The 56,901-nt window shown below is 70.4% G+C and carries 48 protein-coding genes (2 of these 48 running past the window's edge); 20 read left to right on the plus strand and 28 right to left on the minus strand.

Annotated elements, in window-relative coordinates; all coding sequences use genetic code 11:
* Both ALI22I_RS29135 and ALI22I_RS29140 read left to right on the plus strand, forming a co-directional pair.
* Window positions 1–189, plus strand: partial view of an SAM-dependent methyltransferase gene (locus ALI22I_RS29135; protein WP_077008765.1) — the 3' end only. The gene continues 642 nt to the left of window position 1, outside the view; the window shows 189 of its 831 coding nt (coding positions 643–831); its start codon lies beyond the left edge, outside the window; the stop codon is at window positions 187–189.
* A 1-nt stretch (window position 190) separates the two neighbouring features.
* Entirely contained in the window at window positions 191–2,299 is a 2,109-nt protein-coding gene (locus ALI22I_RS29140) for a putative bifunctional diguanylate cyclase/phosphodiesterase (RefSeq protein WP_077008766.1), read from the plus strand.
* Here ALI22I_RS29140 and ALI22I_RS29145 read toward each other — a convergent pair.
* Window positions 2,280–3,980, minus strand: a complete 1,701-nt coding sequence (locus ALI22I_RS29145; protein WP_077008767.1) for a glycosyl hydrolase — start codon at window positions 3,978–3,980, stop codon at window positions 2,280–2,282. The genes ALI22I_RS29140 and ALI22I_RS29145 overlap by 20 nt on opposite strands.
* 109 nt (window positions 3,981–4,089) lie before the next feature.
* Here ALI22I_RS29145 and ALI22I_RS49685 point away from each other — a divergent pair, with 109 nt between their 5' ends.
* From ALI22I_RS49685 to ALI22I_RS29155, 4 genes are all read left to right on the plus strand, one after another.
* Window positions 4,090–4,305, plus strand: a complete 216-nt coding sequence (locus ALI22I_RS49685; protein WP_202971092.1) for a hypothetical protein — start codon at window positions 4,090–4,092, stop codon at window positions 4,303–4,305.
* 28 nt (window positions 4,306–4,333) lie between these two features.
* Window positions 4,334–6,058 (plus strand): hypothetical protein, encoded by a 1,725-nt coding sequence (locus ALI22I_RS29150; RefSeq protein WP_202971093.1) that lies wholly within the window; start codon window positions 4,334–4,336, stop codon window positions 6,056–6,058.
* Window positions 6,058–6,204, plus strand: coding sequence for a hypothetical protein (locus tag ALI22I_RS51270; RefSeq protein ID WP_179118405.1), 147 nt, complete (start codon window positions 6,058–6,060; stop codon window positions 6,202–6,204). Before ALI22I_RS29150 ends, ALI22I_RS51270 begins: the two co-directional genes overlap by 1 nt.
* 85 nt (window positions 6,205–6,289) lie before the next feature.
* A complete protein-coding gene (locus ALI22I_RS29155) occupies window positions 6,290–7,081 on the plus strand; it encodes an SAM-dependent methyltransferase (protein WP_238598625.1) in 792 nt (263 codons plus the stop codon).
* 419 nt (window positions 7,082–7,500) lie between these two features.
* Here the strand turns inward: ALI22I_RS29155 and ALI22I_RS29160 are convergent, their stop codons facing one another.
* Complete coding sequence (locus ALI22I_RS29160; RefSeq protein ID WP_077009278.1) at window positions 7,501–8,424, minus strand: SDR family NAD(P)-dependent oxidoreductase; 924 nt, start codon at window positions 8,422–8,424, stop codon at window positions 7,501–7,503.
* Window positions 8,425–8,509: 85 nt separating this feature from the next.
* On the opposite strand from ALI22I_RS29160, the gene ALI22I_RS29165 reads away from it, so the two are divergent.
* Together ALI22I_RS29165 and ALI22I_RS29170 are read left to right on the plus strand one after the other, a co-directional pair.
* A complete protein-coding gene (locus tag ALI22I_RS29165) occupies window positions 8,510–9,106 on the plus strand; it encodes a TetR/AcrR family transcriptional regulator (RefSeq protein WP_077008770.1) in 597 nt (198 codons plus the stop codon).
* Window positions 9,107–9,149: 43 nt separating this feature from the next.
* Window positions 9,150–12,158 carry an ATP-binding protein gene (locus ALI22I_RS29170; RefSeq protein ID WP_077008771.1) on the plus strand — a complete coding sequence of 1,003 codons (3,009 nt, stop codon included), beginning with the start codon at window positions 9,150–9,152 and terminating at the stop codon, window positions 12,156–12,158.
* 16 nt (window positions 12,159–12,174) lie between these two features.
* Here ALI22I_RS29170 and ALI22I_RS29175 read toward each other — a convergent pair whose 3' ends face one another.
* From ALI22I_RS29175 to ALI22I_RS29195, 5 genes are all read right to left on the minus strand, one after another.
* On the minus strand, window positions 12,175–13,017 hold the full coding sequence (locus ALI22I_RS29175) for an ABC transporter permease (RefSeq protein ID WP_077008772.1): 843 nt from the start codon (window positions 13,015–13,017) through the stop codon (window positions 12,175–12,177).
* The gene (locus tag ALI22I_RS29180; protein ID WP_077008773.1) at window positions 13,014–13,979 is read right to left on the minus strand and encodes an ATP-binding cassette domain-containing protein; all 966 of its coding nucleotides are present in this window, start codon (window positions 13,977–13,979) and stop codon (window positions 13,014–13,016) included. The genes ALI22I_RS29175 and ALI22I_RS29180 overlap by 4 nt, the downstream gene beginning before the upstream one ends.
* Window positions 13,980–14,006: 27 nt before the next feature.
* Entirely contained in the window at window positions 14,007–14,555 is a 549-nt protein-coding gene (locus ALI22I_RS29185) for an NADPH-dependent FMN reductase (protein WP_077008774.1), read from the minus strand.
* Between the two features lie 191 nt (window positions 14,556–14,746).
* Window positions 14,747–15,610 (minus strand): ATP phosphoribosyltransferase, encoded by an 864-nt coding sequence (hisG, locus tag ALI22I_RS29190; RefSeq protein WP_077008775.1) that lies wholly within the window; start codon window positions 15,608–15,610, stop codon window positions 14,747–14,749.
* 253 nt (window positions 15,611–15,863) lie between these two features.
* Window positions 15,864–16,991 carry an acyltransferase family protein gene (locus ALI22I_RS29195; protein ID WP_083752096.1) on the minus strand — a complete coding sequence of 376 codons (1,128 nt, stop codon included), beginning with the start codon at window positions 16,989–16,991 and terminating at the stop codon, window positions 15,864–15,866.
* Between the two features lie 267 nt (window positions 16,992–17,258).
* On the opposite strand from ALI22I_RS29195, the gene ALI22I_RS51275 reads away from it, so the two are divergent.
* Together ALI22I_RS51275 and ALI22I_RS29200 are read left to right on the plus strand one after the other, a co-directional pair.
* The gene (locus ALI22I_RS51275; protein ID WP_179118406.1) at window positions 17,259–17,420 is read left to right on the plus strand and encodes a hypothetical protein; all 162 of its coding nucleotides are present in this window, start codon (window positions 17,259–17,261) and stop codon (window positions 17,418–17,420) included.
* Between the two features lie 80 nt (window positions 17,421–17,500).
* Window positions 17,501–18,115: a dihydrofolate reductase family protein gene (locus tag ALI22I_RS29200; RefSeq protein WP_077009279.1), complete on the plus strand. Its 615-nt coding sequence runs from the start codon at window positions 17,501–17,503 to the stop codon at window positions 18,113–18,115.
* Between the two features lie 65 nt (window positions 18,116–18,180).
* Here the strand turns inward: ALI22I_RS29200 and ALI22I_RS29205 are convergent, their stop codons facing one another.
* From ALI22I_RS29205 to ALI22I_RS29215, 3 genes are all read right to left on the minus strand, one after another.
* Window positions 18,181–18,888: a GNAT family N-acetyltransferase gene (locus ALI22I_RS29205; protein ID WP_077008777.1), complete on the minus strand. Its 708-nt coding sequence runs from the start codon at window positions 18,886–18,888 to the stop codon at window positions 18,181–18,183.
* A 67-nt stretch (window positions 18,889–18,955) separates the two neighbouring features.
* Window positions 18,956–19,579 carry an FMN reductase gene (locus tag ALI22I_RS29210; protein ID WP_143532495.1) on the minus strand — a complete coding sequence of 208 codons (624 nt, stop codon included), beginning with the start codon at window positions 19,577–19,579 and terminating at the stop codon, window positions 18,956–18,958.
* 11 nt (window positions 19,580–19,590) lie between these two features.
* Window positions 19,591–20,664 carry an LLM class flavin-dependent oxidoreductase gene (locus tag ALI22I_RS29215; RefSeq protein ID WP_077008779.1) on the minus strand — a complete coding sequence of 358 codons (1,074 nt, stop codon included), beginning with the start codon at window positions 20,662–20,664 and terminating at the stop codon, window positions 19,591–19,593.
* A 206-nt stretch (window positions 20,665–20,870) separates the two neighbouring features.
* Here ALI22I_RS29215 and ALI22I_RS29220 point away from each other — a divergent pair, with 206 nt between their 5' ends.
* On the plus strand, window positions 20,871–21,086 hold the full coding sequence (locus ALI22I_RS29220; protein WP_143532496.1) for a hypothetical protein: 216 nt from the start codon (window positions 20,871–20,873) through the stop codon (window positions 21,084–21,086).
* Here ALI22I_RS29220 and ALI22I_RS29225 read toward each other — a convergent pair.
* From ALI22I_RS29225 to ALI22I_RS29235, 3 genes are read right to left on the minus strand one after another with little or no spacing between them, the layout of a single operon-like run.
* Window positions 21,083–21,757, minus strand: coding sequence for a class I SAM-dependent methyltransferase (locus ALI22I_RS29225; RefSeq protein WP_077008781.1), 675 nt, complete (start codon window positions 21,755–21,757; stop codon window positions 21,083–21,085). The genes ALI22I_RS29220 and ALI22I_RS29225 overlap by 4 nt on opposite strands.
* Before the next feature lie 26 nt (window positions 21,758–21,783).
* A complete protein-coding gene (locus tag ALI22I_RS29230) occupies window positions 21,784–25,203 on the minus strand; it encodes a DNA topoisomerase (ATP-hydrolyzing) (protein WP_077008782.1) in 3,420 nt (1,139 codons plus the stop codon).
* A gap of 38 nt (window positions 25,204–25,241) precedes the next feature.
* Complete coding sequence (locus ALI22I_RS29235; protein WP_077008783.1) at window positions 25,242–27,284, minus strand: DNA gyrase/topoisomerase IV subunit B; 2,043 nt, start codon at window positions 27,282–27,284, stop codon at window positions 25,242–25,244.
* A gap of 453 nt (window positions 27,285–27,737) precedes the next feature.
* Between ALI22I_RS29235 and ALI22I_RS29240 the strand changes: the two genes are divergently transcribed.
* A complete protein-coding gene (locus ALI22I_RS29240) occupies window positions 27,738–29,801 on the plus strand; it encodes a hypothetical protein (protein WP_077008784.1) in 2,064 nt (687 codons plus the stop codon).
* Between the two features lie 7 nt (window positions 29,802–29,808).
* Here the strand turns inward: ALI22I_RS29240 and ALI22I_RS29245 are convergent, their stop codons facing one another.
* Complete coding sequence (locus ALI22I_RS29245) at window positions 29,809–30,864, minus strand: polysaccharide deacetylase family protein (RefSeq protein ID WP_443216982.1); 1,056 nt, start codon at window positions 30,862–30,864, stop codon at window positions 29,809–29,811.
* Window positions 30,865–31,018: 154 nt separating this feature from the next.
* Between ALI22I_RS29245 and ALI22I_RS29250 the strand changes: the two genes are divergently transcribed.
* Together ALI22I_RS29250 and ALI22I_RS29255 are read left to right on the plus strand one after the other, a co-directional pair.
* Window positions 31,019–32,611 (plus strand): putative glycoside hydrolase, encoded by a 1,593-nt coding sequence (locus ALI22I_RS29250; protein WP_077008785.1) that lies wholly within the window; start codon window positions 31,019–31,021, stop codon window positions 32,609–32,611.
* Window positions 32,608–33,387, plus strand: a complete 780-nt coding sequence (locus tag ALI22I_RS29255) for a DUF3152 domain-containing protein (protein ID WP_143532497.1) — start codon at window positions 32,608–32,610, stop codon at window positions 33,385–33,387. Before ALI22I_RS29250 ends, ALI22I_RS29255 begins: the two co-directional genes overlap by 4 nt.
* Before the next feature lie 231 nt (window positions 33,388–33,618).
* Here the strand turns inward: ALI22I_RS29255 and ALI22I_RS29260 are convergent, their stop codons facing one another.
* Complete coding sequence (locus ALI22I_RS29260) at window positions 33,619–34,983, minus strand: GH1 family beta-glucosidase (RefSeq protein WP_077008786.1); 1,365 nt, start codon at window positions 34,981–34,983, stop codon at window positions 33,619–33,621.
* A 99-nt stretch (window positions 34,984–35,082) separates the two neighbouring features.
* On the opposite strand from ALI22I_RS29260, the gene ALI22I_RS29265 reads away from it, so the two are divergent.
* The gene (locus ALI22I_RS29265) at window positions 35,083–36,228 is read left to right on the plus strand and encodes an RNA-guided endonuclease InsQ/TnpB family protein (RefSeq protein WP_238598627.1); all 1,146 of its coding nucleotides are present in this window, start codon (window positions 35,083–35,085) and stop codon (window positions 36,226–36,228) included.
* Window positions 36,229–36,369: 141 nt separating this feature from the next.
* Here the strand turns inward: ALI22I_RS29265 and ALI22I_RS29270 are convergent, their stop codons facing one another.
* Genes ALI22I_RS29270 through ALI22I_RS29280 form a run of 3 tightly spaced genes read right to left on the minus strand, consistent with a single transcriptional unit; the run spans window position 36,370 to window position 39,415 of the window.
* Window positions 36,370–37,248, minus strand: a complete 879-nt coding sequence (locus ALI22I_RS29270) for a carbohydrate ABC transporter permease (protein WP_077008787.1) — start codon at window positions 37,246–37,248, stop codon at window positions 36,370–36,372.
* A gap of 14 nt (window positions 37,249–37,262) precedes the next feature.
* The gene (locus tag ALI22I_RS29275; RefSeq protein WP_077008788.1) at window positions 37,263–38,183 is read right to left on the minus strand and encodes a carbohydrate ABC transporter permease; all 921 of its coding nucleotides are present in this window, start codon (window positions 38,181–38,183) and stop codon (window positions 37,263–37,265) included.
* Complete coding sequence (locus ALI22I_RS29280) at window positions 38,180–39,415, minus strand: ABC transporter substrate-binding protein (protein ID WP_077008789.1); 1,236 nt, start codon at window positions 39,413–39,415, stop codon at window positions 38,180–38,182. The genes ALI22I_RS29275 and ALI22I_RS29280 overlap by 4 nt, the downstream gene beginning before the upstream one ends.
* Before the next feature lie 259 nt (window positions 39,416–39,674).
* On the opposite strand from ALI22I_RS29280, the gene ALI22I_RS29285 reads away from it, so the two are divergent.
* Window positions 39,675–40,709: a LacI family DNA-binding transcriptional regulator gene (locus ALI22I_RS29285; RefSeq protein ID WP_077008790.1), complete on the plus strand. Its 1,035-nt coding sequence runs from the start codon at window positions 39,675–39,677 to the stop codon at window positions 40,707–40,709.
* Window positions 40,710–40,955: 246 nt separating this feature from the next.
* Here the strand turns inward: ALI22I_RS29285 and ALI22I_RS29290 are convergent, their stop codons facing one another.
* From ALI22I_RS29290 to ALI22I_RS29315, 6 genes are all read right to left on the minus strand, one after another.
* Window positions 40,956–41,408 carry a hypothetical protein gene (locus ALI22I_RS29290; protein WP_077008791.1) on the minus strand — a complete coding sequence of 151 codons (453 nt, stop codon included), beginning with the start codon at window positions 41,406–41,408 and terminating at the stop codon, window positions 40,956–40,958.
* Between the two features lie 37 nt (window positions 41,409–41,445).
* Window positions 41,446–42,615: a zinc-dependent alcohol dehydrogenase gene (locus ALI22I_RS29295; RefSeq protein ID WP_077008792.1), complete on the minus strand. Its 1,170-nt coding sequence runs from the start codon at window positions 42,613–42,615 to the stop codon at window positions 41,446–41,448.
* Entirely contained in the window at window positions 42,612–43,043 is a 432-nt protein-coding gene (locus ALI22I_RS29300) for a hypothetical protein (protein ID WP_077008793.1), read from the minus strand. Before ALI22I_RS29300 ends, ALI22I_RS29295 begins: the two co-directional genes overlap by 4 nt.
* Before the next feature lie 92 nt (window positions 43,044–43,135).
* Window positions 43,136–43,411, minus strand: a complete 276-nt coding sequence (locus tag ALI22I_RS29305) for a hypothetical protein (RefSeq protein ID WP_077008794.1) — start codon at window positions 43,409–43,411, stop codon at window positions 43,136–43,138.
* A 96-nt stretch (window positions 43,412–43,507) separates the two neighbouring features.
* The gene (gene icmF, locus ALI22I_RS29310) at window positions 43,508–46,747 is read right to left on the minus strand and encodes a fused isobutyryl-CoA mutase/GTPase IcmF (RefSeq protein ID WP_077008795.1); all 3,240 of its coding nucleotides are present in this window, start codon (window positions 46,745–46,747) and stop codon (window positions 43,508–43,510) included.
* 82 nt (window positions 46,748–46,829) lie between these two features.
* On the minus strand, window positions 46,830–47,735 hold the full coding sequence (locus tag ALI22I_RS29315) for a LysR family transcriptional regulator (RefSeq protein ID WP_077008796.1): 906 nt from the start codon (window positions 47,733–47,735) through the stop codon (window positions 46,830–46,832).
* Window positions 47,736–47,796: 61 nt separating this feature from the next.
* On the opposite strand from ALI22I_RS29315, the gene ALI22I_RS29320 reads away from it, so the two are divergent.
* Entirely contained in the window at window positions 47,797–48,624 is an 828-nt protein-coding gene (locus ALI22I_RS29320) for an LLM class F420-dependent oxidoreductase (RefSeq protein WP_077008797.1), read from the plus strand.
* On the opposite strand, the gene ALI22I_RS29325 is transcribed toward ALI22I_RS29320, so the two are convergent.
* The 4 genes from ALI22I_RS29325 to mdlC all read right to left on the minus strand — a co-directional run bounded on the left by ALI22I_RS29325 (window position 48,593) and on the right by mdlC (window position 54,107).
* Window positions 48,593–49,216: a TetR/AcrR family transcriptional regulator gene (locus tag ALI22I_RS29325; RefSeq protein ID WP_077008798.1), complete on the minus strand. Its 624-nt coding sequence runs from the start codon at window positions 49,214–49,216 to the stop codon at window positions 48,593–48,595. The genes ALI22I_RS29320 and ALI22I_RS29325 overlap by 32 nt on opposite strands.
* A 112-nt stretch (window positions 49,217–49,328) precedes the next feature.
* Window positions 49,329–50,519 (minus strand): IS701 family transposase, encoded by a 1,191-nt coding sequence (locus tag ALI22I_RS29330; RefSeq protein WP_077008799.1) that lies wholly within the window; start codon window positions 50,517–50,519, stop codon window positions 49,329–49,331.
* A gap of 838 nt (window positions 50,520–51,357) precedes the next feature.
* Window positions 51,358–52,158 carry a helix-turn-helix transcriptional regulator gene (locus ALI22I_RS29335; protein WP_077009282.1) on the minus strand — a complete coding sequence of 267 codons (801 nt, stop codon included), beginning with the start codon at window positions 52,156–52,158 and terminating at the stop codon, window positions 51,358–51,360.
* Between the two features lie 296 nt (window positions 52,159–52,454).
* Window positions 52,455–54,107 carry a benzoylformate decarboxylase gene (mdlC, locus tag ALI22I_RS29340; RefSeq protein WP_077009283.1) on the minus strand — a complete coding sequence of 551 codons (1,653 nt, stop codon included), beginning with the start codon at window positions 54,105–54,107 and terminating at the stop codon, window positions 52,455–52,457.
* Between the two features lie 296 nt (window positions 54,108–54,403).
* Between mdlC and ALI22I_RS29345 the strand changes: the two genes are divergently transcribed.
* The 3 genes from ALI22I_RS29345 to ALI22I_RS29355 form a co-directional block, all read left to right on the plus strand.
* A complete protein-coding gene (locus ALI22I_RS29345) occupies window positions 54,404–55,849 on the plus strand; it encodes an ankyrin repeat domain-containing protein (RefSeq protein WP_077008800.1) in 1,446 nt (481 codons plus the stop codon).
* 76 nt (window positions 55,850–55,925) lie between these two features.
* A complete protein-coding gene (locus ALI22I_RS29350; RefSeq protein ID WP_077008801.1) occupies window positions 55,926–56,234 on the plus strand; it encodes a muconolactone Delta-isomerase family protein in 309 nt (102 codons plus the stop codon).
* Between the two features lie 9 nt (window positions 56,235–56,243).
* Window positions 56,244–56,901: the 5' portion of an EthD domain-containing protein gene (locus ALI22I_RS29355; RefSeq protein WP_077008802.1), read on the plus strand. Its footprint extends 35 nt past the window's final position; the window shows 658 of its 693 coding nt (coding positions 1–658); it begins with the start codon at window positions 56,244–56,246; its stop codon lies off the right edge, out of view.

Genomic DNA, 56,901 nt, shown 5'->3' on the forward strand with positions numbered 1-56,901 from the left:
GACAACCTGGTGTACCGCACGCACGCCGAGGTGACGGAACTGTTCGACGGTTACGACCTGGTCGAGCCGGGAGTGGTCGGACACGCGCTGTGGCGGCCGGGCGGCGTCGGCGACATCGCGGACCAGGCCGAGGACAACAACCAGGTCTGGGCAGGTGTGGGGCGCAAGCCGGTGACCGGAGGCCACTGAGATGACCGCTCCGCTCCCCCAGGACGCGGAAGGGCTGCGCGCCCGCACGAAGCTCGCGAAGAAGTGGGCCTACCTGCTCAGCTCCAAGACGTTCGTCCCGATGGCCAACGCCGAGCTGGAGCGCCAACTCCTCGGCCTGGTCGAACGGCTGTGCGCCGCGGTGGTGACCGAGGCGCTGGCGCAGCGCGCCGGCCGGGAGGCCGGCGACGCGCTGGTCGCGATGAACTGCACATCGGCCGAGAGCCTCCAGGTGTCGGTGGAGATCGTGAGCAAGGGACTGCTCGGCATGCCCTCGCTCGCCCCGCCGGACAAGCTGCGCGAACGCGTGGTCGACGTGATCGCCTCACTCGCGGCCGGGTTCGTGGACCGGGTCAGGGCGACCACGTTGGCCCAGCAGGAGCAGCTGGGCCGCTCGCTGTACCGGGCGATGCGCCAGGCCCAGGCGGAACTCCAGGTCAGCGAGGCCCGGTTCGAGCTGTTGGAGCAGCACCTGTCCACCGGCATCGCGACCACCGACCTGGACGGCGTGCTGGTGCGGTCGAACGCCGCGCTGGCCCGAATCCTGGACCGGCAGTCGGCCGGGCTGACCGGGATGTCGCTGTTCGAGCTGGTGCACCCGGACGAGCGGGCCGGGCTGCGGGCCGACTTCGCGGCGCTGATCGCGGGCGGCACGGCGTCGATCAGCCAGCCGCGCCAGCTGCTGCGCGCCGACGGCGAGCTGGCCTGGGTGACGCTCACGCTGTCGCCGCTGCGCCGGATCGAGGGCCCGCCGCAGGTGATGGTGCTCGCCGAGGACGCGACCGACGTCAACCTGCTGCAGGGCCAGCTCAACCACCAGGCGCTGCACGACGTGCTGACCAGGCTGCCGAACCGGCAGTACTTCACCAGCCGGCTGGAACAGGCGCTGCGCACCGCGGACCCGGGCACCGGCATCAGCGTGTTCCACCTCGACCTGGACGGGTTCTCCCGGATCACCGGCGGTCTGGGCCGCGAGGTCGGCGACCACGTGCTCAAGATCGTCGCCGGTCGGCTCCAGGCGGTCGTCGTCGAGGAGACCGCGATGGTGGCCCGGTTCGGCCACGACGAGTTCGCGATCCTGGTGGAGAACACGCCGACCACACCGGACGTGGTGACGATGATCCGGCGGATCAACGACCTGCTGTCCGTGCCGTTCCACTCCGGCGGCAGCCGGGTGGCGGTGTCGGCGACGATCGGCGTGGTGCACCGGCCGCCGCGCGACTCGGCGCCGTCGGCCCTGCTCGACTCGGCGGATCTGACGTTGCGCCGGGCCAGGGGCAACGGCCGCCGGCAGTGGGAGCTGGCCGACCGGGCGGAGGACGGCCGCGACCGGCGCACGTTCAGCCTGGCCGCGACCATGCCCGGCGCGTGGGAGAACGGCGAGATCCAGGTGCTGTACCGGCCGGTGGTGCGGCTGTCCGACGAGCGGATCGAGTCGGTCGAGGCGTTGTTGCGGTGGGACCACCCGAAGTTGGGCGGGCTGCCGCACGAGCAGTGCCTGGCGTTGGCCGAGGACACCGGGCTGATCGTGCCGCTGGGCGAGTGGGCGCTGCGGGTCGCGTGCGACCAGGCGCGGGCGTGGCGGCGGGAGCTGCGGCGCGACCTGCCGGTGCGGTGGGCGTTGACGCCGAGCCAGGCGGCGGACCCGGACCTGCTCGGCGTGGTGCGCGAAGTGCTGTCCGACACCGGGCTGCCGCCGTCGTCGCTGCGGCTGGGCGCGCCCGCTCAGGCGCTGTTCGGCGACCGCGGTGAGGCGGCCGACAACCTGCGTTACCTGGCCGAGGACGAGGTCGGCGTGGAGCTGGAGGAGTTCACCGCCGCGCCCGCCGACCTGCTGCGCCTGCTGGAGGGGCTGCCGGTGCGCGCGGTGCGGATGACCCAGTCGCCCGCCGCGGAGCCGGATTCGGCCGTGGCGGGGGCGTTGGCCCGTGTGCTGGAGGTGGTGCGTGACGCCGGCGTCGGCCTGACCGCGGTCGGCGTCACGACACCCGGACAAGCCCGGTGGTGGCGGGAGGTGGGTGCGGACACCGCGTCCGGCCCCCTGTTCGCTCCCGCCGGTCCACCGGACGCGATCAACCGATGGTGCAGGTGAAGACGGACGCGTTCGGGACGCCGTCGGCCAGGAACCCGAACGTGGTGCTCTCCCCCGGCTTCACCCCCGCGTTCCACGAGAGGTTGCGCGCGGTCGCGGTCTTGCCGTCGCTGATGACGGTCGCGCCCCAGACGTGCCGGATGTGCTGACCGGGGCCCAGCGGCCAGAACACCTGCCAGCCGTTGGACGGCGCGTTCTCCGCGTGCCGCAGGGTGACCTCGGCGTGGAACCCGGTGCCCCACTGCGCGACCACGCGCATCGTCGCCGTGCAGTCGCCGCGGGTCGTCTTGAAGTCCGGCAACTCGTCGAGCGTGATCACGTGCGGGTCGTGGTAGACGCGTTGCACGAAGTCGCGCGGGTTGACCACGCCGTCCTGGATGAACGAGCCGGACCAGGTGACGAACCAGCTCCAGCGGGCCTCGTAGGCGCGCACCAGCTCCGGGTCCGGGATGGAGCCGACCTCGCCCAGCGCCACCAGCTTGCGGTCCCGGCCCAGCTCGACCAGCCGTTCGTACGGTCCGATCACCGGGCCGTGATCGCCCTGCGGCGGGTAGGAGTCCATGCTCACCACGTCGACCACGTCGTCACCCGGGTACCACTCGGGCGCGATCGAGTTCCACACCCAGATGAGGTTGTGCAGGCCGTGGTGGCCGACCAGGCGCTGGTGCATCAGCCGGTACAGCTCCTTGGCCGGGCCGGGCCCCTTGGCGCCCCACCAGAACCAACCGCCCTCGGCCTCGTGCAGCGGTCGCCACAGCACCGGCACCTTCGCGTCCGCGAGGCGCTTGAGCTGCACCGCGATCGCGTCCATGTCCCGGATCAGCAGCCGGTAGTCCGCCGACGTGGGATCGGCCAGCGCGGCGGCGACGTCGAACGTGGTCGCGTCGGTGTAGAAGCCGCGCCACCACTCCTTGCCCGGCTGGTCGATCAGGCCGCTCGGCGCGTTCCAGTGCCACGCCAGGGTGACGATGCCGCCGCGCTGGTCGTAGGCGAGGGCGTGGTCGACGTCCCGGCCGACCGTGCCGCGCTCGACCCGGCTCGGTGAGTAGTCCATCAGGTCCAGGCCCGCGATCGCGGGCGCCTTGCCGATGTTCTGCTCGACCCAGTCGATGCTCGCCTGGTCCTGCTGGCCCGACAGGGTGTTCTTGCCGTGGTTCGCGGCCAGGTAGCGCATCAGGCCCTTGGCCTCGGGGGTGGCGGCCGGGTCGGTGAGCGCGCCGGTGACCTGGTGCGGCGGTCGCGGCGCGCTGGGCGTCACCTTGATCGCGTCGATCAGGTACCAGCCCCAGTTGTTGGTGATGGTGATGGTGTTGTCGCCCTCGCGCAGCAACACCTTGCCCGCGGGGATCGAGGTGAACGTGGGGTGCTCGGGGAAGGAGACGTCGCCGAGTCCGCTGCCGTTGAGCGACAGCGAGGCCGTCTTCGGGCCGTACGGGGTGGCGTAGCGGACGGTGAGGTCGTGCAGGCCTCCCGGGCTGTCCGGGATGGTGATGGTCACGTGGTCCGCGGCCTCGTCGAACCCGGTGACGTAACCGGTTCCGGAGAACCCTTCGACGGTCGTCTCTACCACCACGCCGGATAACGCGCCGTCCTCGGCCTCGATCCAGTCGCCGGGCGCGGCGGCGGCCGCGGGTGGGGCGAGAGCCAGGGCTAACAGCGAGACGAGCAGCAACAACCTCACGTCGTTCTTGTCCCTTCACCGTCGTTGGCAGGGGCGCTAGCCTCGGTCCCTATGCGTTCTGGGAGCGCTCCCAGAGAGCATAGGGCGCACGACACGCACAACAAAGGAGTTGTTCGTCAACGCATCCACGAGTCCCCGACTGGCCGCCCCAGGGCCGGCCGTCGCCGGATTGGTGGATGGACCGGCCATCGCCATCAGCCCACCGCAGGCCGCCGCCGCGACCACGATCTGCGAGAAGTACGGCTCCACGACAATCGAGGGCGGCCGGTACGTCGTCCAGAACAACGAGCGGGGCAGGCGATGCTTCCACCTTCCGGGTGCCTGACGACTGGGTCGTCGCCCAGACTGTGCACTTGACCAGTTCTCTGCTCGACCACGCAGCCCGAGAGGCCATGAACGGGTGTTCCGGACGTCGCCGACTGCTGCCGCTGGCCGTTGTCACCGTCGTGGTGACCGTGCTCGCGGCGACGAACGTGCTGCCCCCGTGGCCGGGCCTGCCCCACCTGCTGGCGCTGCCGCCGATGGATCTGTTCGCCGATCTGCGGGTGCTGCTCACCCGGGCGACTTCGGTGCCGGCGTTCGTGCTGTTGCTGGTGCTGGTGCTCACCGTGCGCGTCCTGGCGATGGCCGTGATGCTCGGCGGCCCCAGCCGGGCCACGGTGCGGTTCGCGGCCCTGTTCTACGGCATTGTGCTGCTACCGGTGCTCGTCGGCGCGCAGTTGGACTACATGGCCTTCGCGATGCTGTTCGCGCGGTTGTTCTGGCCGGCGGTGGCGCTGGTGGCGGCGCTCGGTCTGCTCGCCGGCCCGGTGCCATGGCAGGGCAGTCCGCGGCTGCGCACGGCACTGCGGCGAACCTGGCGCGGCGGTCTGCGCGTCGGGGTCATGCTGCCCTACGCCGCGGTGATCGTGCTGCTCGGTGTGGTCACCGACGCGTGGCCGGAGCCGATGGTGACGGTGGCGCTGGTGCCGGTCTCGGCGCTGGCCACCGGGTTCACCATCGTGCTGCTCAGCCGGCCGCCCAGGCCCGGAGCGCGGCGCCGCCTCGCCGTCGCCGCCGCCGCGTCCACGGTGGCGGGCACCGTGTTCATCGCCACCCGCCCGCACGAGCCCGCGCCCCGGCCCCCACCCAGGGAGGGCTCGATGATGGTCATGTCAGGCATCAACTCCTCCTCGGGAAACGGCGGCATGTTCCACACGCGACCGGAGAAGTTCGGCCTGACCTGTGATCAGATCTACTACTACTCCTATGCGGGGCCGGGCGACGGACAGCCCCGCGGAGTCGCGGAATGCCCGATCCGCACCGGCGCACCCTTCGAGGCCGTGCACACCCACCGGCCGATGGCCGAGCAGGCGGCGCTGTTCGCCGAGCAGGTCCGCGACCTGCCCCGACCGCTGATGGTGATGGCCCATTCCCACGCCGCGTGGGTGGCCTGGACCGCCGTGGCCGGCGGCATGGCGCCCCAGGTCGACGTGCTCGTCCTGAACGGCCCGTTCCGGCAGAGCATCCAGGGTTACCCGCCACCGGGCCAGAACGGTCCCGGCAAGACCGCCGGTGACCTGCTTCGGCTGTCGGTGCACCTCGGCAACCTGTTCGGCGCCAACCACGAGCCCGACTCACCCGCCGCCCGCGAGACACTCGCGGACCCGACAGCGCCCACCGCGATCTTCGCCCGCCCGCTACCCCCGGGCGTGCGCGCGATCGCCGTGCACGCGACGGTCGATCTGCCACTGCAGCCGTCCGGCTGGCGGCTGCCGATCGAACACAACACGTGCCCACTGCGCGTAGCCCACTCATCCCTGCCCGGATCGGACGCGACGACCGAGGAGGTGAACCGCTTCCTCGACCGCAGGCCGCCACCACCGTGCCCGCCATGGCGGGACTGGGGCGTGCCGATGACCCGAGGCTTCACCGTCCCCGCAACACGGACCCCACCACGAGCCCCACCACACAGCACTGTCCCCGTCCCCGGTAGCTCTCGCCGAAGGTGGCGCGGGCCATGTCGAGCGGGCCCGACGCACGCTACAGCTGCGGGCCGGCCTGCTGTGGCGGGGCGAACTCGCCAGCGCCCGTGCTGATGATCCGGCGTCGCATCGACGAGGACCTGCGCACCCTCCGGGTCGCGGCGGAGGCGGCGTCGCCGGAGGTGCGCGGCCTACTGGCCGCGGTCGCCACCCGCGTCCACTCCCTGATCACCGCCGGTAGCCCGGCCGCACCGTCGTGACCGCGTATCGACCGACTAGCGTGAGCACATCGACCACAGGCCGGCGCGAAAGAGGGATGGCATGTACCAAGAGGAGAAGCCGACCATGGCGCCGAACGATATCGACCTCAGCCGTCCCAGCGCCGCGCGCGTGTACGACTACTACCTCGGCGGGGCGCACAACTTCGCCGTCGACCGCAAGATGGCCCAGCAGGCGATCGCGATGTGGCCCGACCTGCCGCTGATCATGCAGGCCAACCGCGCCTTCCTGCGCCGCGCGGTCCGCCACTGCGTGTCCGCTGGTGTACGCCAGTTCCTCGACCTCGGATCGGGCATCCCCACCGCGGGCAACGTCCACGAAGTGGCCAGGGCAGCCGCTGCGGACGCCCGCGTGGTCTACGTCGACATCGACCCGGTCGCCGTCGCCCACAGCAGGAGCATCCTCGGCGACGACCGACAGACCACGGTGGTGCACGCCGACCTGCGCCACCCGGACCAACTGCTCACCCGCCCGGAGGTCACCTCACTGCTGGACTGGAACCAGCCGGTGGCCGTGATGATGGTCGCGGTCCTGCACTTCGTGCCGGACGACGACAACCCCGCGAAGACCATCACCGACTACCGGAACGCCCTGGCACCGGGCAGCTTCCTGGTGATGTCCCACGCGACGCACGAGGGCCGGCCGCAGCAGGCCGACGAGCACCAGGACTTGTACCGGCGCACCCCGACCCCGATGACCATGCGCTCACGCGCCGAGGTCACGGCCTTCTTCGACGGCTTCGACCTGGTCGACCCCGGTGTGGTGTACCTGCCGCTGTGGCGGCCGGAATCGCCCGACGAGGTCGACGAACACCCCGAGCGGTTCACCGGTCTCGCCGCCGTCGGCCGCAAACCCTGACCGGTCGTCGACGAGGTCACGCCCCGTCAAGACGGGCCTGGCTCTGCTGCGAGCAACCTGACGCCCTGGGCGAGCACTCACAACGCGCGCCGGCGGACGTGCTCGCCCCCTCGTGCGCGGCAGCAGGTGCTCGACACCGCTCAGCGCGAGGCCGGACAGGTACCCCAGCACGCCGACGACGAGCAGCGCGACGCGCTCGGCGAGGGTACGAAACTGGCTCACCGCTGCGCGGCCGGACCTTTGACCGAACGCGCGATCGAGCCCACACGCTCGGCCACGCCACCCACCTCCCGCCGACCGTGTCCCGGTAGGTTGCGGCGGGTCGACCTGGCGGGTGCGGCGCACCTGGGACTGGTGTCGGGTGTGGTCCGACTACGCCGGAAGACGCGATGGCTCGTCGTCCGCCGCGCCCGGCGGGTTCACGCTGAACGGTCTGGCGTGCGGGTGATGCCATCCGAGGGGATGCCACCCGACGGGATTCCGCACAGTTCGTCGGCGGCGGCCCACAACTCTTCCTCGCGCCGCTCGTCGTAGGACTCCGACGATGACGGGATCACCTCGCCCTTGCTGATGTAGGCACCGCTGTCAGCGGGACGGGGCCCCGTCATCGTCTCTGCCAGCAGCCGACCGGCCTTGGCCGGGCTCGTGGCGAAGGGCAGGGCGACGAGGGCCTTGCCCGCGACGCGGAAGATGGCCTGGCTGAACCGGTCGGCATCGCGCGCCAGCCCCGTGCCCGGCACCAGGCCGGGGTTGTAGGAGTAGACGTCGACGCCCTCGGGCAGACGGCGTTGGAGGGCGTGCACGAGGTAGATCACGCCGAGTTTGCTGGTGGCGTACGCGCGCCTGCCCGCGACGCCGGTGTCCTCTCCCGGCTGGGCCAACTTGCGGGGGTCGTCCCACCGCGGCGCCGGGATGAAGCCCAGGCTGTTGTAGTCGCTGTCGTGCACGTCGCTGCCCACCACGACGATCCGCGCGGGGTTGGTGAAGCGCGGCATGAGCAGGTTCAGCAGCAGGTAGTAGGCCAGCACGTTCACGCCGAAGGTCATCTCCACGCCGTCGGCGGTGACCTTGCGCGTGCTGGTCATCTGCAGGCCCGCGTTGCCCAGGAACCCGTCCAGCGGTCCGTCCACTTCGGACGCCGCGCGCCGGATGTCGGCGAACGACGCCAGGTCGCACACCACCTCGGAGACGTTGCGGTTGCCGGTCCGCTCGGCCAGTTCGGCGGCCAACCCGGGCCTGCGGTTGAACACGAGCAGGTGCCGGTCCGGGTGGTGGCGCAGCAGGTGTTCGGCGGCGTGGCGGCCGAGGCCCCGGCTCGCGCCGGTCATCAACGTGGTTCCCATGGTCACTCCCTCATCGAGTGGTACGTCGTTCTAACTGGTACTGAGTACCGTACCGAACTTCGTACCGAACCGCTATGCTGAGCCCATGTCGGGACGGATGCCGCTGCGTGAGCGCAAGCAGCAGCGCGCGCGGGAGCAGATCGTGGAGGCGGCGTTCGCGCTGTTCGCCGAACGCGGGTTCGCCGACGTGACGGTGGCCGACATCGCCGAACGGGCCGAGGTCGGCCGCACCACGTTCTTCCGCTACTTCGGCGACAAGCAGGAAGTCGTCTTCTCCGACGAGCAGGTGCTGCTGGAGGAGCTGACCGAGCGGCACCGCGCCCAGCCACCGGTCCGGGACCTGGCGGGCGCCGTGGCGCAGATCCGCGCGGTGGTGCTGGAGCTGTGCCACAAGTTCACCGCGAACGAAGAGCACTACCGGGCGCACGAGAAGCTGCTCAACGACAACGCGGAGTTGCGCGACCGGGCGGCCCGCAAGTACGCCCGGTTCGCCGAGGTCTTCCACACCACCCTGCTCGACCACGGCGCGCCGCCCGTGGTGGCCGCCCTCGCGCCGCAGATCGCGTTGGCGTGCTTCCAGGCTGGGCGCGAGTTGGCGGGCGGCGACCCGACCACGCTGCCGGGCGCGGTGGACTCCGCGTTCGCACAGCTGAGCGAACTGGCCGGGCCCGACATCGCCTGATCACCGGCCGGGTGTCGGACCGGTGGGTTAGGTTTCACCTGCCATGCGACTCATCGGACGGGATCATCCAGCCGGGGTGCTGCGCGCCGAGATCGACCGCGCCACCCGGAGCCACGGCGGGCTGGTGCTCGTCGCCGGCGAGGCCGGGATCGGCAAGACCACGCTGGTCACCGGGGCGGCCGAGGAAGCCCGGCGGCAGGACGCGCTGGTGCTCGGCGGGTCCTGTTGGGATTCCGACAGCGCGCCCGGCTACTGGCCGTGGGTGCAGGTGATCCGGGCGCTGCGCCGGGCCGTCACGCCCGAGGAGTGGGCGGCGATCGACCGGGGTCCGCTGGCGGTGCTGCTCGGCGAGGCGCAGTCGGAGCACACGCCGGAGAGCTTCCCGCTCTACGACGCGGTGGCGACGGCGCTGGTCGCCGTGTCGCACCACCGGCCGGTGGTGGTCGTGCTGGAGGACCTGCACTGGGCCGACCCGGCGTCGTTGAAGCTGCTGGAGTTCACCGCTCAGCACACCTGGTTCGAACGGGTGCTGGTGGTCTGCACCTACCGCGATGCCGAGGTCGACGCCGAGGACCACCCGCTGCGGCCGTTGATGACGCCGTTGATCGGCCGGGCGGTCACGGTCGCCTTGACCGGTCTCGCGCCGGCCGAGGTCGGCGAGTTGATCTCGCGCACGGCGGGCCGTGAGCCGGACCCGGACCTGGTCGCCGAGGTGCACCGGCGCACCGGCGGCAACCCGTTCTTCGTCGAGCAGACCGCCCGGCTGTGGCACGGCGGCGGCCCGGTGACCGCGATCGCCCCCGGCGTGCGGGACGCGTTGCGCCGGCGGCTGTCGTTGCTGCCCGCGCCGGTCCGCGACCTGCTGGCCACGGCCGCCGTGCTCGGCCGCGAGTTCCACCGCAAGGTGCTGGCCGCGGTCGCGTCGCTGCCGGTGCCCGCGGTGGACCGGCTGCTCGACCAGGCCGCGCAGGCCCGGCTGGTGCTGGGTCTGGGCGGCGGCCGGTTCTCCTTCGCGCACGACCTGGTGCGCGAGGCGCTGTACGCGTCACTGTCCGATGTGGACGCACAGCACGCGGCTGTGGTGCGCGCGTTGGACGGCACCCCGGCCGACCAGGTGTTACCCGCCGATCTGGCCAGGCACGCACATCTGGCGGGCGACTTGCTGCCCGCCGACCGCGCGGTGGACCTGATGGTGGCGGCGGGCCGGGACGCGAGCCGGCGGATCGCGGTCGAGGAGGCCGTCGGCCACTACCGACGGGCGTTGGAACGCGCCCAGGGCACCAGGCGGCGGATCGCCGTCGCCTTGGAGCTGGGCCACGAGCTGTACCACTGCGGCGAACCCGCCGAGGCGCAGCGGGTCTTCGCCGAGGCGGCGGACGCCGCGCGTGGACTGGACGACCCGGAGCCGTTGGCCCGGGTGGCGCTGGCGATCTACCGGTTCGCCGACGTCGAGGACGTGGCGGTCGGGGCGCTGCGCGAGGCCTACGCCCGGCTGATCGGACCGCCACCGGACGTGCCGCCGGAGGTGCTGGCGCGCGAGATGAGCATGCACGCCACCGAGGCGGCGCGGGGTGGTGGCGACGACGACGCGTTGGCGTCGGGTCTGTGGTCGATGCACGACACCACGCCCGGCATCGGCAACGCCGAGCTGCGGCTGGCGTTGACCGACGAGCTGATCACGGTGTCGCGGCGCAGCGGCGACCACACGACCGAGCACTTCGCCAGCTCGTTCCAGTGGGTGGCGTTGGTGGAGTTGGGCGATCCGCGCTACTTCGACCAGCTGCACACGTTCGTGGCGTTGTCCGAGCGGCTGGGCGTGACCAGGTTCAACTTCACGGCGGCCATCGACCAGTGCATCATCGCCACCATGCAGGGCCGGTTCGCCGAGGCGGAGGCATTCCTGTCCAGGGCGACCGAGCTGGGCGCGGACAGTCACACCGGGTTCCGGGTGATGTACCTGCACCTGCGGTGGGCGCTGATGCTGCCGCAGGGTTCGTTCGCCAGGCTGGACGAGTTGGCGGCCGAGATCGCCTCGAGCAGCTACCCGTGCCCCGGTCTGCTGGCCGGCCTCACCGCCCTCGAACGCGGCGACGTGGCCACCGCGCGGCGTTACCTGGACCAGCCCGTGGACGACCGCTACCGGGCGTCGTTCGAGCCGCTGTGGCTGCGGTTCCACGCCCAGTTCGCGCTCGCCGCGGGTGACCGTGAGCTGGCCGCGCGGGTGCGCTCGCAGTTGGCGCCGCACCGGGGCAAGTGGCTGGTGTCGTTGTACGGGTGCGATATCAGCGGGCCGGTGGACCTGTGGCTCGGCGTGGTGGACCTGGCGTTGGGCCGGTGTGCCGAGGCGGTGGAGGAGTTGACCGCGGCGCAGCGGTCGGCGGAGCTGATGCGGGCCCGGCCGTGGGCCGTGCGGGCGCGCCGTCACCTGGCGGAGGCGTTGCGCGCGCAGGGGTCTCCGGCGGCGGACCTGGCCGCGTCCGCCGCGCGGGACGCGGCCACGTTGGGCCTGCACTCGTTGGCGGATCACCAGCCCGCCAACGAGTTCCGCCGCGACGGCGACGTGTGGGCGTTGTCGTACGGCGGGGTCACGGTGCGGCTGCCGGACTCGAAAGGGCTGCGCGACCTGCACGTCCTGCTGAGCGCTCCGGGCGAGCCGGTGGCCGCGGTGTCGTTGCTGGCGCCGGAAGCCGTGGCGTCCGCACGTCTGGGCGGCGATCCGGTGCTGGACGACGAGGCCAAGGCCCGCTACCGCAGGCGGTTGGCGCAGCTCGACGACGAGATCGACCGCGCGTTCGACGACAACCGCGCCGCCGCCCTCGACCGCGAGCGCGCGGCCCTGCTGGAGGAACTGCGTGCGGCCGCCGGCCTGGCCGGCCGCACCCGCAGGCTCGGCGACGAGGCCGAACGCGCCCGCAAAGCCGTCACCGCCCGAATCCGCGACACCCTCCGGAAACTGGACGAACGCCACCCCGATCTCGCGGCCCACCTGCGTGAGGCCGTGTCGACCGGGGCGACGTGCATCTACTCAGGACAGGAACACTTCCGGCTGTAGCTCCGTTTTCGGAGCATCACTTCCGGTTGTACAGGCGCATGGTCCAGGCGCCGAACACGACGGTGAACACGACGCCGTAGCCGAGCGTCCACAGCATGGCGTCGGTGTCGAAGCCGCCCGCCATCAGCGACCGCACCGCCGCCACCAGCTTGCTGATCGGGTTGACGTTGACGAACGGCTGGAGCCAGCCGGGCATGGTGGCCGGGTCGACGTAGACGTTGGACAGGAACGTCAGCGGGAACAGCACCAGCATGCTCACGCCCATCACGGACTTCTCGCTGCGCAGCAGCAGGCCGAACATCGTCCAGATCCACGAGAACGCGAACGAGAACGCCACCAGCACCGCCACCCCGAGCACGACACCGACGAACCCGCCGCCGGGCCGGAAACCCAGGATCAGGCCCACGATCATGATCGTGGTGGACGCCAGCACGTACCGCAGCAGGTCGCCCAGGATGTACCCGACCATCGGCGCGGGCCGCCAGATCGGCAGCGTGCGGAACCGGTCGAACACGCCCTTCTCGATGTCGGTGTTCACCGCGACACCCGTGTACATGGTGATCATCACGACGCTGGTCACGGTGATACCGGGCAGCAGGTACTGGATGTACTCCCCCGGCGAGCCCGCGAGCGCGCCGCCGAACAGGTAGGTGAACATCAGGATCATCATGATCGGGAACGCGGTGACGTCGAACAGCTGCTCCGGCACGTGCTTGATCTTGAGCACCGCGCGCCAGCCGAACGTGAGCGACGCGGACAACGCGCTCGGGCGGTTGGGCCGCTCGGTCTCCAGCAGCGCCGCCGCCAAGTCCTCCGCCTTGGGTGCGGGCAGGAGCTCGGGTTCCTTGGTGACGGTCACGCCGCCGCCTCCTTCTTGTCGGTCTTGTCGGTCTTGTCGGTGAGGGCCAGGAAGACCTCGTCCAGGCTGGGCTGGCCGAGGGAGAACGTGTCGACGGTGATGCCCTCGCGGGCGAGTTGGGCCAGCGCCTCGGCGGCCTGCTCGTGGGCCCGGACGGTCAGGCGCGCGGTCAACGCGACCGGGTCGGAGTCCAGCAGCACGTCGGCGTCCAGCGCGCGTTTCAGCACCTGCTGCGCCTGTGGCCGCTGGTCGGCGTCACGCAGGCGCAGGTGCACCGAGCCGACACCGACCGACGCCTTCAGCTCGCCCTTGGTGCCCTCGGCGATGACCTTGCCGTGGTCGATCACCGCGATGCGGGACGCGAGTTGGTCGGCCTCGTCCAGGTACTGCGTGGTCAGCAGCACGGTGGTGCCGTGCGCGACGATCGCCCGGATGATGTCCCACACCTGGTTGCGGCTGCGCGGGTCCAGGCCGGTGGTCGGCTCGTCCAGGAACAGCAGCTTCGGCGTGTTGAGGATGCTGGCCGCGATGTCCAGCCGGCGCCGCATACCGCCCGAGTAGTGCTTGACCTGCTTGGCCGCCGCGTCGGTCAGGCCGAACGCCTCCAACAGCTGCGCGGCCCGGTTCCGGGCGTGGACGCGGGTGTGGCCCAGCAGCCTGCCCAACAGGATCAGGTTCTCGGTGCCGGTCAGGTCCTCGTCCACCGAGGCGTACTGCCCGGTGAGGCTGACGAGTTGCCGCACGGAGTCCGGATCGGTGCGCACGTCGCGGCCGAACACCCGCGCCTCCCCGTCGTCGGGTCGCAGCAGCGTGGCGAGCAGGCGGACCGTCGTGGTCTTGCCCGCGCCGTTCGGGCCGAGCAGGCCGTACACCGCCCCGGCGGGCACGGTCAGGTCGACGCCGTCCACCGCGCGGGTGTCGCCGAAGACCTTGACCAGGCCCGACGTTTCGATGGCGTTCATGATTTTCCCCTTCTGGGAGAGATACCGCTAGGAGACGTAGGGGCGTCGGGTGCGGGCTTCTTTCAGGGCCGACGCCCACCAGGAGAGTTGGTCGAACATCGCTTCCGCGGCACACCGGCGGTGCTCGGAGTCGAGCGGTTCGTCCGCGAGCAGGTTCACGCCGACGCCGGTGCGCACAGTCATGACGTGCAGCTCGGTGAAAACTGTTCGGAGCTGTTCCACCGCGTGGAAGCCCTGGGAGCCGGAGCCGTAGGAGACGAACCCGGCGGGCTTGGCGCGCCACTCGTCGTAGGCGTAGTCGATGGCCTGCTTGAGGGAGGCGGGGAAGCTGCGGTTGTACTCGGGCGTGACGACGACGAACCCGTCCGCGTCCGCCACCTGGCCGGTGAACCGCCGCATCTCCGCGGTCGGCTGCGCCGGGTAGCACGGCGGGAAGTCGTAGTCCGCCAGGTCGACCACGACCGGTTCCACGTCGGCACGCTGTGCCGCGACCCCGGCGACCCACCTGCCGATAACGTCACCGACGCGTCCCTGGCGGGTGCTGCCGATGATCACCGCGATGTGCAACGGCTGCATCTGCCACCTCCTCTCACCGAGAAGGCGCGAGACACCCCGCTAGACCAGATCTAGCACCCGCGTGTCCAACCCCCAGAACACGCGTGTCCAACGCCCAGAACGCGCGAGTTGAACGCCCGGAACGACGAACTCCACGTCCCCGCACGTCGTGACGTGCCGGAACGTGGAGTCCGGGGTGTTCTTGCCAGGTGCTAGATGCGGCAGGTGTCCAGTGAGCTGACCAGGATGGCGCGGGCGCCGACGCGCCACAGCTCGTCCATGATGAACGGGGCGTCGTCGCGCGGCACGAGGGAGCGCACGGCCACCCAGCCTTCGCGGGCCAGCGGCGAGACGGTGGGCGACTCGATGCCGGGCACCAGCTTGAAGGCCTCCTCCTGCGCCTCCACCGGGCAGTCGAAGTCGAGGATCACGTAACGGCGGGCGATCAGCACGCCCTGGAGCCGGCGGTGCAGGATCTCGACCGCGCGCACCGAGTCCCCGTTGCCGGCGACGGTGTCGCCCTGGATCAGCACGGCCTCGGACTTGAGGATCGGCGAGCCGAACGTCTCCAGGCCCGAGGTCTTCAGCGTGATGCCGGTTTCCACCACGTCGGCGATCGCGTCGGCCACGCCCAGTTCCACGGCGGTCTCCACCGCGCCGTCGAGCCGCACGAGGTGCGCCTTGATGCCGAGGTCGGCCAGGTGGTGCTCGACCAGGTGCGGGTAGCTGGTCGCGATCCGCTTGCCCTCCAGGCCGGGGGCGTCGTGGATGCCGCCGGGCTTCGACGCGAAGTAGAACGACGCCCGGCCGAAGCCGAGCGGCAGGATTTCCTTCGCGGACACGGTGGAATCGAGCAGCAGATCACGACCGGTGATGCCGACGTCCAACGACCCCTCGCCCACGTACACCGCGATGTCGCGGGGCCGCAGGAAAAAGAACTGCACATCATTTGCCGGGTCCGCCACGATCAACTCTCGGCCGGACCTGCTCACCCGGTAACCCGCTTCGGCCAGCATTTGGGCCGCGGGAGCACTCAACGAGCCCTTGTTGGGCAGGGCGAAGCGAAGAGGAGCCATGGGCCGAAGTCTCCCACACCGAGCGACCCGTCCTCGTTCCGGGTACGCCCAGGTGTCCCACGTTGTGGAAATCACGCGGTGTCGCGCCGGAGTCACCCGTTCGGGCTTCCCACCAGGTGAGCACGCGGCCCGAAGACATCACCATTCGACCGCATCACGCACCGATTCGGGCAACGTCGTGCGAATACCTCCGTATTCTCGCGGGCAATACCGTCGGCCCATTCATTTCAAATGCGGACCGGCGGTCCGGGCACTAGAAAAACCTGCTCGCCCGGGTTCGACTGGTCAGCGCCCAGCCCGTCGCGAACGACACCGCGATCGCCGCCGCGGCGACCAGGAACGCTTTCACCTCGGCCGGGAACGGTAACGGCCGGGCCGCCACCGCGAGCACGATCAACACCGGCCCCTGGATGAAGAACGCGACGAACGCGCCCCGCGAGAGCGCCACGGCCAGCGGGCCGTCCCGGGTCAGCCGCCGTTGCGCCCAGCCGAGCAGCCACACCGATCCGCCGACCACGAGCACCGCCTCCACCACGGCGAACAGCAGCGCCTGCCACCGCCAGCCGCCGAGGAACGGCCCGGCCTGCCCGGAGAGGTCCGAGACGCCCAGGGCGACGGCGGCCACCGGCACGGACAGGATCGTCAGCACCGCGATCACCCGGCTGCCGCGCCACATCCGTTCGGGCACCCGTTCGGCGAAGCCGGACCCCGCGCCCGCGATGCCGAGACCGAACATCGCGATCAGCTGCGGCCACCACCAGATGTGCAGGTCACCGACCTGACCGCTGCGCGCCGGAACCCACAGCCGCACCGCGAACGTGCTCACCACGACGGCGGCCGTGACCGCCACGAGGTGCACGCCGGTCAGCACGAACGGCGTCAGCCGCGGCCGGCCGAACAGCGCGTAGGCGATGGAGAACAGCAGCAGGATCTCCACGAACCACAGCGAGCCGGAGTCCAGCAGCGGGTCACGGTGGGTGAACACCCACCACGGCGTGACGTCGTGCCCGGCCGCACGGTAGGCCAGCCAGAGCGACAGCGGCCACACCAGCAGCGCCGACACCGCGAACGGGATGCCCAGGCGTACCAGTCTGTCGCCGATGAACCGCGCGATTCCCTTGCGCGCCAACGACTCCGGCGTGAAGAGTCCGGACAGCAGGTAGAAGGTGCCCATCAGGAACAGACCCGACGGGCCCAGGACGGCGGCGAGCACGGCCTCGACGTGCGGCTCAAAGGTGACTTCGTTGACCTCGTCGTACGGCCACCCGCCTACCGCGGAGTACCCGAGGAGCGCGTGCCCGCCGATCACCCAGGCGACGAGCAGCACCTTCAGGTTGTCCACCGCGGCCAGCCGGGACCGCTGCCCCACCTCTGCGGTCATCCTCCCAAGGTAACGCCGGGAGCGCGGAAATGGGCGGGAGGTTGCCGTGCCCGGGGGAGATCGGCCTCGGGCTCACGCTGCCGGGAATCGACTCGTGTGCAGGGCCGGCTGGAAGTGCCCGCGGTGGCGTTCGAGGAAGCTCCGCAGTGAGGTGGCCGGCCGCCCGGCGACCCGTTCGACGGTGTCGAACACGTCCGCCACCTCCGGCAGCGAGCCCTCCCCCGTCCGCTCGAGCTGACCCGGCAGACCGGCAGCCCGCGACCGGACGTGCTGGCCGACCAGATCTGGCTCATCATCGAGGGCATGTACGCGAGCGCGGCGCACCCCGGCGGCGAACGGGCCGGCGAGGTCGCAGTCGACCTCGTCGCGAGCCTGACCGGGCACGACAGCGGCGGCTCCGGGTCGGCAGGCAGCCCGAGCGACTCGTAGAGCGACCTTTTGCCGGGCCGTGTCGATCCGGCTGCTCGCCGTTCGTCTGACTGGTGAAGACAACGAGCAAGGAGCACCAGATGCGACTCACCGTGACGACGTTCCTCACCCTCGACGGCGTGGTGCAGGGCCCCGGCGGTCCCGACGAGGACCGCGACGGCGGGTTCGACTCGGGCGGCTGGATGGCGCCGTTCGTGGACGACGACCTGCACTCGATCATCGGCGAACGGTTCGGCCGGGCCGACGCGTTCCTGCTGGGCCGCCGCACCTACGACATCTTCGCCGCGCACTGGCCGCGCGTGGACGACCCGGACGACCCGATCTCGACCAACCTCAACTCCCGGCCCAAGTACGTTGCCTCGACCACGCTGACCGACCCCGGGTGGGCGGGCACGACCGTGCTCACCGACGTGGTCGGGCAGGTGGCGGAGCTGAAGCAGCGGCCGGGCCGTGAGCTGCAAGTGCACGGCAGCGGCGAGCTGCTCCAGACGTTGATCGCGCACGGCCTGGTGGACGAGTACCAGCTGTGGGTGGTCCCGGTGGTGCTGGGCTCGGGCAAGCGGCTGTTCCGGGAGGGCACGCCGCCCACCGGGATGCGACTGGTGGACAGCCGCACGACCGGCAGCGGCGCGTCCGTGCTGACGTGCGAGCCGACCGGCAAACCCGAGTACGGCTACCTCGGGCTCGACGACTAGCGGTCGGTTCGGGAAGAAGAGCGGGTCGGTTCGAGGACGGCCGGCGGGTCAGGACGGCCGGCGGGTCAGTTCGAGTTCGACCACCACGTGGCCTCGGTGACGACCGAGAAGCCGAGCGATTCGTACAGCGGCCGGCCCGGCTTCGCGGCCGTGAGGGTCATCGGCACCGGGAACTCGTTGATCATCGCGTGCATCAACGCTCGGGCGACGCCGCGGGAACGGTATCCGGGCAGGGTGGTCACCCAGTGCACGCCGACCGCGTCGTCCGCCTCGACGGTCAGGCACGCCCCGGCCGCCGAGTCCTCCCACCACACCAGGTGCATCCGGAAGCCGTCCCGGTCCAGCAGCCCCACCGGCAACGCGTTGCCGGTGGGGAAGCCGGGCATGGGGAAGCCGTCGATGACGACCTGCTCGGCGACGGCCCACTCGGCCGGCGTGCGGACGGGCGTGATCTCCAGGGCGGGCGGCGGCACGGGCTCGTGCGGCCGGATCATGACCGGCAGCTGCCGTGAGGTGAGCCCGAGCGCCGCACCGTCGATCGTGCCGAACGAGTCCTCGACCACCACCCGCGCCCCGGCCCGCTTGACCAGCAGCTCCAGCTCGGCGAACTCGTCCGGGTCGGGGTCCGGGCGCACCGCGAGCACCCGCAGCAGGGTCGGCCCGCTCATCGCGAGGAACGCGCCGCGGGTGATCAGGTCGTGCCCGCGGGTGCGGGCGAGTGCGGTCGTCAGGGCGGCGGCGTTGCGCACCGCGAGGTGCAGCGAGGCGGACATGGACCGAACCCTATGCGGCATCCGGACCAGTGATCAGCTCCATTCCCGCCTCACCCGCGTGGGCTGCTCACCGACCGGCGAGCAGCTGGTCGAACGGCACGAAATCCTCGATCGAAGCGGAGGCCGGGGTGGGGGTCGGGGCGGCCCGGCCGACGAGCAGGTCGGCCAGTTCGCCGGCGGCCCGGTCGATGCGGCCGGGCAGGCCTTCCGCGCCCCAGTCGGACGACGCGGCGTACACGCCGGTCGGCACGACGATGGTCCGCAGGTAGGCGAACAACGGGCGCAACGCGTGGTCGAGCACCAGCGAGTGGCGCTCGGTGCCGCCGGTCGCGCCGATCAGCACCGGTTTGCCCGCCAACGACCCCGGCTCCAGCACGTCCACGAACGACTTGAACAGGCCGCTGTAGGAGGCGTTGAACGTCGGCGTCACCGCGATCACCGCGTCCGCGCCGGTCACCGACTCCACCACCTCGCGCAGCCGTGCGCTGGGGAACCCGGTGACGAGGTTGTCCGCGATGTCGCGCGCCACGTCCCGCAGGTGCACCGAGCGCACCTCCAGGTCGGGCGCCTGCCGCCGTGCCACCTCGTTCTGGGTGGCCTCCGCCAGCCGGGTCGCCAACAGCTGGGTCGACGAGGGCGAGCCGAGGCCGGCGTGCACGACCGCCAGAGTCGTGATCGGACCGGCAGCCATCGGACCGGCAGTCATCGGACGACGGCCTTCAGCATCGACGCGTGGGTGGGCGCGTCCGGCACGTCCGCGGGCCGGCCGACCGCGAACTCGCGGCGCAGCGTCGGCACGATCTCGCCGAGGAGGTCCAACTGCTCCAGCACCGTCTTCAACGGCAGGCCGGCGTGGTCCATCAGGAACAGCTGCCGCTGGTAGTCGCCGAAGTGGTCGCGGAAGGTCAGCGTCTTGTCGATGACCTCCTGCGGGCTGCCGACGGTCAGCGGGGTCTGCGAGGTGAACTCCTCCAGCGACGGGCCGTGCCCGTACACCGGGGCGTTGTCGAAGTACGGCCGGAACTCCCGCACCGCGTCCTGCGAGTTGCGGCGCATGAAGACCTGGCCGCCGAGGCCGACGATCGCCTGGTGCGCGGCGCCGTGCCCGTAGTGCTCGTAGCGCTCGCGGTAGAAGGTGATCAGCCGCTGGAAGTGCTCCTTGGGCCAGAAGATGTGGTTGGCGAAGAAGCCGTCACCGTAGTAGGCGGCCTGCTCGGCGATCTGCGGGCTGCGGATCGAGCCGTGCCAGACGAACGGCGGCACGTCGTCGAGCGGGCGCGGGGTCGAGGTGAACGACTGCAGCGGCGTGCGGTGCTTGCCCTGCCAGTCCACCACGTCCTCCCGCCACAGCTTGTGCAGCAGGGCGTAGTTCTCGATCGCGAGGTCGATGCCGTCGCGGATGTCCTTGCCGAACCACGGGTACACCGGACCGGTGTTGCCGCGGCCCATGATCAGGTCCACCCGGCCGTCGGCCAGGTGCTGGAGCATGGCGTAGTCCTCGGCGATCTTCACCGGGTCGTTGGTGGTGATCAGCGTGGTGGCGGTGGACAGGATCAACTTCTCGGTGCGCGCCGCGACGTAGCCGAGCATCGTGGTCGGCGACGACGGCACGAACGGCGGGTTGTGGTGCTCGCCGGTCGCGAACACGTCCAGGCCGATCTCCTCGGCCTTCAGCGCTATCGCGACCATCGACTTGATGCGCTCGGCCTCGGTCGGTGTCCGGCCCGTGGTGGGGTCGGGCGTCACGTCGCCGACGGTGAAGACACCGAACTGCATGGCCACTCCTCGATCCAGGTAGTTGCACTTTCAACTATCTGGCACAACGGTACCGCGTGATCGGGTATTCCGGTGTTGTCCGGTGGCGCGGACCACGCCAAGGTGTGTCACGGGTCACCTATGGGGAGGCACGGTGCACGAGTCGATAGCCCCGGTTACCCGCGTTGCCCCGGTTCGCCACCCATGAGGTCGGGATCGTCGTCGCGGTGCAGGTGGTCGTACGCGGACTGGGGGCGCCGCCGGACACCTCGACCGGGCCGGTGATCGTGGTGGGTGGGCACAGCCCCGTGTTCACCGGCTGTCGCGTGGCCGCGCGGCACGAGTCGGTCGTGGAGAACGAGGAGGACGGCACCGAGATCGCGGTGTGCGACCCGGTGGCGTGGTCGCAGGTGTGGCCGCGGTTGCGCCGGTTCTACAGCTAGCGGGTCCGGCGGGCGACGACCACGGCCGTGTCATCCCTCCGCCACCGCACCTCGACGTTGTCGAAACCCGCCGCGCGCAGGGCTTCGACGTGCCAGGACGCGGGCGGGTAGAAGTCGGCGGATTTGCCGTCCACCCGGTCGCGCGCGGCCTCGGCCAACGCCGGGTGCGCGAGAGCCTTCGCCCACCATTCGTGCCAGCCGGGCATGCCGTCGTTGCTCTCGGGCGCGCGTTCTGCGTCGACGGGCATCCGGTCGGCGTTGGCGAACACGCCACCGGGCGCGAGCACCGCGTGGATCTCCCCGTACAGCGCCCGCAGCCGGTCCGGAGCGAAGCAGTGCAACGCGGTGCCGGCCACCACGGCGTCGAACTCCAGACCGGCGCCCCACCCCGGCGCACTGAGATCGGCCGCCACCACCGCCACCCGGTCACCGAGCGCGGCACGGGCAATCACCAGCAGCACCGGGTCGACGTCGAGGAGCGTCACCTCGGCGTTCGGCAGCCGCGACGCGATCGCCCCGGTTCCGCCCGCGAGGTCGAGCGCCCTGCGCCCGAGGGCGGCGTCCGCCAGCACGGCGAACGCCTCGTCCCGGTGCGGCAGGAACGGTCCCTGCCGCACATCCCAACTCCGCCGCAGCTCCTCGGCGTCCGCACGACTCAGCAGTGTGGTCACACCGCCGAGCTTACCGAAAACGATTGTCAGTCACGCTCGATGCGGTGACCCACCACGTCCGGACCGGGGTGGGCGTGACCGGAACCGTCGCGGCGCTCGTCCGGTGCGGGCAACTCCACCGGAGAACCGTTCGCCGCCGCACCGGCCGGTCGCGGGCCCACCCAGGCCAACGCCAACGCCGTCTCACCCTTGAGGAACCGGTGCGCGCGCACACCACCCGTCGCCCGCCCCTTCGCCGGGTACACGGAGAACGGCGTCACCTTCACGCTCTGACCGGTCGAGGTGACCACCATCGGCTCGCCGTGCACGTCATCGTCCGTGCGGACCGCGCCGAAGAACACCACGTGCGAATCCGAGCCGACGTTGATACCGGCCATACCGCCACCCCTGAGGCCCTGCGGACGGACCAACGACGCGGGGTAGCGCAACAGCGAGGCCTCGGACGTCACGAACACCAGCGTCTCGTCGGCGCCGGCCAGCCAGGTCGCGCCGACCACCTCGTCACCCTCCTTGAGGGTGATCACCTCGAACTCGTCCGACCGCACCGGCCACTCCGGTGAACACACCTTCACCGTGCCCGACCTCGTGCCCAACGCCAGCCCCGGCGACTCCGTGTCCGTCAACGGCGCGATGCCCACGACCTTCTCACCGGCCTCCAGGTCGACCAGCTCACTGGCCGCCATGCCACCGCTCAACGACACCGTGCCGCTCTGCTCCGGCAACACCGGCAACGGCAGCACATCGGTCTTGAACGCCCGCCCCCGGTTCGTCACCAGCAGCACCTGCCCGCGCGCCGTGGTGTGGACCGTGGCCGCCACGGCGTCGTGCTTCGTCCGGCCGTTGCGCCGACGTGCCTCCGACGACTCCTCCGACTCGGCAGCCGTCCGCGCCACCAGACCCGTCGCGGACAGGACCACCTGACACGGGTCGTCGGCGACCTCCAGCGGACCGGCCGGCTTCGACGCCGCCAGCACCTCCTTCAGGTCACCGTCGAGCAGCATCGTGCGGCGCTCCTGCTGGAGGTCCTTGGCCACCTTCCCCAACTCCGTGGACACGACCTTCTTCAACACCGCCGGGTCGTCCAGGATCTTGCTCAGCTCGGCGATCTCACCGCGCAGCTTCTCCTGCTCCGCCTCCAACTCCAACGAGTCGTAACGGGTCAGCCGGCGCAACGGCGTGTCCAGGATGTAGGTCGCCTGGATCTCGGAGAGCTTGAACGACTTCATCAGGCCCTCCTTCGCGGCGGCCGCGTTCTCGCTGCCCCGGATGAGCTTGATGACCTTGTCGATGTCCAGCAGCGCCCTGAGCAGGCCCTCGACCAGGTGCAGCCGGTCCTCGCGCTTGCGCCGCCGGTACCTCGTGCGCCGGGTGACCACCTCGTACCGGTGCTTGAGGAACACCTCCAGCAGCGCCTTCAACCCCAGCGTCCGCGGCTGACCCTCCACCAGCACCAGGTTGTTGATGCCGAACGACTGCTCCATCGGCGTGAGCCGGTAGAGATCGGCCAGCAACGCCTGCGGGTTCACGCCGACCTTGCACTCGATCACCACGCGGGTGCCGTTCTCGCGGTCGGTCAGGTCCTTCACGTCGGAGATGCCGGACAGCCGCTTCGACTTGGTCACCTCGTCGGTGATCTTCTCGATGATCTTCTCCGGCCCGACGCCGTACGGCAGCTCGGTGACCGTGATCGCCTGCCGCCCCCGACTGCCCTCCAGCAACCCGGTCTCGACCTTGGCCCGCATCCGCACCACACCGCGCCCGGTCTCGTACGCCTTGCGCACCTCGTCCAACCCGAGCAGCACCCCACCGGTCGGCAGGTCCGGGCCGGGGATGAACTCCATCAACTTGTCCAGCGTCGCGTCCGGATGCGTCACCAGGTGCCGCGCCGCCGCCACGACCTCGCCCAGGTTGTGCGGAATCATGTTCGTCGCCATCCCGACCGCGATCCCCGACGTGCCGTTGACCAGCAGGTTCGGGAACGCGGCCGGCAACACCGACGGCTCTTGCAACGACCCGTCGTAGTTGGGCCGGAAGTCGACGGTGTCCTCGTCCAACTCACCGACCAGCAACATCGCGGCGGGCGACATCCGAGCCTCGGTATAACGCGAGGCAGCCGGTCCGTCGTCCGGGCTTCCGAAGTTGCCGTGTCCGTCGACCAGCGGGGTGTTGAGGGAGAAGTCCTGGGCCAGGCGGACCATCGCGTCGTAGATCGCGGTGTCGCCGTGGGGGTGGTACTTGCCCATGCAGTTGTGCACGACGAAGCCGCTCACGACGAATGCGTGCTCTTCGCTGGCGACCTGGATGTCGTACGTGGTGTCGGGCGTGGCCGGTTCGACGGAGATGACGTGCGGGAACGGCTGGTCGGTGGCGTGCTTGGCGTTGCGGATCGCCTGGACCAGGCCGTCCTGGCGGGGGCCGACGCCGGTCCAGCGCAGTAGCGCCACGGCCAGTGCGGCGGCGTCGCGGCCGGTGATGGTGAGGGTGGTGGCGTCGCGGTGGGCGCGGATGCCGGCGTCGGCGAGCAGGGCGTACTCGGGTTCGCCGCCGGGGATCACGATCTCGCGGCCGTCGCGGACGGAGCCGGAGGCGGTGAACAGGCCCGCGAGGAACGGCGTCCAGGCAGAGCGGTCGCGCAGCACGGCGTCCAGGCGGCCGGACACGGCGGCGTCCAGGTCGGGGTGGTGGGCGAAGGTGAGGGTGTGGCGGTCGTGGTCGTTCGCCTGGATCTTGTCGCGGGAGGCGGTCAGGTCGTTGGAGATGGCCCAGCCGTGTGCGATGTCGATCGGGTCGACGTCGGCCAGTTCCAGCCGCACCCGGCCGTCGGGGAGCACGTCGCCGGCCGCGGCCACGAGGCCGAGCACGAAACCGGTCGCGTCGCCGTCGGTGAGCAGGTTCGCGTGCCGTTCGCCGGCGAAGCCGACCGTGTGTGCGCCGACGAGGTCGCGTGCGTCGGTCCAGACGTCGGCGTCGGTGGAGTCGAGGGTGCGGAACCGCTGGCCGGGGGTGACGAGCATCGAGTGGCCGTCCGACCAGGTGACGCGGACGAGCTCGGACACCGGGTTCTCGTAGACGGCGTTGACCGCGACGGGCTCGCCCCGGCCGTCCAGGACGTGGTCGCCGATCTCGATCTGCTCGATCGGCCGCAGGCCCTCGGGCGTGGAGACGAGCGCGCCGCGTACGAAGCAGTCGCCGACCACGCGCGAGGACTTCACGTATGCGCTGGTCGGGCGGTAGCCCTGCTCGTTCATCGAGAACAGGATGCGGCGGTGCACCGGCTTGAGACCGTCCCGCGCGTCGGGCAGGGCGCGGGAGTGGATCACCGAGTAGGCGTACTCCAGGTACGAGTCCTCGATCTCGGTGGTGAGCGAGTTGTCGAAGACCTGGGCGCCCGCGCGGTCGAAGGCGGACGGGTCGACCCTGGTGATGGGGGTCTTGCGGCGTGCCATGGTCGGTCGTTCCCTCGTATCAGGCGGTGGCAGGCGGGTCAGATGTCGATCGCGGACTGGTCGACCCGGGCGGACGACTCGACGAGCCACGCCCGGCGCGGCTCGACCTTCTCGCCCATCAGCAGTTCCAGCGCGGCTTCCGCGGCTTCCGCGTCGTGCATGGTGATGCGGCGCACGGAGCGGGTGGCGGGGTTCATCGTGGTCTCCCACAGCTCGTCCGCGTCCATCTCGCCGAGGCCCTTGAACCGGGGCACCGGTTTGATCACCGTCTTGCCCGCTTTCTCCAGCTTGGCGACCTTCTGCTCCATCTCGCGCTGGCTGAAGGTGAAGTGGGTCTCCGCGTTGCGGCCCTTGGTGACGACCTTGTGCAACGGCGGCATGGCGGCGTAGAGCCGGCCGTCCTCGATCACCGGCCGCATGTACTTGGCGAACAGGGTGATCAGCAGGGTCCGGATGTGCGACCCGTCCACGTCCGCGTCGGCCATCAGGATGACCCGGCCGTAGCGCATGGTGGTGAGGTCGAACGTCCGCCCGGTGCCCGCGCCGAGGACCTGCACGATGCTGGCGATCTCGGCGTTGCGCAGCGTGTCGGCGAGGCTGGCCTTCTGCACGTTGAGGATCTTGCCGCGCAACGGGAGCAGCGCCTGGTACTCGGACACGCGGGCCATGCGCGCCGAGCCGAGCGCGCTGTCGCCTTCCACGAGAAAAAGTTCGCTTCGCGAAACACCTGTGGTGCGGCAGTCGACCAGTTTGGCGGGCATTGCGGCGCCCTCTAGGGCGGTCTTGCGGCGGGCGGCGTCCTTTTGTTGTTTCTGGGTGAGGCGGACGCGGGCGGCGTCGACGACCTTTTGCAGGACGATCTTGGCTTCGGACTTGGTGCGGCGGTCCTCGGTCCAGGCCTTGATGTGCTTGTCGACGATGAGCGACGCGACCTTGGTGATGCCGGCGGTCGACAGTTCGTCCTTGGTCTGCGAGGTGAACTGCGGTTCGGGGATGCGGACGTGGACGATGGCGGTCATGCCTTCGAGCACGTCGTCGAGGGTCGGCGGGTCTTCCTTGGGCTTGAGCAGGCCCCTGGTCTTGCCGATCGCGTCCTGGACGGCCTTGAGGACGGCGCGTTCGAAGCCCTTGCGGTGGGTGCCGCCGTGGACGTTGCGGATGGTGTTGGTGAAGCACTCGACGGTGCGTTCGTAGCCGGTGCCCCAGCGCAGCGCGATCTCGACTTCGGCCTGGCGTTCGACCTTGGACCGCATGACGCCGTTCTCGTCGGCCGCGTTCTCGTGGTAGATGCCGGTGCCGGTGATGAGCAGGGTGCCGGAGACGGGCTTGTCGCTGGCGGGCGCCAGGTAGTCGACCATGTCGACCAGGCCGCCGGGGTAGTGGAACGCCTCCTCGCCGATCGCGCTGTCGGTGGCGACGCGCAGGACGTAGGTCACGCCGGGGACGAGGAAGGCGGTGTTGCGCAGCTTGGTGCGGACCGCCTCGACGTCGAGCGCGGCGCCGTTCTCGAAGTAGCGGGCGTCGTACCAGTAGCGGATGGACGTGCCGGTGCGCTTGGTGCGGCCGGTGACGCGCAGGCCCGACTGGCGGGTGAAGGCGGCTTTGGGGCCGGGGCCGTCGAACACGCCGGGCACGCCGTGCGCGAACGACATCTCGTGCGTCTTGCCCTCGCGGCGGACGACGACGTCGAAGCGGTGGGACAGCGCGTTGACAGCAGACGCGCCGACGCCGTGCAGGCCGCCGGAGGTCTTGTAGCCGGAGCCGCCGAACTTGCCGCCGGCGTGCAGCCGGGTGAGCACCAGTTCGACGCCGGAGAGGCCGGACTTGGCGTGGGTGCCGGTGGGGATGCCGCGGCCGTCGTCGTCGACCTGGACGCTGCCGTCGGCGTGCAGGGTGACGACGATCCTGGTGGCGTGGCCGGCCACGCCCTCGTCGGTGGAGTTGTCGACCACCTCGGAGAACAGGTGGTTGATGCCCCTGCTGTCGGTGGACCCGATGTACATGCCGGGGCGCTTGCGAACCGCCTCCAGACCCTCCAGGTGGGTCAGGTCGTCGGCCCCGTACAGGATCTCAGCGGTCACCGGGTCGTTCTCCCCAGGTCGTGGCGTGCGTCGAGCGGTTCACGGTAACCGAGGAGGACGTCGGGCTCGCTACGCACGTCCTCGGCTGCTTCATCCTGCGATCTTGCCATACTCGAACACAAGTTCGAACGCGTGTGCGTCCAGGTACCCGCACCTCGTGTTCCCCATACCCTCGGCTCGCCGGGTCCACGCCTGGCGTTACCGCACGATCCGACTTCGTCACTGTTCGCGCGTCGGCTCGTTGACACATGCGGTTCCCAGTGTGCGGCGACCGCGCACGCGTTGTTAAGGGGTCGTGACGTTTTGCACTCGCGCTGGTCGGGTGCGGTGGGCGACCGTTTGTGGTCCACAGTGGACGAGGGCGGTGGAACGCGGCCACCCCTACCCTGGCGCCGTCCGCGTAGAGTGCGGGCGGTCCCGCACTGTAGTGCCTGGAGGTGATCGGGCGCCTTGATGTTCCGACGTGCCGCACCGAAGGAGCGTGCCCCGCTGGTGGAGCCCGTGGTCGAGCGAGAGCCCATGCCCTCACCCCCACCGCCCGCGCCCGCATCCGCGCCCGCCCAGTTCTCCGCGTCGTTCGCGGGCGCGACGCTGGTGATCGGGCCGCCCGGAGGGGCGACCCCGGCTGCGGTCGCGCTGGGACGGAGCCTGCCGGTCGACAGAGGCCGCACGGTGGTGGTGATCGACCCGCCCAACGGCGACGAGAACGGGTTCTGGCCGGCCGTGGCCGCCGCGTTGCACGGCAGAGGGCCGGTCCGGTTGATGACCTCGCACTCCGGCTCGATGCGCCCGACCGCTCCGGCGCAGTGGCTCACCGAGCAGTTGCAGGCCGAGGTGGTGGCGCCGGACGGTGCCGTGACCACGGTGCCGGGCGCGGCGTTCGTCGCGGGCAACGGCGGGTACGGCTGCTGGCTGCGGTTCCTGCCGGGCGCCTCGCCGGTGCCGATGGGCCGGAGGTTCCCGGTGCCGAACTGGGAGGCCGTCGATCCGAACACGCCGTGGCCGACCGGTGAGGTCGGCATCTCCGAACCCATCCCGGCGGGCCTGTGGCTGCGGGCCCAGCGCGCCCAGTTCGACCCCCAGGCGCCGGACGCGCGGGCGGTCATAGGGCTGCCGTGCCGGGACAACGTGCTGACCGTCGTGATCGGCGGTCCCGGTCAGCCGCCGATCCCGACCGAAGAGGTGTGCCGACTGCTGGGCGGCCTGCCGTCCGCGGCACGGTCGCGGGTGCGGCTGGTCTGGTACGGCGGCGAGCACCAGGCGCAGGCGGTGGCCGACCAGCTCGGCGAGCCGATCTCGCTCTACACGGGCCTGCCGGTGGCGTCGCTGCGCAACGGCGCGGCCGTGGTGGCGGTGAACCCGCGCGGTCAGCAGACGTGGCGGCCGTACGTGACCGAGGTGCGGTACGCGCCGGCGGGCGTGCCGGTCGTCTCGGGCTACCGGGTGCCGGTGCCGGGTCTGGTGGAGCGCGGCGCGGGCATCTTCGACCTGGGCGGCGGCGTGGTGCTGGAGGTCGTGCCGTCCGGGCTGTGGGTGCGTGACGCGGAGGACAACGGCCCCGAGGTGCGGTCCCTGCCGGTCGACCCGGAGTGGGCGCGCCTGACCGTCGGCACGCCCGGCCGCACGACGGCGGGCGCGGTCGCGGTGGCGGGCGCGTCGCTGGTCGAACGGCTGGAGCCGGAGGTCCGGCGGCTGCTGAAGGTCGTGTTCTGCGACCCGTCCCCGATGCCCCGGCCGCCGGTGGCGGAGGAGGAGCCGCCGCCGCTGGTGGTGGCGGACGAGCCGGTGCCGCTCAGCGTCGACGGGCCGCTGTCGGACTCCCCCGCGCCGGTGTGGGGTGAGCAGGTCGGCGAGGAGATCGTCCCGCCCGACCACCGCAGCACCGAGCAGGAACGTGACGCGCTGCGCCGGATGCTCGGCGAGCGCTACGGGGAGCACGCGGCGGTGGCGTGCCGGCACATAGTGGAACGCCCGGACGACCCGGAGGCGTTCGAAGCGGTGGTGACGGACCTCGCGGCGGTGTCGGCGTGTCTCCAGCACGACGAGGAGATCCTGGTCGAGGCGCTGCGCACCGGGAAGCTGGGTCGGCTGTGGCCGTACGCGGCTTCGGTGGTGTCGGGCCTGCGCCGGCTGCCGTCGCACCAGGGCGTGACGGTGTGCTGGGGCGAGGCGCGCCGGTACCGCACGGGTGACGTGCTGGTGGAGCACGGCCTGCTCAACACGGTGGCCGGGCCGACCATGCCGGTCGACGGGCGGGTCGAGTTCCTGATGTGGTCGGTGACCGGTCGTCGGGTGTCGGTGGTCGACTCGTTCGGCAGCGTGATCCAGGAGCGGGTGGTGTTCCCGCCCGGCACGGCGTTCAAGGTGCTCGCGGTGGTGGAGGCGGAGGAGTCCGCGCCGATGCAGGTCATGGTGCAGGAGGTCGTGGGACGCCACCACGAGCTGCCACAGGGCGTGCTGGGCAGCCTGGAACGGGCCGCAGTCGCCCTGCGCAACCACGCCCGCGCCACCGCCTGACCGGGGGTCAGTAGCCGACGGCCCGGTCCGCGAACTGCGGGGCGGGCGTGCCCGCCGAGGTCGGGTAGGAGATCCGGTCGACGACGCCGTCGGAGGTGTAGCGCTGGTCCGGTGCGGCGGCCAACTGGTCCAGCCACACCGTCGAGCCGTAACGGGCCTCCTCACCGGTCGCGTCCTGCGACCGGATGCGCGGCGTGCTCAGCGGGTCGAACTCCGCCGAGTACGGTGACGGTGCCGCGCCCGCGCCGACCATCAGCACGCACACGTAGTCGTACGACACGCCGTCGGAGGCTCCCCGCTGGGCGAGCGGGGCGTTGGCCGGCACCGCGCCGAACGGCAGCGCGAGGCTCGACACCCGGTAGTCCGGCACGGCCCGCTGGATCTCCCGCTGCCCCGACGCGATCGCCTCCTGCACCCGCTGATCGGATGCCAGGCCGAGGTTGGTGTGCTCCAGCGTGTGGTTGCCGATCTCGAACCCGTGATCGCGCAGCCACCGCAACGCCGCGCCGTCCGCCGAACCGAACGGCGCCGCGTTGACGTAGAGGCTCGCCACCGGCCGGAAGCCGGGGTGCCGCGCGGCCACGTCGAGCAGGATCGCGATCGCGGTGCCGGGCGCGGGCTGCCCGTCGGGGCCGAGCGCGAACTGCGTCGCGTCGCCGTCGTCGAAGGTCAGCACGACGGGGTGCGCGCCGGCCGGGATGTCGATGCGGCCGGTCGCGTACTCGGTTGTCGTCACCGGCACGTACCCCTCGTTCGCCAGCCGTTCGAGTTCGGCCCGGAACGCCGTCGGTGTCCGGTCGTAGACCGACGTCGGCTGATCTACCAGCCGGTGGTACATCAGGATCGGGACCTGCCCCAGTTCGTTGGCGCGGACCGCCGCCGGGTCGGGTTGCCCAGAAGAAGCAGGCGCGGAGGGAGCAAGTGCGGCGGAAGCGGGTGCGGCGGAGGAAGGCGGCGGCATGGCCGCGGCCTGTTCGGGCGATTCGGTCGTGGGCTGGGCGGCGCATCCGCAGCACAGGGCCACGACGAGCGCCACGACAGCCGCGATCAGCCTGGACGATATGGAATTCACCCTCGGATGGTTGCGCGTGAATGCCCGCGGAAACAGGAGTACACCCCTTCGGATGACCTTCGGTTTGGTGGCGGGCAACAGGGTTAGTTCGGTGGTAGCGCTTCGGTGGTAGCGCTGGTGTCACACCCCAGATCGGAGTCGCCGGATGTCGGATTCAGCCCCGAAGGACTCAGCTCGCAAGAGGAAGCGCGTACTGATACCGGCCGTCGGTGTCGTGGTGCTGCTGCTGATCGCGGGGGTCGTGACGACGATCGTGCACAGTCGTGGCGTCGGTCTCGCCGTCGACGACCTGACCGACGGACTATCTATCACTCCTTCGGGTGTCGAGCGCGTGTCCATCACCACCACGGACCCCGGTGAGCTGCACCGTGTCACGGTGCACGTGGACGGACAACCGGTAGAGGCGCAACGCGCCGACGGTCGCATGACGTTGACCGGGGTGAAACTCGGCGAGGGTGAACACACTCTCACCGTGCGGGCGGACAACCCGCTGCCGTGGCTGCCCGACGCGGAGGTGGAACGCCGGTTCACCGTGGACGCGACGCCGCCCGAGCTGAGGGTGGACGTGGCCGAGGCCAAGTCGCCGCGCGGTCCGGTGACCGTGCGGGGCAGCGTCGACGGCGCGGACTCGGTGCTGATCGGCGATCAGCGGGTACCGGTCCGGGACGGCCGGTTCGAGGCGTCGCTGGCGTCGGTGCCCATGCTGATCAGGGTCGGGGCGAACGACGCCGCGGGCAACGCGCAACACCACGACGTCGCGGTCAAGGTCACCCATCCCGGGATGCGCGGGGTGCACATGAGCGCCGCCGCGTGGGCCACGGCGTCGTTGCGCGACCCGGTGCTGGCGATGGCGCGCGAGGGCCGGATCGACACCGTGCAGCTGGACATCAAGGACGAGAGCGGCGAGATCGGCTACGACTCGCAGGTGCCGTTGGCCAGGCAGATCGGCGCGAACCGCAACCACTACGACGCCCGCGCCGTGCTCGACGAGCTGCACGGGCTGGGGCTGCGGGTGGTCGGCCGGCTGGTGGCGTTCCGCGACCCGGTGCTGGGCAAGGCGTCGTGGGAGTCGGGCGCGCGCGACCGGGTGGCGCAGAACGCGTCCGGCGCGCCCTGGTCGGCGCACTACGGCCAGTACGCGTTCACCAACTTCGCCAACCCCGAGGTCCGCGACTACAACATCGCGATCGCCAAAGAAGCCGCGTCGCTCGGCTTCGACGACATCCTCTACGACTACGTGCGCCGGCCGGACGGCCCGATCGGGCAGATGGCGTTCCCCGGCCTGACCACGTCCGCCGAGCAGTCCATAGTGGACTTCCTGCGGGACAACCGGGCCGCCGTCCGCCCGCTCGGCGCGTACTTGGGCGCGTCGGTGTTCGGCATCGCCGCGCACAGCCCGCTGGACGTCGCGCAGGACATCCCGGCCATGTCGGCGCACGTCGACTACGTCGCGCCGATGGTCTACCCGTCGCACTGGGGTCCCGGCGAGTACGGCGTGGACAACCCGAACGCCCGGCCGTACGAGATCGTGCGGGCCTCGGTCGCGGACTTCGTCCGGCTGACCGAGGGCACCGGCGCGGCGGTCATCCCGTGGCTCCAGGCGTTCTCGCTGGGCCACGCCTACGGACCGCGTGAGGTGCAGGCGCAGGTGGTGGCCACGGCCGACGCGGGAGCCCCGTCGTTCCTGCTGTGGAACGCGGCCTGCGCCTACGGCTCGGCCGGTCTGGAGCCCGCATGAAGCCGGTTTCCCTGGTGCCCTACCTGACGGGGGTGTGCCTGGCCGCGATGACCGTGGTGGCGTTGGACTCCGCGATCGCGCACCCCGTCACCGTGGTGTGGCCGTCCGCCGGTGTGGTGCCCGCCGCGCCGACACCCACTCAGAGCGCGCCGCCGATCGACACGTTCCGATCCAGCGCGGACCTGCCGGTCGGCCCGCCGTTCCCGCAGTACGGCGCGGGAACGTGGCGGGTCGTCCCAGCGTCGGCGGGTGGCACCACCGGCATCACCTACACCGTCGAGGTCGAGGACGGGGTGGTGCTGCCGCACGGCGACGACTCGTTCGCCGCCGTGGTGGACCACGCGTTGCGGCACCCGCGCGGGTGGGTCGGGCGGTACGCGTTCCGCCGGGTCGGCGGTGATGTGGAACCGGAGCTGCGGATCAGGCTGACGTCCCAGGAGACCGCGCGGACGCTGTGCGGCTTCGAACTGCCCTACGACACGTCGTGCCGGATGGGGCCGGTCGTCCACCTCAGCACGGCGCGCTGGTTCCGCGGCGCGCACACCTACGGCGGCGACCTGGGCGGTTACCGGACCTACGCGGTCAACCACGAGGTCGGGCACTTCCTCGGCTTCGGCCACGAGGTGTGCCCCGAGGACGGTGCTCCGGCGCCGGTGATGATGCAGCAGACGTTGAGCGTCGACAACGACGGGCTGGCGTCGATCATCAGTGGCAGCGATCAGGGCGTCGTGGTCACGCCGGACGGCAAGTCGTGCACACCGAACCCGTGGCCGTGACGCGATCACCGCGGTCGGCGAACCGCTCGGCGGGCCGGCGAAGCACGCCGAATTGTCAGACCCCGTCGGTAGAATGAAAAACAGGGGTCCCCCTGGCGAGGACCTCTGCGCAAGCGTTCGTACAGCGGACCGGCCGAGCACCACGTGAACGGCCGGGTGAACATCATGTGAGCGGCCGGGTGAACGCCACCGTCGCGCGGAACACGCTGCCGCGCGACGGTGGCCCGCAGGTCACCCAGCAGCAGCAATCCGCTGCTGGGCTACCAGGTCGCGGTACCAGTGGAAGCTGGCCCGGGGTGTGCGGACCAGCGTGTCGTAGTCCACGTGGACCAGGCCGAACCGGTGCTTGTAGCCGTGCGCCCACTCGAAGTTGTCCAGGAACGACCAGACGAAGTAGCCGCGCAGGTCCACGCCCGCGGTCATCGCGTCACGCGCCGCCGCGAGGTGGCTGCGCAGGTAGTCGATGCGCTCCTGGTCCACGAACCCGGGGTTGTCCGGGTACACGCACCCGTTCTCCGTCACGTACACCGGGGGCAGGTCCGGGTACCGGTCCTTCAGCCCCACCAACGTCTCGGTCAGGCCACCCGGCTCGACCGGCCAGTTCATCGCGGTGCGCGGGACGTCCGGCAGCCGCGTCGTGTCGATGCCGATGTCGATGGACGTGCGGGTGGCCGGGTCCGGGTCGCGGTGCGGCGCGTCGGCCACGTGCTGGCGGTAGTAGTAGTTGATGCCCACGTAGTCCAGCGGCGTGGAGATCAGCTCCAGATCGCCGTCCTGCCGGAACGACAGGTCGGTGACGCCCGCGAACGTCTCCGCGTAGTCGTCCGGGTAGCGGCCGGCGAACAGCGGCTCGGTGAACTGGCGGCGCAGCAACAGATCATGCCTGCGCGCCGCGGCGACGTCCGCCTCCGACGAGGTGACCGGCGTCGACGGCGACTGGTTGAGCACGATGCCGAACTGGTGGCCGGACGTGCCGCGCATGGCCTGCACCGCGAGTCCGTGCGCCACCATCAGGTGGTGCGCGGCGGCGAGGGAGCCGTGGCCCTCCCGCGCGCCGGGTGCGTGTCTGCCCTCGCCGTAGCCGACGATCGAGGACACGTACGGCTCGTTGAACGTCGTCCACTTCGACACCCGGTCGCCCAGCGCGTCGTGCACGACCACGGCGTACTCGGCGAACCTCGAAGCGGTGTCACGGGACCGCCAGCCGCCCAGTTCCTCCAACGCCTGCGGCAGGTCCCAGTGGTACAAGGTCAGGAACGGCTCGATATCCCGTTCCAGCAACCCGTCCACCAACCTGCGGTAGAAGTCGAGGCCGCGCTGTTCGACCCGGCCCGCGCCGGTCGGCAGGACACGCGACCAGGACACCGAGAACCGGTACGCGTCCACGCCGAGCTCGCCGAGCAGCGCCACGTCCTGCGGCATCCGGTGGTAGTGGTCGCACGCCACGGCCCCGGTGTCGCCGCCCGCGATCGCACCCGGCACCGCGCCGAACGCGTCCCAGATCGACGGTCCTCTCCCGTCGGCGTCCACGGCCCCTTCGATCTGGTAGGCCGAAGTGGCGACGCCCCAGCGGAATCCTTGGGGGAAGTCGGTCATCTGAAACTCCAATGGGGGCTATTCGGCGTACACGCCGGTCGATCCTCGCGAGGACGACACTCGACTGGCGTTCACGTACAAGCTGTTAATGTGTGAACAGTGGGGAGGACCTTGGTGAAGCGGGCGTTCAAGTACCGCTTCTATCCGAGCGAGTCGCAGGAGCAAGAGCTGCTGCGAACGTTCGGCTGCGTCCGCCTCGTCTACAACAAGGCGTTGGAAGCCCGGACGGTCGGCTGGTACGAGCAACAGCGGCGGGTGAGCTACGTGGAGACCTCCGCACTGCTCACCGGGTGGAAGAAGGCCGACGACCTCGCTTTTCTGAACGAGGTATCGAGCGTGCCGTTGCAGCAGTGCCTGCGCCACCTGCAAGGTGCGTTCGTGTCGTTCTGGGAGAAGCGCGCGCAGTATCCCAAGTTCAAGTCCCGTAAGCGCGGCAGGGCGTCGGCGGAGTACACCCGCTCGGCGTTCCGCTGGCGTGACGGCCGGCTCACCCTGGCGAAGATGGCCGAGCCACTGGACATCCGCTGGCCCCGCCCCCTCCCAGAGGGGACCGAGCCGTCGACGGTCACCGTCTCCCGGGACGCGGCGGGCCGCTGGCACGTGTCGATCCTGGTCGAGACCACGATCGAGCACCTGCCGCCGACCACGGCCGAGGTCGGCGTGGACGCCGGGCTGACCGCGCTCGTCACTCTCTCCACCGGAGAGAAGATCACGAACCCCCGCCACGGGAAGCGCGACCACGCCCGACTTGCCCGCGCCCAGAAGACGTTGTCCCGCAAACAGAAAGGGTCGAGCAACCGCGCCAAGGCCCGGCTGAGGGTCGCCCGTGTCCACGCGAGGATCGCCGACCGGCGTCGGGATCTGCTGCACAAGCTGTCCACTCGGCTCGTCCGTGAGAACCAAACGGTCGTGATCGAGGATCTGAACGTGCGCGGCATGATGAGGAACCGAATGCTGGCCCGCGCCATCGGCGACGCATCCTGGGCGCAGTTGCGGTCGATGCTGGACTACAAAACCCGCTGGTACGGGCGTGAACTGATCGTGGTCGATCGCTGGTACCCGAGCACGAAGACGTGCTCGCGGTGCGGGTACCTGCTCGACCGACTGCCGTTGGACGTCCGAGAGTGGACGTGCCCCGAATGCGACACCACACATGATCGCGACGTGAACGCCGCGACGAACATCCTGGCCGCCGGGCGGGCGGTCACAGCCTGCGGAGCCGGAGTAAGACCAGCCCGGCAATAGTCGGCAAGGCATCTGGCGCAACCCTCCCCTCGTGGGCGGAAGAAACAGGAACTGCCGGGCGCGAGCCTGGTGGCAAATCCCGGCCTTCGGGCCGGGGGTGGACGTCAAGCAAGGAGCTCTGAAACGCACGCACGCGCGCGCTCAACCCTTGAGCGCGCCTTGCATGATCCCACCGACGATCTGGCGGCCGAACAGGAGGAAGACCGCGAGCACCGGCACGGTGCCGATCGTCGCCGCGGTGAGCACGAGGGTGTAGTCGGTGGTGTAGCCGCTGGCCAAGGTGTTCAGCGCGTACTGCACGGTGGGGTTCTCGGGGGTCAGCACGACCAGCGGCCAGAAGAAGTCGTTCCACGCCTGCATGAACGTGAACAGGCCGAGCACGGCGGCGGCCGGGCGGGCGGCGGGCAGGACCACGTGCCAGTACAGGCGCAGGGAGCTGCACCCGTCCATCCGGCCGGCTTCCAGCAGCTCGTCGGGCACGGCGCGTTCGAAGTACTGGCGCATGAAGAACACGCCGAACGCGGTGACCAGGCCGGGCACGATCACCGCGTGGATCTCGCTCGCCCAGCCGAGGTCGCTCATCATCATGTACAGCGGGATGACGCCGAGCTCGGTGGGCACGGCCTGGGTGGCGACGACGAGCAGCATGAGCGCCGACCGGCCGCGGAACCTCAGCTTGGCGAAGGCGAAGCCCGCCAGGGTGGAGAAGAACACCACCGACACGGTGATGGTCCCCGACACGATCAGCGAGTTCATCATCGCCAGCGCGAAGTCCGTCTGGTCGAACACCCGCGAGATGTTGGCGAACAGGTTGCCACCCGGCACCAGCACGGGCGGCACGCTGGTCACCTTGTCCGGTGTCTGCGAGGACACGACGAGCGACCAGTACACCGGGAACGCGGACCCGGCGAGCACCGCGATCAGCGCCGCGTAGGTCCACGGTCCGGGCAGCCGCAACGTCCGCCGCCGCTTGGGCGGTGGTGAGGCGACCGGAGCCGGCCGTTCGAGCACGCTGGTCATTTTGTCCAGCCCTTTCAGTCGGTCCGGATGCGGCGGGCGGCCAGGTAGCTCAGCCCGGTGATGAGGACCGTCGCGATGACCAGCAGCCAGGCGATGGCCGACGCGTAGCCGAAGTCGAACTTCTTGAAGCCGTGCTCGTAGAGGTAGAGCGCGGCGGTCTGGAACTGCCGGTCCGAGCCGCCGGTCTCGGCGCCCGCGCCCGGGTTGAACAGCAGCGGCTCGGCCAGCAGCCGCATGTTGCCCGCGGTGGCGATCACGGTGGAGAAGATGATCTGCGGGCGCAGCATCGGGACGGTGATCCGCCAGAACTGCTGCCAGCCGTTCGCGCCGTCCAGCCGGGCCGCCTCGTACACGCTGGTCGGGATGGCCTGCATGGACGCCAGGAAGATCAACGCGTGGTAGCCGGTCCAGCGCCACACCACCATCGCGGCGATGGCGGTGTGCGAGCTGGCAGTGCCTGCCTGCCAGTCGATCCGGCCCGCACCGAACAGCTCCAGCGCCCAGTTGATCAGGCCGAAGTCCCGGCCGAACAGCTGCGCGAAGACGATCGTCACGGCCGCCACCGACGTGATGTTCGGCAGCAGCACGCCCATCCGGAAGAACGTCCGGCCGCGCAGCCGCCGGTTGAGCAGCTGCGCGATGCCGAGCGCGAACAGGATCTGCGGGACGGTGGTGAGCAGCCACAGGCTCAGCGTGTTGCCCATCGCGTTCCAGAAGTACGGGTCCGCGGTGAGCAGTTCGACGTAGTTGTCGAGACCGATGAACGTGGCCGCGTCGCCGTCGAGCAGGTTGCGGTCCTGCATCGACACCCACGCGGTGTAGAGCAGGGGGAACAGGCCGAACACCGAGAACAGCAGGAAGTACGGCGCGATGTAGGCGTACGGCGCGTACCGGATGTCCCACCGGTGGCGGCGTTCGCGCCAGTCCGTCTTCATCTCGTCACGTCGCGGACGAACTGCGTCCACGACTCGTCCGGGCTCTGCTTGCCCTGTTCGACGCGCTGCATGGCGTTGCCGATCTCGGTCTGCACGTCACCGGCCTTCGGCCCCTGGTACTGCGGCTTGAAGGCGCGGGCCGCGTCGGTGAACACCCGGCCGACGGGGGCGTTGTTGAAGAACGCGTCCTGCTTGGTGGCCACGGACTGCTCGCTGTAGAGCGAGGGCGTGGACGGCAGCAGGCCGGCGTTGGCGAAGACCTTGCCCTGCTGCTCGGGCGCGGTGAGCCAGGTGGCCAGCTCGACGGCCTTGTCCACGTTCTTGCCCTGCTTGGGCACGGTCAGGTAGGAGCCGCCCCAGTTGCCGCCGCCGCCGGGCACGGCCGCGAGGTCCCACTTGCCGGCGGTGTCCGGCGCCTGGTCCTTGATCTTGGCCATCATCCAGGCGGGACAGGCGAGGGTGGCGAACTGGCCCTGCTTGAAGCCGGTGTTCCACTGCGGGGTGCTGTGCAGCAGGCCGGCGGACAGACCATCGGCCACGCCCTGCGCGACGAGGTCCCAGCCCTTCCTGATGTCGGCGTTGTCGCCGACGACGATCTTGTCGGACTTGTCGTAGTAGCCGGTGGGCGCCTGGCCGACGATCGCGTTGAGCACGGTCGGGCCGCCGTCGAAGAACTTGGCGCCGGCCGGGGCCTTGGCCGCGAACTCCTTGCCGGTGGCCATGAACTGCTCCCACGTCGGCCACAGCGCGGAGACCTGGTCGCGGTCGCTCGGCAGGCCGGCGGCCTCGAACAGGTCGCGCCGGTAGCAGATGGCCAGGCCGCCGATGTCGGTGCCGTAGCCGATCTGCTTGCCGTCCTTGGACAGCGAGGCTTCCCACTTCCAGTCCAGCCAGCGGTCCTTGATATCGGACTTGAGCTCGGTGAACTGGTTGGGGTTGGCCTTGAACTGGTTGATGTAGCCGACGTCGACGGCCTCGATGTCGGCGGCGCCGTTGTTCGTGGCCAGGTGCGCGGCGAGGTTCTTGTGGTGGTCGGAGTAGGAGGCGGTGCGGTCGGTGATGTCGATGTCCGGGTGCGCCTTCTCGTACTCCTCGAACAGCTGCTGGTAGCCGAAGTTGCCGAACAGGCCGATCGTGATCCTGGTCTTGCCGTCACTCGCGCCGCTGCTGCAACCGGCCAGTAAGCTCGCGGCCAGCAGGCCGACGCCGACCATGGTCCCGGTTCGTCTCATTTCGCGGCTCCATTTCCGTTCCGTTTTCGGGCACGCCGGATACGCGTAGGGTCGATCCGGGGTTTCCGGCGAATTCGGTCGGGCTGACGGCCCGGCCGGTGTGGTTTACATGACAGCCGTGGCCCGCGACACCGTCAAGTAACGAAGCGATAACCTGACTGTTCCCGGGGTTTCACGTTTCCGCAGGTGGTAGGGTTTCCACCCTGGTCAGAGCACCCTCCCGGCAGGCCTGTAAGCGGTTACAAAGAAAGGGCTGGAGATGACCACGATCCGTGAGATCGCCCAGCTGTGCGGCGTGTCCGTGGCGACCGTTTCACGCGTTTTCAACCAGCCGCTAACCGTCAGCAAGGAAAAGCGCGAAGTGGTGGAGCGTGTGGCCCGCGAGCTGGACTACCGGCCCAACGAGTCGGCGCGCGCGTTGGCCACCAAGCGGTCCGGGCTGATCGGGTTGGTGTGGGACACCGACCACCGCCGGCCGGGCTGGCGGCACCCGTACCTCCAGGAGCTGCTGATCGGGTTGAAGTCGGCGCTGAGCGCGCACGGGTACCACCTGCTGATGCTCGCCACGAGCGGTTCGGCGGCGCTGCGGGCGGTCGGGGCGTCGCTGGCCGACCCGGTGGCGTACGTGAACATGACCCGGCGGCACCACCTGGGCGGGCTGGTGCTCATCGACAGCGGGCGGGACGCCTCGGCGTTCGCCGCGTTCGCCCAGTCCGGGCTGCCGTGCGTGGCGGTGGACGTGGACGTCGACGGGCCGCGGGCGACGTACGTGACGTCGGACAACGTCGGCGGCGCGGCACTGGCCGTGCGGCACCTCGTCGGCGCGGGACACCGCCGCATCGCCACCATCACCGGGCCGCGGGCCAACCGCCCCGCCGTCGACCGGATGGACGGCTTCCGCACGGCGATGGCCGAGGCGGGCATGGAGGTGCCACCGGAGTACGTGGTGGAGGGCGATTTCTACCGGCCGAGCGGCCAGGCGGCGATGCGTGCGCTGATCGCCCTGCCGGAGCCGCCGACGGCGGTGTTCTGCGCGAGCGACGAGATGGCCGTCGGCGCACTGCTGGCCGCGCGTCACGCGGGGCTGCGGGTGCCGGGCGAGCTGGCCGTGGTGGGGTTCGACGACATCGAACTGGCCGCGCTGGTCGACCCGCCGTTGACCACGCTGGCACAGGACAAGGCGGGCATCGGGGTGGCCGCGGCGCGGGCCGTGCTGACCATGGTGCACGGCGGCGAGAAACCGGAACCCGCGTTCCTGCCGACCAAGCTGGTCGTGCGCGCCTCCAGCCGCTGAACCCGGCCCCACGGCACGGCTTCGCAAGGGTCCCCGCCCAGGGGAACCCTGATCTTGCTCATGCCAGCAGGGACCGACAATTCTCGGGCCGGTCAGCCGGACTGTGGACAACTCAGCGGACGGCACCGCCGCTCCCGGCTCGGCGTCGAACGGCGTCGAGCGGGAGCGACGGCCCGCGTCACGAGTCGGTGCGCGTCACCAGCCGGCCCGCGTCACGAACCGGTCGGCATCACGGGCCGGCCCGTGTCACGGTTGGTCGTCGGGCAGCCGAAGTGCCTCGGCCGTGGGGCCGCCGGGCTCGTCGGCGGCCTGGCCGCGGCGCTCGGCTTCGGCCAGGTTTCGCGCGTCGTCGGCGGGTTGCCCGGTGACGTCGTCCAGGCTCACGACGCCCGGGTCCCGGCCGATCTGGTCCTCGTAGATCGGGTCGCGGCGCGTTTCCGTCGCCGTCACGTCGGGCTGTTCCTCGCCCAGCCGCTCGTCCAGGGGTCGCGGGTGGGCCTGTTCGTAGGGGGTGGTGCCGTACTTGTCCGCGCCGGTCCAGTGCTCCGGTGGGTCCATGCCGGCTTCCAGGGGGTCCTGCCTCAGCCGGTCCTCGTCCAGGTCCTCGGCGCTGTTCAGCGTCGCCGGGTCGGTCTCGACCGCGTCGGGTGACCCGGTGTCCTGCGGCGGTGCGTACGCGTTCAGCTCGTCGGAACTCATACCACTCGGGTACCCCTGGCGGTGTGGTCGAACCCGATCAAGGGTGGAAGACGGCGCGCACGCAGTCGTCCTCTTTGTCCTTGAACAGCTGGTAGCCGTGCGCGCCTTCCTCCAGCGGCAGGACGTGGGTGGCCAGGTGGGTGGTCGTCAGTTCACCCGAGGCCATCCGGTCGAGCAGCATCGGGATGTAGCGCTGTCCGTGCTGCTGGGCGCCGCGCAGCGTGAGGCCCTTGTTCATCACCGCGCCGAGCGGGAACTTGTCGACGAGACCGCTGAACACGCCGAGCACGAACACCGAGCCGCCCTTGCGGCAGTTGTGGATCGCCTCGCGCACCGCGATCGGCCGGTCGGTCTCCAGCTTCAGCTTGCTCTTGACCTGGTCGTAGGCGTGCTGCGGGCCGTAGCTGTGCGCCTCGCAGCCCACCGCCTCGATGCACACGTCCGGGCCGCGGCCGCCGGTCATCTCGCGCAGTGCGGCGCCGATGTCGGTGTGCTCGTAGTTCAGCGTCTCCACGCCGAAGACGTGTTCGGCCTGCCGCAGCCGGTAGTCGAAGCGGTCCACCACGACCACGCGCTCCGCGCCCAGCAACTGGGCCGCGCGGGCCGCCATCTGCCCGACCGCGCCGCTGCCCCACACCGCGACGACGTCACCGGGTCGCACCCCGCCGAGGTCCGCGCCCATCCACCCGGTGGGCGCGGAGTCGGAGGCGAACACCGCGCTCAGGTCGTCGACGCCCTCCGGGATCGGGATGGCGGTGTGGTCGGCGAACGGCACCCGCACGTACTCGGCGTGGCTTCCCCGGAAACCGCCCATGGCGTGCGAGTAGCCGAAGATGCCGCCCGGGTCGGCGCCCCACAGCGCCTGGGTGATGCCCGGGTTGGTGTTGGTGTTGTCGCACAGCGACCACAGGTCGTTGCGGCAGTACCAGCACTCGCCGCAGCCGATGAACGACGCCACGACCACCCGGTCGCCCGGCCGGTGGCGGGTCACGCCGGAGCCGACCTCGACCACCTCGCCCATGAACTCGTGCCCGATCACGTCACCCGCCTGCATGAACGGGATGTGCCCGGTGAGCAGGTGCAGGTCCGAGCCGCACGCGGTGCTCAGCCCCACCCGCAGGATCAGGTCGCGGTCGTCGAGGATCTTCGGGTCGGGCACGTCCTGCACCCGCACGTCGTTGACGCCTTCCCAGCACAACGCCCTCACAGCCGTCCCTCCCCCGCCGACTTGCCGACCACCAGTCGCAGCACCCGCCCCAGCGGACCGGGGTGGGTGGTGGGCGGTGTGTCCGGCTGGATCACGGTTCCGGTCTCGATCAGCGACTTCGTCTTCCGCAACGCCACACGCAGGTCCTCCCTCGACACGTCGTCGTCCTTCGGCACGGCCAGCACCTCGGTGCCCCGGTCACCGGGAGCCGGGCGGAGGCGCAGGTCGACGTGCGCCCGCAGCTCCTCCAGGGGGCCGGGCAACGCCTCCAGCCCGGACACCGCGTCGAACGGCCGGTCGATCGTCACCGCGAGCCAGTGCTCGGACCGGTCGCGGTGGGCTTCCCGCCGACGTCCGACCGCACGTCCGCCCAGCACCACCGCCGCGCCCACGCCTGTCGCCGCGACGGCTTTCTTGACTGCGTTCATCGCTTCGCCTCTCCCATCGGGGAATCCAGCGGGTACCCGCCGTGGGACGGCTCACCCACCGACACGGCCGACGGCCGGTCCGGGGGTGACCGTCACCCCGGCAGGGTGAACGTCTGGCCGCGGTCGAGGTAGGTCACCGCGGCGGGTGGGTTGCGGCGCTCGACCTCGGCGGCGAACGCCGACAGCGGTGACTTCATCACCCCGTAGTCGTCGTAGTGGATCGGCACGGCGTGCCGGGGACGCAGCAGTTCCAGCAGGTCCACGCCTTGTTCGCCGTCCATGTTCGGGTCGGTCAGCAACGTGAAGGGCCCCAACCTGAGCACCGTCGTGGCGGTCCCGACGAAGAACAGGGAATTCTGCTCGGTCATGGCGGCGGGGTAGCCGGCCCGCCGCCTTTCAGCCGACACCGTTCGACCGGGCGGTTCGACCGGGCAGTTCGACCGCGGCCGGCGGCGTGACGGCCGTCAGACGTTGCGCCGGTACTGGCCGCCCACCTCGAAGAACGCCTCGGTGATCTGGCCCAGCGTGCACACCCGGGCGGCGTCCATCAGGACCGCGAACACGTTCTCCTCCGACGCGGCGGCCTCCTTCAGCCGCCGCAGCGCGGGCTCGGCTTCGGCGGCGTGCGCGGCGGCGAAGGCGCGCGTGCGTTCGACCTGCGAGCGCTTCTCGTCCTCCGTCGCCCGCGCCAGTTCGATGGTCACGTTCTCACGCTTGCCGTCCTCCGGCAGGAACGTGTTCACACCGATCAACGGCAGCGAGCCGTCGTGCTTGCGCTGCTCGTACAGCATCGACTCGTCCTGGATGCGACCGCGCTGGTAGCCGGTCTCCATCGCGCCCAGCACGCCGCCGCGCTCGGAGAGCCGGTCGAACTCGGCCAGCACCGCCTCCTCCACTAGGTCGGTCAGCTCCTCGATGACGAACGAGCCCTGCAACGGGTTCTCGTTCGCCGACAGGCCCCACTCCTTGTTGATGATCAGCTGGATGGCCATCGCCCGGCGCACCGAGGACTCCGTCGGCGTGGTGATCGCCTCGTCGTAAGCGTTGGTGTGCAAGGAGTTCGTGTTGTCGTACAAAGCGCACAACGCCTGCAACGTGGTGCGGATGTCGTTGAAGTCCATCTCCTGCGCGTGCAGCGACCGCCCGGAGGTCTGCACGTGGTACTTGAACTTCTGCGACCGGTCGTTGGCGCCGTAACGGTCGCGCATGGCCACCGCCCAGATCCGCCGCGCCACCCGGCCGATCACGCTGTACTCGGCGTCCATTCCGTTGGAGAAGAAGAACGACAGGTTCGGCGCGAAATCGTCGATGCTCATCCCGCGCGCCAGGTACGACTCGACGTAGGTGAACCCGTTGGCCAGCGTGAACGCCAGCTGGCTGATGGGGTTCGCGCCGGCCTCGGCGATGTGGTAGCCGGAGATGGACACCGAGTAGAAGTTGCGGACCTTCTGCCGGATGAACCACTCCTGGATGTCGGCCATCATCCGCAGCGAGAACTCGGTGGAGAAGATGCAGGTGTTCTGCCCCTGGTCCTCCTTGAGGATGTCCGCCTGCACGGTGCCGCGCACGGTCGCCAGCGCCCACGCCTTCAGCTCCGCCGCCTCCGCCGCCGAAGGTTCACGGCCGTGCTCGGCGCGGAACTTGTCGATCTGCTGGTCCACCACCGTGTTGAGGAAGAACGCCAGGATGGTCGGCGCGGGACCGTTGATGGTCATCGACACCGACGTGGTGGGCGAGGTCAGGTCGAAACCGTCGTAGAGCGCCTTCATGTCGTCCAGCGTCGCGATGGACACGCCGGACGTGCCGATCTTGCCGTAGACGTCCGGCGGGGTGTCGGGGTCGCGGCCGTAGAGCGTCACCGAGTCGAACGCGGTGGACAGCCGGGTCGCCTCCGAGCCCTTGGACAGGTACTTGAACCGGCGGTTGGTGCGGAACGCGTCGCCCTCGCCGGCGAACATCCGCGCCGGGTCCTCGCCGTCCCGCTTGAACGGGAAAACCCCTGCCGTGTAAGGGAAGCGGCCGGGCAGGTTCTCCTTGCGCAGGAACCGCAGCAACGTGCCGTCGTCGTCGTAACGCGGCAGCGACACCCGCCGCACCTTGTTGCCGGACAACGTCTCCCGCGTCAGACTGGTGTGGATCTCCTTGTCCCGCACCCGGACCACCAGCTCATCACCGGAGTAGTCCGCCACCACCTTCGGCCACGACGCCAGCAGCTCGGCCGACACCGCGTCGACCTGCTTCTCCGCCGATTCCAACAGCGACGCGATCGCCGACGTGTCGTGCCCGACCGCTTCCAGCTCCGCGCACGCCGCCCGCAGGTGCGCGACCCGGCGCACCGCGTCCACGTGCGTCTCGGTGGCGCGGTGGTAGCCGCGCACGGTCTCGGCGATCTCGGCCAGGTACCGGACCCGCGTGGCGGGCACCACGGTGGCCGCCGAGGTCGAGACCTTGCCGGGGACGACCGGCAGCGCGCCTTCGGCCACGTCCAGCCCGCGCTGCGCCAACTCGCCGCGCAGGTGCTGGTACAGCGCGGTCACGCCGTCGTCGTTGAACGTCGCGGCCGACGTGCCGAAGACCGGCATGTCCTCCCACGACGCGCCGAACGCCTCCCGGTTGCGCACCAGCTGGCGGGCCACGTCACGGCGGGCGTCCTCCGCGCCGCGGCGCTCGAACTTGTTGATCGCCACCGCGTCCGCGAAGTCGAGCATGTCGATCTTCTCCAGCTGCGACGCGGCGCCGAACTCCGGCGTCATCACGTACAGCGAGAGGTCGACGAACGGCACGATCGCCGCGTCGCCCTGGCCGATGCCGGGCGTCTCCACCACGATCAGGTCGAACCCGGCCGCCTTGCAGGCCAGGATCGCGTCGGCCAGGCCGTCGGGCACCTCGGAGCCCGCGCGGCGGGTGGCCAGCGAGCGGAAGAAGACCCGGTCGCCGTCCAGGCAGTTCATCCGGATCCGGTCGCCGAGCAGGGCGCCGCCGCCACGACGGCGGGTCGGGTCGATGGCCAGCACCGCGACCCGCAGTTTGTCCTGCTGGTCCAGCCGGAACCGGCGGACCAGCTCGTCGGTCAGCGAGGACTTGCCGGAACCACCCGTTCCGGTGATGCCCAGCACCGGGACCGCGCGCTGCGCCTCGGCCTGCACCATCCGCTCGCGCACGTCCGCGGGCAGCACGCCCGCCTCGATGAGCGTGATGGCGCGGGCCAGCACGTCCTCACTGCCGGTGAACAGGCCGTCCCACGACGACGGCGGGCGCTCGGCCAGCGGGTGGTCGCACGCCCGCACCATCGTGTTGATCATGCGGGCGAGGCCGAGTTCCTGGCCGTCGGCCGGGGAGAAGATGCGCGTCACGCCGCGTGAGTGCAGCAGCTCGATCTCCTCCGGCACGATGACGCCGCCACCGCCGCCGAAGACCTTGATGTGCTCCGCGCCGCGCTCGGCCAGCAGCTCCACCAGGTAACTGAAGTACTCGACGTGCCCGCCCTGGTAGGCGCTGATCGCGATGCCCTGCACGTCCTCCTGCACGGCCGCGGCGACGACCTCGCGCACCGAGCGGTTGTGGCCCAGGTGCACCACCTCCGCGCCCTGCGCCTGCAGGATGCGGCGCATGATGTTGATCGCGGCGTCGTGCCCGTCGAACAGGCTCGCCGCGGTCACGAAGCGGACCGGGTGCAGCGGGGCGTGCAGCGGGGTGGCGGTCACGACGGCTCCTTCGACATCGGCGGCTGCCACCAGAATACTTGGACATCCAACTATCGGATGTAAGGCCCAGGTGTGGTCCCGCTCACCCGCCGGCGGTGTCCGGACACAGGCAGCGCACGCATGCCTGGACGAAGACCTGCACGGCATCCCGCTCGTCACCGGTGCGCCACACCACCGCCAACGTGCTCGGCGACAGGCCGTCGACCGGCCGGTACACCACGTCCGCGCGCTGGTAGACCTCGGCGTTCCCGGCCGACACCAGCACCACGCCCAGCCCCGAGGCGACCGCCTCGAACGTCTCCTCCGCGGTCGACGCCTCGGCCACCACCCGCGCGGGCCGCGACCGGTGGTCGGTGGCCAGCCAGAAGTCCCGCGGCGGACCCGCGTCCGGCGGCAGCGCGACGAACGGCTCGTCGAGCAGCTCCGCGAACGGCACCCGGTCGACGTCCGCCAGCCGGTGCCCCCGACTCAGCGCGACCCACCGCTCCTCGGTGGCCACCACCCGCCAGGACAGCTCACCGGAGTTGGGCACCGGCAGCCACGCCACCGCCACGTCGACGTCCCCGCCGCGCAGCCCGACGGTCGGGTCGGCCCACGAGATCTGGCGGAACTGCATCCGCCAGCCGGGCAGCCGCTCCTCCATCCGCGCGGTGACCGACGGGATGAGCCCGCGGCCGATGCGGGTCTGGAAGCCCACCTTGAGCGTCGTGGCCCGACGGGCGGCCTGGTCGGCCAGCACGGTGCGGGTCTCGTCCCACTCCCGCACCAGCCGGCGGGCCCGGGGCAGCAGTTCCTTGCCCGCCGCGGTCAGCGAGACCGATCTGCGGTCGCGTTCGAACAGCGGCACGCGCAGCATCGACTCCAGCTGGCGGATCTGCTTGCTCAGCGCCGGCTGCGAGATGAACAGCCGATCGCGAGCAGCTCTCGTGAAACTGAGCTCCTCGGCCACGGCGACGAAGTAGCGCAGGTCACGGACATGGACGTCCATAACCAGAAGTTATAACAGTGGATCTTGGACGCGCCAGGGTCTTGTCGCCAGTATTAACACCATGGAATTAGGTCTGCACGGGCTGAACGCACGGGGCACCATCGGCCCGGAGGACACGGCGAATCTGGTCAGGCGCGCGGAGGAGCTGGGTTACGGCTCCTGGTGGGCGGGCGACCACGTCGTCTCCCCCACCTCCGACGAGGTCGAACCCCTCATCGATCCGCTCGTGCACCTCACCTACGTCGCCGCGGTGACCAGCCGGATCGAGCTGGGCACCGGTGTGGTGATCCTCCCGCAGCGCAACCCGCTGGTGCTGGCCAAGCAGGCGGCGAGCCTCGACGTGCTCAGCGGCGGACGGCTGCGGCTCGGCGTCGGCGCGGGGTGGCAGGAGCAGGAGATGCGCGCGGTGGGCGTGCGACCGTCCGAACGCGGCGCGCGCACCGACGAGTACATCGACGCGATGCGATCCCTGTGGACCGACGAGGCGCCCTCCTACGACGGCAGGCACGTGTCGTTCACCGAGGTCGACGCCCTGCCCAAGCCGGTCGACAAGTCCGGCGTCCACCTGGTCGTGGGCGGGCACAGCGACGCGGCGTTCCGCCGCGCGGTCACCAAGGGGCACGGCTGGTACGGCGTCGGCAACAGCCCGGACGACCTGGTCAAGCACCTCGACGGGCTCCAGCGCGCCGCCGCGGAGGTCTCGCGTCCGGACTCGTTTGGCCCGCTGCAGCTCAGCTTCCTGCACCTGGACCCGCAGACCATCGACGCCGACGCGGCCAAGCGCTACGCCGACCTGGGCATCGACCGGCTCGTGCTGTTCCCGCTACCGATCGACAACGCCACCGACGTCACGGCGTTCATGCAGCGCCATGCCGACCTCCCGCGCTGACCACCATGTCGTCCGCCCGTCGGGGGAGCAGCAGGTCGACGAGGTCGCGTGCCCGTCGCGCCGGTCCGTCCACGCCCAGCGCCTGGACCGACGCGTACACGCCCTCCATCACCAGCACCAGCTCGTCCGCCAGTTCGTCCGGGTCCTCGACCGGGTGGGTGGCGGCGAGTTCCGCGGTGAGTTCGCCGAAGCTCTCGCGTACCCAGTTCTTCATCGCGATGGCGTTGCGGTGGGCGGGCAGCTCGCGGTCCGGGAACTCGGAGAGCACCATCAGGAACGGGCAGCCACGCGACCGTTCCGGCTGGACCTGCGCTATCAGTTCGTCGAAGGCCGCCAGCAGCCGCTCGCGCGGGTCGCGGCCGTCGGCCTCGGTGGCCCGCCCGAACCAGGCGCGGTACGACTCGCCCGCCCGCGCGACGTACGCGGCGACGAGGTCGTCCTTCGACGCGAACAGCCGGTAGAGGGTGGTGGGCGCCACACCGGCCTCGGCGGCGACGCGGTCGACGCCGACCGCGCGGATGCCGTGCCAGTAGAACAGGTCGTGGGTGATGGCCAGCACGTGTTCACGCGTTTGGGCGGCCGATCTGCGCACGGCTACTCCTCCGCGGGTTTGGGATCTCTCCCTAACATAACACCGGAGCAGACCCGCGGCGGATCCCCGATCCAGGGGGAGGTGGAACGACACTGGTCCACCGCCCCACCGATCAGGCGTACGGCCGGAGCCGTTCCCGGGTGACGCCCTCGCTCTCGACGTCACGCAGGAGCCCGAAGCCGTGGGCCGCCGACACCAGGGTCACGTGGTGGTGCCAGCCCTGGAACGACCGCCCCTCGAAGTGGCGCAGCCCGTACTCCTCGGTGAGCCGGATCGCCTGCGCCTCGGCCTGCTCCTGGGCCCGGAGCAGACCCACCATCTCCCGGATGCCGGTGACCCCCAGGTTGGTCATCCAGACCGCCCGCGGGCGGGCCTGACCGACCGGCCACTCGGCCAGCACGTGCCGCAGCCACGACAGCCGCGCGGGCTTGCCCGGCCCGGCCACGGCGTGACCGGGCAGCGTCGCCACCACGAAGTCGGACGTGGTGGTCGCACCGGTGTCCTCGTCACGCCAGGCCAGCGTGGTGCGACCGCGCCGCGCCGCGGCGGCCACGAGCTGACCGACGGTGTGCGGCTGGTTCTGGCCGCCGACGAGGTTCACCGGCAGCACCGGCATGGTGGTCGAGACCTGCGCCAGGTAGCGCATGCCCCGTGCCTCCAGCCCGCCCAGCAGCGGGAACACGCCCGGGTCACCGCTGACGTCCACCACGACGGGAGCGGCGGGCAACCCCCAGTTGCCCGTCATCTCGTCGAAGCTGTCCAGCAGGTACTGCCAGCCGGGCTTGGACCGCTCGTCGTCCGGGACCCTGGTCTTGGCACGCCGGTCGGCGTCCTCGTCCCAGGACCTCGGCATGAGCAGCCGCCAGTTGACCGGGGCGGCACCCTGCTCGTCGGCCATGAACACCCCGACGGCACGCTGGCAGTTGAGCATCCGACCGGCCGTGGGGGCGTACTGCCTGGCCACGCCGACGGAACTGCCGCCGTTCTTGGGGAACACCACTTCCCGCACCACCCAGGCCCGCGGCCGCGTCGCCCGGTGCACCTGCTCGGCCAGGCGCCTGCGCACCGGGGCCCACGCCCACGGGCTCTGGTTCACGAACTGCTGCAACGACTGGTCGGCGTCCCGGCCGACGACCAGCTCCGAGATCCTGCGTATCGACTTGCGGCCCGGTACCACGAGCAGACCCTTGACGTACATCTCGGCCCAGCGGCGCTGGTCCGATCTGCCCAGGGTGGTGAACAGCTCGTCGCAGAACTCGGACAACCCCAGTAAATCGGACGTATCAGCCCCCGCCGATACCATCTCTTCCCGACGCACGGTTTCCCCTCCAGCTTTCGGATAACCCCAGGACAACTCCTCGCCGGGCTCGTCACGTCGACCGGCCGAGGCACAGCACATTCCGAAGGAGATCTCCACGGACCCCGAAATACCGCCGACCCGCGAACCCGACGGACCGTGCGCGCGGCGGCCCCAGCGCCACCGCCCGCGATCCGTCGCACGCCGACGCATCCTCACCAGTTCGTGACCCGCAGTTCCCCAGCAACCGACCAGCACTGGCCGGCAGGACCACGGTTGCGTCCCTGCGCCGTGGTCGAGCACAGATTTTCAAGCCGTCGGCCCGAATGTCTAGACTTGACTTGTGGTGGTATTCCCGGTTCCACCACCGGATCGGACGACAACATTGCCGCTTGATCCATCCGGCACGCACACCGCGTAGCGCGGACCACACTGCCCGCGTAACACGACGGAAACCGCAGGGCGAATATTCCCCTCGCAGTCAGACATTCAGGCGATTTCCGCTCGCACCCCAGCGATGACGAACATCATTCACCTTTCCCCCCGGACACGGCGCGCGATGTCCGTTTTTCCCTTTTCAGGGAGCGCGCACGCAGGTGCGGGATACCGCACCACGTCGTCCCGACTGGCGAATCCATCCCCAGACCGGCCAGGACGACTGCGTTCATCGGCTCTTCCCCTGTCCCACTCGCCGCGTGGTGACCACGATCGGCGGAGACAGTAGCGAAACCGTGTGGCGCGGACATCAATCCCGCGTTCTGCCACGCCGGTGCGGTGATCGGCCGCATAGGGATCCCGAATGGCCGGGCCGGCGGAAAGCTTGCGGACTACGTCATCTCCCGAGTCAGGCGGGCAGGTGCAGCACGATCCCGGCCGGCGCGAACTCCGGCGTCTGCATGGGCACCACCCGCAGATCGCGGACCCCCGACCGCGGGTGCGCGAACCGGCGGGTGCGCGAGCGGCGCTCCGCGACGATCTGCTCGTCCCACCACCGCGAGAACTCCACGCTCAGCAACGCCAGCTCCGCCACCCGGCGCTCCAGTTCGGCGTCACCGGGACAGCAGGCGGCCTCGGCGCGCCACGCCGCGACGGCGTCCCGCGCCTCGAACTCCCAGTCCACCAGCCGATCCCTGGCCTCGGGCGCGGTCAGCAGCCACCGCACGAGGTTGCGCTCGCCGACCGGCAGGGCACCCCAGTCCCCGTACCACTCGGTGGCGGCCCGGTTCCAGGACACCAGGTCGGCGTGCCGGCTGGTGGCGAACACCGGGTACGGCGAGTCCTCGTGGGACGCGACGATCCGGCACAACAAATCCTCGGCCGACACGTCACCGCCGAGCGGCAACGGCCTCGCCACGTGCCCGTAGGTCAAGGTGTGCACGTACCGCCGCTCGTCCTCGGTCAGGCCGAGCACCTTGGCCAGGCTGTCGACCACCTCGGGCGACGGCCTTATGTCACGGCCTTGTTCCAGGTAGGTGTACCAAGTGGGACTGAGCCCCGCGAGCACCGCCACCTCTTCCCGGCGCAATCCCGGCGATCTGCGCCGCGGCCCGGTGGGGAAACCCACGTCCGCGGGATTGAGCTTTTCCCGGCGACTTCGCAGGAATCGGCCCAACTCCCCTCTCCCGTCGTGCCGAACAGACTTCACGAGCCCCTCCCCCAGTTGCCCGGCGCGAGTGTGGCAGAGCAAGTCGAACCGGGACACAGCTTTGCTTCGGCTCGCCGGAGGGACACCTTCGGCCCGGGACCGGACAAACCAGGTCGTCCCACCATAGGACCTTACTGAAACGGCGTTTCGGTGCCCACCGGAACCACATTTCGGCGGCCTCGCACGCCTGGATGTAAACGACCGGTAGCCGGGAGGTTGGAAATCCTCCCGGCTACCGAGGTCACCGCGGGTGGAACACACATCGGGCAGCGCGCGGTGGACACGCCGTCCCGGGATCAGAGCCGGAACAGGCCGGGGTCCGAAACGACCACGTCCAACAGCACGGGCCCGTCGGCGCTCAACGCCCGACGCAACGCGCTCTGCAACTGCTCCGGCGTCTCGATGCGCTCACCGGCCATGCCGAAGCCCCTGGCGAGACCCGCCATGTCCACGCCGCTGAGGTCCCAGCCCTCCTGCCAAGCTTTCTGGCTGGTGTCGTCGAGGTAGTACTTCAGCGACAGGTAACCGGAATTGTTCGGGATCACGAAGGTCACCGGCAGGTTGTACTTACCGGCCGTCCACAGCGCCTGGATGGTGTACTGCGCCGAGCCCTCGCCGACCACGACCACCGTGCGCACGTCGGGCCGGGCCACCGCGTAGCCCACGGCGCCCGCGAACGGGAAGCCGAGCGCGCCGGAGGCGGTGGCGTAGTAGCCGTTGTCCGGGCCGAGCGGGATCTGCTCGTGGAACGGGGCGCGGCCGATCGGCAGCTCCTCGAACACCTGCGCGTCGGAGGGCAGTTCCTGCGACAGCACGTGGAACAGGTACGGCTCGGTGATCGGGGTGGACGCCTCGGGCGTCGCGATCGGCTCGCCCAGCGCCGGGAGCGCGAGCCGCTGCCGCTGCGGGAGCAGCGACACCAGGCCCGAGACGAACGCCGCGGGCGGGGTGACGTAGGCGGAGCCCGCCATCGACCAGGCGGCGGCCTCCGGGTCGTCGGTGATGTGGATGAAGACCGTGCCCTCGGGCAGTTTCGGCGCGTCGCTGGTGTCCACCGGTGCCGGCGCGGTGGAGAACAGGTCGGCGGTGGTGAACAGGGTGAAGGTGGGGCTGCCCAGCACGATGACCACGTCGTGGTCGGCGAGCTTGGCGTTGATCAGCTCGGGCAGCGGCGCGAGCACGCCGCCGAACAGCGGGTGGTTCTCCGGGAACGAGCCGCGCGGCCACACCGGGCTGCCGTAGACCCGGGCGTTGAGCCGTTCGGCCATCTTGATCAGGTCGCGGCGGGCGCCGCCGATCTCCACGCCGGGCCCGGCGACGATGGCCGGGTTGGCGGCGGAGTTGAGCACGTCGGCCACGTCGGCCAGCACCTGCGGGTCGGGCACGACCGCGGGCTGCACCAGGCGCGTCTTGTAGGGCGTGGAGTTGGCCGGGCGGACCCAGTCGTCCTCGGGCACGCCGACGTACACCGGACCCTGGGGCGCCTGCTTGGCGATGTGGTACGCCTTCTCGATCAGCGCGGGCACGTCCTGCGGACGCGCCGCCTCCGCCGCCCACTTGATGTAGGGCTGGGGCAGTTGGGTGGCGCTGGGCGCGTTGAGGAACGGCGCGCCCTGCTGGAGCTTGCGGGCCTGGAGGCCGCCGATGATGACCATCGGGGTGTGCGCGCTGGCGGCGGTGTAGATCGAGCCCATCGCGTTGCCCGTGCCGGGGCCGCCGTTGATCACGACCAGGGACGGCGTGCCGGTGGCCTGGGCGTAGCCGTCGGCCATGCCGACGACGGTGGCCTCCTGCAGGCCCATGATGAAGCGGAAGTCGTCCGGCCACTGCTCGAACAGCTTCATCTCGGTGTGGCTGGGATTGCTGAAAACGGTCGTGAGACCGAGTTGCCGGAATACCTCCAGCGTGTCTTCCCGAACGGTGCGGGAATTCGTGCCATCCGCGCTCACGGTCAACTCACTCCTGTAGTGGGTTCGACTACGATTTCGTGCCGGGTGTGATCGCAATGCTGCGACCGGCGCATACCGTGCGACAAGGCAAGTGCGGTGGTCAGAGGGCACTTCGTCAGCTGTCGCGGTGACCTCACGCAGTCAAGTCGGGCGCTGTGGCGCGCCTTGTCGGCACATCGGCCGCGTGAACTACTGAATGTGCGCCCGGCTCCCCGACGGCGGGCAACCGATGCGACGGTTCGTCATTTCAGCAAAAGCCGCGGCGCGGGATGTAACACGAGCAGTGAGGATGCGCGATGAGCAGTGAGCGGACCCGCCAGGTGGTGGAGAAGTACTTCACCGACCTGGAGCGGGGAGACCTGGATTCGGCGCTGTCGGCGCTGTCCCACACCATCGACTTCGAGCTGCCGGTCGACCGGTGGAACGAGGTCATCCCGTACCTGGGCCGCCACGTCGGCCTGCCGGCCGTGCGCCGGGCGTTCGCGGTGCGCGGCCAGACCACCGAGGTGCTCGACTACGCGCTGCGCGACGTGCGTGCCGAGGGCAACACGGCCTACGCGGTGATCTACACCCGGGCCGCGCACACCCGCACCCGCCAGGAGTTCGAGATCGAGGACGTGCACAAGCTCGTCGTCGACGACGGCGGCCGGATCGTGGCCTGGAAGGTCTACTTCGACCCCAACACCGAGGTCGCGGCGTTCAACGCCGACCGCGAGGAACGGCTGATCGCGGCGTGCTGGGCCGGTGACCGGGAGGCGGTGGCGGAGCTGCTGCGCTTCGGTGCGGACGTCGACCACCGCGACCCGGTGAGCGGCCTGACGCCGTTGCTGATCGCGGCCGGGCGGGCGGACGCCGAGCTGACCCGTCAGCTCATCGCGGCGGGCGCCGACGTGTACGCGGTGGACAGCGGCGGCGGCGCGACGGCGCTGCACAAGGCGTGCCAGGGCGGCGAGCTGGCCGTGGTGGAGGCGCTGGTAGAGGCGGGCGCGTTCATCGACGCCGTCACGCCGAACACCGGCCACACGCCGGTGATGGACGCGGTGTGGTTCAAGAACCCCGAGATCGCGAAGTACCTGCTCGACCGCGGCGCGGGCCTGAACATGAGCACGCACTACGGGTTCTCGTTGCAGCAGCACTTCGAGTACGAGCTCAACGTCAACACGATGGGCAAGGACAAGATCCTGCTGGCGCACCAGTACATCCAGGAGCGCCAGGCCTCCGACGAGCGCCGTGCCGCCGACCAGCTGCTGATGGCCGCGGTGACGCAGGGCGATGTCGACGGCGTGCGGAAGCTGCTGGGCGACGGCGCACCGGTCGACGAGAAGTTCCCGATCGTCAACGGCTTCAACGACGCGCACACCCCGCTGTTGGTGGCCTCGCGCGACGGGCACACCGAGATCGCGCGGCTGCTGCTGGAGGCGGGCGCGGACGTCAACGCCACCGAGCCGACGTTCGGCGCGGTGCCGCTGCACAAGTCGGTCTACAACGGACACGTCGAGCTGACCCGGCTGATCGCCAACTGGCCCGGTGTCGATCTCGACTTCCAGGGCGCCACCAACGGCTACACGCCGCTGCACGACGCCCTGTGGCACGGGTACGAGGAGTGCTCCCGGATCGTCATCGACGCCGGGGCACGGCTGGACCTGGTCGGCCACGACGGCAAGACGCCGTTGGCGCTGGCGATCGACGAGTTCGGCGCCGACCACCCCCTGACCGAGCTGATCCGCGCCAAGGTCAGCTGACCCCCACGTCGGCCGAGCCGACAGTCGGGCAGAGGGGCCGAGCCGACAGTCAGACAGAGACAGAGGAGTACCGGCAATGCTGTTCTACGTCCAGATGAAGTGGAACCACGAGGGCCGCATCACGCTCGACGAGCTGTGGGAGATCGAGCAGGAGGAGGCCGAGCACGCCCAGGAGACCCTGGACTCCGGGTTCGCCGTGGGCCTGTGGAAGGTGGCCGCGCAGAAGCGGGTCATCGGCATCATCGACGCGCCCAACGCCGAGGAGCTGGACCGCACCGCGCTGGGCCGGCTGCCGATGCGCGAGTACCTGGAGTTCGAAGAGGTGTGGCCGCTGCGCGACTACCTCGGGTTCGCCGAAGACGTCATCAAGCGCTACAAGGTCTGAGGGGGAACGATGATCCACCAGCTGATCTTCGCCGCGCCCAAGCCGGGCATGACGGTGGAGGAGTTCCAGCGGTACTGGGTCGAGGTGCACGCGGTGCAGTACGCCTCGAAGATCCCGCAGATCCGCAAGTACATGATCGACACCACGTTCGACTTCGAGCTGGGCAACGGCGACCCGAAGTGGCAGGGCGTGGCCGAGATCTGGCTGCGCCCCGAGGAGCAGATCGCCTCGCTGCAGACCGAGGAGTTCCTGCAGGGCGCCCGGCTGGACGAGCCGAACTGGGCCGCGTTCTGGCAGAGCCTGGTGCTGGACACCGACGCGCACGAGCTGAAGTCCGGCCCGGCGCTGTACAAGGGCCAGCCCTGGGTCAAGCTGATGATCCTGGTCAAGCGCAAGGAAGGCGTGTCCCTGGAGGACTTCCGCGCCTACAGCCTGCACCAGCACGGTGAGCTGGGCCTGAAGCTGCCCGGTCTGCGCCGCTACATCCAGGGCCACACCGTGGACGGCTGGTACGGCATCGGCGAGCCCACCCTGGACGCGGCCTACCAGCTGTGGTTCGACGACGTCGAGGCGCTGCGCGACGCGCTGGAGTCCCCGGAGTACAAGCAGATGACCGAGGACTTCGAGGCGTTCGTCAACACGCGGTACGTGCACCGCTTGGTGACCC

The sequence above is a fragment of the Saccharothrix sp. ALI-22-I genome, from assembly GCF_001984175.1.
Lineage (GTDB): Bacteria > Actinomycetota > Actinomycetes > Mycobacteriales > Pseudonocardiaceae > Actinosynnema.

Excerpts from the sequence above, each read along its gene's own strand:
- ALI22I_RS29140 (WP_077008766.1), top strand. The coding sequence starts at position 191 with ATGACCGCTCCGCTCCCCCAGGACGCGGAAGGGCTGCGCGCCCGCACG.
- ALI22I_RS51270 (WP_179118405.1), top strand. The coding sequence starts at position 6,058 with ATGATCCGGCGTCGCATCGACGAGGACCTGCGCACCCTCCGGGTCGCG.
- ALI22I_RS29155 (WP_238598625.1), top strand. The coding sequence starts at position 6,290 with ATGGCGCCGAACGATATCGACCTCAGCCGTCCCAGCGCCGCGCGCGTG.
- ALI22I_RS29160 (WP_077009278.1), bottom strand. The coding sequence starts at position 8,424 with ATGGGAACCACGTTGATGACCGGCGCGAGCCGGGGCCTCGGCCGCCAC.
- ALI22I_RS29165 (WP_077008770.1), top strand. The coding sequence starts at position 8,510 with ATGTCGGGACGGATGCCGCTGCGTGAGCGCAAGCAGCAGCGCGCGCGG.
- ALI22I_RS29170 (WP_077008771.1), top strand. The coding sequence starts at position 9,150 with ATGCGACTCATCGGACGGGATCATCCAGCCGGGGTGCTGCGCGCCGAG.
- ALI22I_RS29180 (WP_077008773.1), bottom strand. The coding sequence starts at position 13,979 with ATGAACGCCATCGAAACGTCGGGCCTGGTCAAGGTCTTCGGCGACACC.
- ALI22I_RS29185 (WP_077008774.1), bottom strand. The coding sequence starts at position 14,555 with ATGCAGCCGTTGCACATCGCGGTGATCATCGGCAGCACCCGCCAGGGA.
- hisG (WP_077008775.1), bottom strand. The coding sequence starts at position 15,610 with ATGGCTCCTCTTCGCTTCGCCCTGCCCAACAAGGGCTCGTTGAGTGCT.
- ALI22I_RS29195 (WP_083752096.1), bottom strand. The coding sequence starts at position 16,991 with ATGACCGCAGAGGTGGGGCAGCGGTCCCGGCTGGCCGCGGTGGACAAC.
- ALI22I_RS29200 (WP_077009279.1), top strand. The coding sequence starts at position 17,501 with ATGCGACTCACCGTGACGACGTTCCTCACCCTCGACGGCGTGGTGCAG.
- ALI22I_RS29205 (WP_077008777.1), bottom strand. The coding sequence starts at position 18,888 with ATGTCCGCCTCGCTGCACCTCGCGGTGCGCAACGCCGCCGCCCTGACG.
- ALI22I_RS29210 (WP_143532495.1), bottom strand. The coding sequence starts at position 19,579 with ATGGCTGCCGGTCCGATCACGACTCTGGCGGTCGTGCACGCCGGCCTC.
- ALI22I_RS29215 (WP_077008779.1), bottom strand. The coding sequence starts at position 20,664 with ATGCAGTTCGGTGTCTTCACCGTCGGCGACGTGACGCCCGACCCCACC.
- ALI22I_RS29230 (WP_077008782.1), bottom strand. The coding sequence starts at position 25,203 with ATGGCACGCCGCAAGACCCCCATCACCAGGGTCGACCCGTCCGCCTTC.
- ALI22I_RS29240 (WP_077008784.1), top strand. The coding sequence starts at position 27,738 with ATGTTCCGACGTGCCGCACCGAAGGAGCGTGCCCCGCTGGTGGAGCCC.
- ALI22I_RS29250 (WP_077008785.1), top strand. The coding sequence starts at position 31,019 with ATGTCGGATTCAGCCCCGAAGGACTCAGCTCGCAAGAGGAAGCGCGTA.
- ALI22I_RS29255 (WP_143532497.1), top strand. The coding sequence starts at position 32,608 with ATGAAGCCGGTTTCCCTGGTGCCCTACCTGACGGGGGTGTGCCTGGCC.
- ALI22I_RS29260 (WP_077008786.1), bottom strand. The coding sequence starts at position 34,983 with ATGACCGACTTCCCCCAAGGATTCCGCTGGGGCGTCGCCACTTCGGCC.
- ALI22I_RS29270 (WP_077008787.1), bottom strand. The coding sequence starts at position 37,248 with ATGACCAGCGTGCTCGAACGGCCGGCTCCGGTCGCCTCACCACCGCCC.
- ALI22I_RS29275 (WP_077008788.1), bottom strand. The coding sequence starts at position 38,183 with ATGAAGACGGACTGGCGCGAACGCCGCCACCGGTGGGACATCCGGTAC.
- ALI22I_RS29280 (WP_077008789.1), bottom strand. The coding sequence starts at position 39,415 with ATGAGACGAACCGGGACCATGGTCGGCGTCGGCCTGCTGGCCGCGAGC.
- ALI22I_RS29285 (WP_077008790.1), top strand. The coding sequence starts at position 39,675 with ATGACCACGATCCGTGAGATCGCCCAGCTGTGCGGCGTGTCCGTGGCG.
- ALI22I_RS29290 (WP_077008791.1), bottom strand. The coding sequence starts at position 41,408 with ATGAGTTCCGACGAGCTGAACGCGTACGCACCGCCGCAGGACACCGGG.
- ALI22I_RS29300 (WP_077008793.1), bottom strand. The coding sequence starts at position 43,043 with ATGAACGCAGTCAAGAAAGCCGTCGCGGCGACAGGCGTGGGCGCGGCG.
- ALI22I_RS29305 (WP_077008794.1), bottom strand. The coding sequence starts at position 43,411 with ATGACCGAGCAGAATTCCCTGTTCTTCGTCGGGACCGCCACGACGGTG.
- ALI22I_RS29315 (WP_077008796.1), bottom strand. The coding sequence starts at position 47,735 with ATGGACGTCCATGTCCGTGACCTGCGCTACTTCGTCGCCGTGGCCGAG.
- ALI22I_RS29320 (WP_077008797.1), top strand. The coding sequence starts at position 47,797 with ATGGAATTAGGTCTGCACGGGCTGAACGCACGGGGCACCATCGGCCCG.
- ALI22I_RS29330 (WP_077008799.1), bottom strand. The coding sequence starts at position 50,519 with ATGGTATCGGCGGGGGCTGATACGTCCGATTTACTGGGGTTGTCCGAG.
- ALI22I_RS29345 (WP_077008800.1), top strand. The coding sequence starts at position 54,404 with ATGAGCAGTGAGCGGACCCGCCAGGTGGTGGAGAAGTACTTCACCGAC.
- ALI22I_RS29350 (WP_077008801.1), top strand. The coding sequence starts at position 55,926 with ATGCTGTTCTACGTCCAGATGAAGTGGAACCACGAGGGCCGCATCACG.